The organism is Pseudacidovorax sp. RU35E, from assembly GCF_900156165.1.
Lineage (GTDB): Bacteria > Pseudomonadota > Gammaproteobacteria > Burkholderiales > Burkholderiaceae_C > Xenophilus.
Genome location: NZ_FTMY01000009.1, coordinates 222,285 through 278,649 on the forward strand (window position 1 = coordinate 222,285; position 56,365 = coordinate 278,649).

Sequence of the window (56,365 nt, forward strand, 5' to 3'; positions counted from 1 at the left end):
CTGGCGAGCGTCTCGCTCGAGTTCTCCAGAGTGGATTCCGGCGTGTGCCGGGCTCAGGCTGCTCATCGAAAGTCTCCCTTGTTCCGAGGAGGGCCCAGATTACCACGCGAGCTTCGCAGCTCCGTCGGACGGCAGCTATAGGACAAATTGTCCAATCGCCTACGCGGGCGTGCACCTCTACAGTGCGGACTCCTGCCGCCGGCGCGCGAGGTGCCGGCCTGCTCGTTCCCTTCAGATTCCAGCGTATGCCTTCATTCAAGACCTTCCGCGCGCCAGTCATCCTGGCCGCCACGGCGCTTCTGGCCGGTTGCAACATGGTGGTGCTCAATCCCTCGGGGGACGTCGCCTCGCAGCAGGGCCGCCTCGTGATGATCGCAACCGGGCTGATGCTGCTGATCATCATTCCGGTGATCGTGCTGACGCTGCTGTTCGCCTGGCGCTACCGTGCCGCGAACAAGGACGCGGACTACCAGCCCGACTGGCACCACTCCACCCGTCTCGAACTCGTGATCTGGTCGGCGCCACTGTTGATCATCATCGCGCTGGGCGCATTGACGTGGATCAGCACCCATACGCTGGACCCCTATCGCCCCCTGGACCGCGTCGCCGCCGGCAAGCCCGTGGCGGCCGATGTCAAGCCGCTGGAGATCCAGGTGGTCTCGCTGGACTGGAAATGGCTGTTCATCTACCCCGAGCAGGGCATCGCGACCGTCAATGAGGTCGCCGCACCGGTCGACCGTCCCATCCGCTTCAAGCTGACCTCGAGCACCACGATGAATGCGTTCTACGTGCCCGACCTCGCCGGCATGATCTACACCATGCCCGGCATGCAGACCGAGCTCAACGCCGTCATCAACAAGCCCGGCGTCTACCACGGCCTGTCCTCGCACTACAGCGGTGCCGGCTTCTCGGGCATGACCTTCAAATTCCACGGTGTCTCCGATCAGGACTTCGCCAAGTGGGTGGCCGATGCCAAGTCTGGCAGCCAGAGCCTGACTCGCGCGGTCTACAACGACCTGGCCCGTCCCAGCGAGCGCAACCCGGTGCGGCGCTTCGCGTCGGTCGATGCGGATCTGTACTCGCGTGTGCTCGGCCTGTGCACCGTCGACGGCCAGCGCTGCATGCACGAGGTGATGGCCCAGGACGCCCTGCGCGGCCGCACCAAGGCTGGTGAAGCCGCCGTCGCCGCGCTCATGCCCCAGCAGATCTGCACGCCCAACCAACCGGTCGACCTGCTCAACTGAGGACGCCGCCCTCCCCGGCCCGCATCCCGGCACCCATTCGAAGAAACGAAGCCCTATGACTGAACCTTCTACCGCCGCGCCCCACTGGCTGCTGGGGCGGCTGACCTGGGAATCCGTTCCCATGGCGCACGAGCCGATCGTGCTGTGGACCTTCATCGCCGTCGCGCTCGGCGGCCTGGCCATGTTGGCGCTACTCACCAAGTTCCGCCTTTGGGGCCCCCTGTGGCGCGACTGGTTCTGCAGCATCGACCACAAGAGGATCGGGATCATGTACATGATCCTGGGCATCGTGATGCTGCTGCGCGGCTTCGCCGACGCGCTGATGATGCGGCTGCAGCAGGCCGTGGCCTTCGGCGACAACATGGGATACCTGCCGCCGCACCACTACGACCAGATCTTCACGGCGCATGGCGTCATCATGATCTTCTTCGTGGCGATGCCGCTGGTGACGGGCCTGATGAACTACCTCGTGCCGCTGCAGATCGGCGCGCGCGATGTGGCCTTCCCCTTCCTGAACAACTTCAGCTTCTGGATGACCACCGGCGGCGCCGTGCTGGTGATGCTGTCGCTGTTCCTGGGCGAGTTCTCCACCGCCGGCTGGCTCGCGCTGTCGACGCTGGGCAACCAGAACCCCGGGGTGGGTCTCGATTACTACATCTGGGCATTGCAGATCGCGGGGGTGGGCACCACGCTCTCGGGCATCAACCTGCTGGTGACCATCGTCAAGATGCGCGCACCCGGCATGGGCCTGATGAAGATGCCCGTCTTCACCTGGACCTCGCTGTGCACCAACGCGCTGATCGTGGCCTCCTTCCCGGTGCTGACGGCCGCCCTGGTGCTGATGTCCCTCGACCGCTACGTCGGCACGAACTTCTTCACCAACGTGTCGGGCGGCAACCCGATGCTGTACGTCAACCTGATCTGGATCTGGGGCCACCCTGAGGTCTACATCCTGGTGCTGCCGGCCTTCGGCGTGTTCTCCGAGGTGGTGGCCACCTTCTCGGGCAAGCGCCTGTTCGGCTACACGTCCATGGTCTATGCCACGGTCTGTATCACCATCCTGTCGTACATCGTGTGGCTGCACCACTTCTTCACGATGGGCTCGGGTGCGAGCGTGAACGCCTTCTTCGGCATCACGACCATGATCATCTCGATCCCGACGGGCGCGAAGATCTTCAACTGGCTCTTCACCATGTACCGCGGCCGCATCCGCTTCGAGCCGCCCATGCTCTGGACCGTCGGCTTCATGGTCACCTTCGCCATCGGCGGCATGACCGGTGTGCTGCTGGCCGTGCCCCCGGCAGACTTCGTGCTGCACAACAGCCTGTTCCTGATCGCCCACTTCCACAACGTGATCATCGGCGGCGTCGTGTTCGCCATGTTCGCCGGCATCAACTACTGGTTCCCGAAGGCCTTCGGCTACAAGCTGGACGCCTTCTGGGGCAAGTGCTCGTTCTGGTTCTGGCTGGTGGGCTTCTACGTGGCCTTCATGCCGCTCTATGTGCTTGGCCTGATGGGTGTGACGCGTCGCGTCAACCATTTCGAAGACACCTCGCTGCAGATCTGGTTCCAGATCGCCGCCTTTGGCGCCGTGCTCATCGCCTGCGGCATCGGCTGCTTCCTGATCCAGCTGGGCGTGAGCTACCTGCGCCGCGAGCAGCTGCGCGACCACACGGGCGACCCGTGGAACGGCCGCACGCTGGAGTGGGCGACCTCCTCGCCCCCGCCGCAGTACAACTTCGCGTTCACGCCGGTCGTGCATGAGGTCGACGCGTGGTGGGACATGAAGCAATACGGCTACAAGCGTCCGCTGGGTGGCTTCAAGCCGATCCACATGCCCGCCAACACCGGCGCCGGCGTGGTGATCTCGGTGTTCTCGGTGATCTGCGGCTTCGCGCTGATCTGGCACATGTGGCCGCTGGCCGCCGCCTCGTTCGCAGCCACCATCCTGGCGTCGATCATCCACACCTTCAACTACAAGCGCGACTACTACATCCCGGCCGACGAAGTCTCGGCTGCCGAGAACGCGCGCACCCAACTGCTGGCCCGTCATGTCTGATCTCGCCTACGCAACCGGCACCGCCGGCGACACCACCGACCGCGCCTACCACCTGGCAGAGGAGCCCCATCCGGAGAACGGCACCTCGCTGGGCTTCTGGCTCTACCTGATGAGCGACTGCCTGATCTTCGCGGCGCTCTTCGCAACCTATGGCGTGCTCGGCCGCAGCTATGCCGGTGGCCCGAGCGGCGCCGAGCTGTTCGACCTGAAGCTGGTGGCCATCAACACGGGCTTCCTGCTGCTGTCGTCGATCACCTTTGGCTTCGCCATGCTCCAGAAGCAGCAGAACAAAGTGGGCGGCACGCTGGGCTGGCTGGCCATCACCGGCGTCTTCGGCCTGTGCTTCCTGGGCGTGGAGCTTTATGAGTTCCACCACCTGATCCATGAAGGCGCCACGCCGCAGAGCAGCGCCTTCCTGTCGGCCTTCTTTGCGCTCGTGGGCACCCACGGCCTGCATGTGACCTTCGGCTCCATCTGGCTGGTCGTGCTGATGATCCAGATCTCCAAGCGCGGCCTGATCCACGAGAACAAGCGGCGCCTGATGTGCCTGTCGATGTTCTGGCACTTTCTGGACGTCGTCTGGATCGGCGTCTTCACCTTCGTCTACCTGATGGGAGTGCTGTGATGAGTACCCATGCCACCCACGCGGCCCATGCCGGCCACACCCATGACGATCATCACCATGACGACCACCACGGCGACGTGGGGCCGCACAGCAGCTTCTCGGGCTACATGATCGGTTTCGTGCTGTCGATCGTCCTCACCGCCATTCCTTTCTGGCTGGTGATGAACGACGTGATCAGCAACCGCAACACGGCCGTCATCGTGCTGGGCGCCTTCGCCATCGTGCAGATCGTCGTCCACATGATCTTCTTCCTGCACATGAACGGGAAGGTCGAGGGCGGCTGGACCATGCTGTCCACCATCTTCACCATCGTCTTCGTGGCCATCGCGATCGCGGGCACGCTGTGGGTCATGTTCCACATGAACACGAACATGATGCCGGCCCACGAGATGCACCAGCACATCCAGCGCGCGCAATGACGCAGCGCCGCCGCGGTCAGGTCCTGGTGCCTGCCGCGGCACTTTTTTTTGTGCTCCTGCTGGCCCTGGGCAGCTGGCAGGTGCATCGCCTCGGCTGGAAGCGCGCGCTGATCGCACGGGTCGAAGCCCGGGTGACGGCAACGCCGGCCGACGCACCGGCTCGCGCTGCGTGGCCGTCCGTCACCGCCGAGAGTGCGGAATACCAGCGCGTGAAGCTCCAGGGCCGCTTCCTGCCGGACAAGGCGGCGCTGGTGCAGGCAACGACCGACCTGGGCGCCGGCTTCTGGCTGCTGACGCCGCTAGAGCGGCCGGACGGCAGCTTCGTGTGGGTCAACCGCGGCTTCCTTCCCCCGCAGGCGCGTGAGCCCTCGGCCCGCGGCCGGGCCGAGCCGACCGGCACCGTCGACGTGGTGGGCCTGCTGCGCATCACCGAGCCCAAGGGCGCCTTCCTGCGTCACAACGATCCCGCCGCCAACCGCTGGTATTCGCGCGACATCGCCGCGCTCACCGCGGCCCGCGGGCTTCCGGCCGCCGACACCGCCCCTTACTTCGTGGACGCGGCCCGCGACCCGCGGCAGGCCGAGGGCACCTGGCCCGTGGGCGGCCTGACCGTCATCCGCTTTCCCAATAACCACCTGATGTACGCCATCACCTGGTACGGGATGGCCCTGCTCCTGCTCGTGGGCATGGGCTATGCCTGGCGCCGGGGCGCGCTGGCACCGGACGACAATCCGGCGCAATGAGCGCCAGCCCTTCCGACTCCCCCGCCCTGCTCGCGGCCCGCGCCCAGGTGCGGGCCCAGGCCGCGCGAGGCCTCGATTCGGCCACCGGCCGCAAGAACCTGCACCAGCTCATCCAGCTGCGCTGGATCGCTGCCTTCGGCCAGATCGTCACCATCGAGGTGGCGCACTACGGCCTGCAATTGCCCATTCCGATGGAGCCCATGCTGGCCGTGCTGGCCGGCCTGCTGGCATTCAACGTGCTGAGCCTGCTGCGTTGGCGCACCGGCCGGCGGGTGACCAATGGCGAGCTGTTCCTGGGCCTGATGGTGGACGTGGGCACGCTCACGGCCCAACTGCACCTGAGTGGCGGGATCAGCAATCCCTTCGTCTACCTCTACCTGCTTCAGGTCACCCTGGGTGCCGTGCTGTTGCGCGCATGGGCCGTGTGGACCATGGTGGCCGTGGCGATCGGCTGTGTCGCCGGCCTGGCGATCTTCAGCAGGCCACTGCCAGTGGCGTTGGAGGCGCACCGCGGGCTTGCCAGCCCCTACCTGTCGGGGCTGCTGATCTGCTTCGCGCTCAATGCCGTATTGCTGGTCGTGTTCATCACCCGCATCGGCCAGAACCTGCGCGAGCGCGACGCCCGCCTGGCCGCGCTGCGCCAGCGCGCCGCGGAGGAAGAGCACATCGTGCGCATGGGCCTGCTGGCCTCCGGCGCGGCGCACGAGCTGGGCACGCCCCTGGCCACGCTGGCCGTGATCCTGGGCGACTGGCAGCACCTGCCCCACTTCAATTCCGATCCCGAACTGCTTCAGGACGTGACCGAGATGCAGACCCAGGTGCTGCGTTGCAAGTCCATCGTCAGCGGCATCCTGCTGTCGGCTGGCGAGACGCGGGGCGAGTCCTCGGCCATGACCACCGTCTGTCGCTTCCTCGACGACCTGGTGGCCGACTGGCGCTCCACCCGCTCAGGCACGGTGCTGCTCTACAGCAACCGCTTTGGGCACGATCTGCCCATGGTCTCGGACTCGGCCATCGCGCAGATGATCTGCAACGTGCTGGACAATGCCCGCGAGGCCTCTCCGCAGCGGATCCACCTCCATGTGGGCCGCGAAGACGACACGCTGGTGCTCGAGGTGTTCGACGAAGGACCGGGCTTTCGTGCCGACATGCTCACGCGACTGGGCACGCCGTACCAGTCGACCAAGGGGCGCCCCGGCAGCGGCCTGGGCCTGTTCCTCGTCGTGAACGTCGCCCGCACCCTGGGCGGTCAGGTGGAGGCCGCCAATCGTGCGGAGGGCGGTGCGCTGGTGCGCATCACGCTGCCTCTCGCCGCCGTCACGCTAGCCACCACGGATCCCGCTGAATGACCGACCTGCTGCTGTCCGATGCCGACGCCCGGCAACTGCTGATCGTGGAAGACGACGACGCCTTCGCGCGCACGCTCGCGCGATCCTTCGAACGTCGAGGCTATGAGGTGCTGCGGGCCGGCAGCCTCGAGGAGGTGAATGCGCTGCTGGAGACCGAGGCGCCCACCCACGCGGTCGTCGACCTCAAGTTGCAGGGCGAAGCGTCGGGCCTGGCCTGCGTGCAGGCCTTGCACGCGCACGACCCGGAAATGCTGATCGTGGTGCTCACCGGCTTCGCCAGCATCGCCACGGCGGTCGAGGCGATCAAGCTCGGCGCGTGTCACTACCTGGCCAAGCCCTCCAACACCGACGACATCGAGGAGGCCTTCGGCCGCGCCGACGGCAGTACCGAGGTGGAACTCACCCAGCGCGCCAGCTCGATCAAGACGCTGGAGTGGGAGCGCATCCACGAAACCCTGGCCGAGACCGGCTTCAACATTTCCGAGACCGCGCGCCGGCTGGGCATGCACCGCCGGACCCTGGCGCGCAAGCTGGGCAAGCAGCAGGTCAAGTAGGCGCTGGCGAGCGCCTCAGATGCCTTCTGGCGCCCGAGCCAGCTCGGCCTGCAGTTGCGCCCGACGCACCGGGTCGTCTACCGACGCGCACAGCTGGCCGAAAAATTCCTGGCGCGTGCGCGCCTGCGCCATGGCCCTGCGCACCACCACCTTGGCAATGGGACCGAGCTGCCGGGCCAGTGCGCGGCTGGCATAGTCGCTCAGGCCCGCAGAAATGGCCGCGTCGGGTACCGACGTGCTCGCCGGCGAGGACGCCGCCCCCGTGGGCACGGCCGCCGACCCCGCCCGCGTGCCGGCCGACGTGCCTGCCGCTGCGCTGGCACTCACCAGCGCCTGAAAGCGCTGCCGCTCGCCCGGGTCGCGGATATGTTGGCCCACGCTGTCCTGCAGTTGCTGCAGGTCCGTGCTCGTTCGCGCCGCCTCGCGCACCAGGACGCGCGCCATCGGTCCCATGAAGCGGGTCAGCGCGGCCTCCACCGCGGCCAGGCTGCCGGCGTCCCAGCTGGAAGGCATCGCCGAGCCGGTCGGGCCGCGCGAGGTGCCGGGGGTGGCCGGCCGCACACGCAAGGGCATGGCCGCGATGACGGTGGCGTCCTCGGCCGTGGTGCCTCCGGCAACCGCGCTGCGCTCGGCCAGCGCGTCACGGAACTCTGCGGCGCTGCCGAAGCGCGCCTGCGGCGCCTTGGCCAGCGCACGGGCGATCACCGCATCCAGCGACGTGGGGATCGACAGCCCGTCCAACGTCGACAGCGGCGCCGGATCCTGGTGCAGCACCTTGTACATGACAGCCTCGGGCGTCTCGGCCGCGAACGGGGAACGGCCGCTCAGCATGCGGTACAGCAGCACGCCCGCGGCGAACAGGTCCACCCGGTGGTCGATGCTCTCGCCGATGTACTGCTCCGGGGCCATGTAGCCGGGCGTGCCGATGGTCGACGCCGCCTGGGTGAGCGCAGCGCTGGCGATGCGGGCCACGCCGAAGTCCATCACCTTCAGCAGCCCGTCGTTGGTCACGATCAGGTTGGCGGGCTTGATGTCGCGGTGCCAGACGCCGGCGCGGTGCGCGCTGCCGAGTGCATCCAGCAGTTGCTGCATGAAGCGAATCGCCATGCCCTCGGGCAGCGTCGGTGTGGCGCCGAGGATCTGCGCCAGGTCGCGGCCCTCGACGAACTCCATGGCGATGAAGGCGGTGGTGTCGTCTTCGCCGTATTCGTAGATCGGCACGATGCCCGGGTGCGACAGCCTCCCTGCCGCGCGTGCTTCGTTGCGGAAGCGTGCGGCCATGTCCTCGGCGATGCTGGAGTCGAGCAGCGCCTTGCGCACCGTCTTGATGGCGACCTGCCGGTCGATGAACGGGTCGTGGGCCTTGTAGACCACCCCCATGGCGCCCTCCCCCAGGACGCCCACGATGTCGTACTTGCCGAGGCGGCGCGGGTGCTGCATGCCTCAGCCTCGACGCGGCCGCTGCGGCGCGTGCACGCTGTCCGCGCGCGGGAGCGATGTCCGGCCCACCGGCACTCAGACGTCCAGCATCTTCATGGCCTGCACCAGGCTCGCGCGCATGCGGGCGAAGGATTCGGCCAGCGTGCCGATCTCGTCGCGGCTGCGCACCGGGAACTCGGGCGCTTCCAGCTCACCCATGCTCACGCGGTCGGCCAGCGCCGACAGGCGGGTCACGGGCTGGATGACCAGCTTCCAGAGCATCAGGTTGAGCGCGCCACCGATCAGGAGGAACACCGCAGCGAGCGAGCCCATGACGACGGCGAACGCCTTGGAGGCGCGATCGAAGGGCACCGACATCGGCACCGAGACCACCTGCGCGCCAAGTGTCTCGCCGATCGTCCAGCCGAAGCCGTTGGCCGGGCCGTACTTCTCGATCATGGTGGCCGGGGCCGCCGCCGGCGTGCTGTGGCAGCTCAGACACGCCGGGTTGCTGATGCGGATGGGGCGCGCGACGAACAGCGCACGGCCCGAGGCAGTCTCACGCTGGCCGATGAATTCCGTGAGTTCCTTGTCCTTGGCGAAACGGGCGATCACGTCCTCCTCCCAGTCCTGGGCGCGATCGCGCGGATTGGTGGGATTGAGCATGGCCGGCTTGTAGCCGTATTCGGGATGCATCTCGCGCAGAGCATTGACCATCTCGGTGGCCGAATAGGCCGGCACCGACTGCGGCAGGAAGGTGTAGTTCATCTGGTTTTGCAGCAGCGGCTGCACCTGCGTGGCCGTGTACGTGCTGACGGCCGCAGCGCTTTCCATGATGAGGCGGGCCTGCTCCACCACTTCGTCATGGGCGCCGCGCTGCAGCAGATCGCGCGCCAGGTAGGCCGAGGCGCCCAGCCCGACCGCGAAGACCAACAGAAAGACCAGATTGAACTTGAGCAGCAGTTTCATGGCGATGTCATGGCAGGACGGAGGCGGTGGTCCCGTCAGTAGGCGGAGCGCCCCGGCACTGGGGGAACGGTGGGCGCTGCGGGAGGGGGCGCCGACCGTAGGGCTGGCGCAGGCTGCGACCGCGGCTTGACGTATTTCTCGGGAAAGACGACGCGGTCCCACTCGGGGTGTCGATTCATGTTGGCGACCAAGGCGGCGCGGAACGCAGGCTTCTTCGCCAGTCCTCGCCAACGTTCTGCAAAGCGCGCACGCAGCGCGGGCTCCGCCTGCAGCCAGGCCGCCACGTCCTCGTAACGCAGATCGTCCACCCGCTCGGCCTCGACCGGTCGGTCCTTGAATCGTGCAGCGCGCAGCGGCAACGGGTCGAGGAAGCTGGGCGGCACGGCGCGAACGAAGGCGGCGTCCGGGCGCGCGCGCTCGGTCCAGCCCTCGGCGTCGAGCAACCGTCCCGTGGCCAGTTCGACGGGCTCCTGGCCGCGCACGGTCCGCGCCTGCACCCGCGCCTTGCCAGATTCGGCAAAGACCTGGGTCCTGGACGGCGCGACCTGTACCACCACGCTGCCGCCCTCCCCCGTCAGCGCGAGGTCGGGCGTCAGCAGGCTGGTCACGGCACGGGACGAAGGCGCCGCACCCAGCTTGACCCAACCTTGCAGCAGGTAGAGCCGGCCGGCCGGGGCCCGGCCGCCGGTGCCCAGCCGCGCTTCGACCATCGCCCGGCTGGCGGGCCCGAGGTCGACGACGGGACCGTCTGCGTACTCGAGCCGGAGCAGGCGGGCATCGGCGGCGGTCTGGACGAGGTCACCGGCCTGAAGCACGACGCCCGGTGCCAGCGCGAAACGGCCACCCTCCCTCAGCAGATGGGCCTCGCCCTCGACCAGCGTCGCGATGACCACCGGTCCCGCAGCCAGCGCTGGGGTGGCGAAAAGAACCAGAAGAAGAACAGCCGCGGCGAGCGTGCGGATCAGCTTCGTGACGGTGATCGACGTTCGGCGCGGCCCCATGAAGGGCGGGATGATGCCGGGCGCTTCGTGTGTGGACCATATGCAGGATGGCCTAAGCCATGACCGAGGGACGCAGCCCCGGGACCTGCATGGCTGCCCTGGCCTCCTAAAATCACCGTCTGTTCCGCTTACCGCCGCCTTATCCGACCCCGGCATTTTTCCCTGCCGCAGGCCGCATCAGATCAGCTGCATAAGCTTATGCGCATAAGGCGCGAACCAAAAAATCGTTTGCCTTCATAAGGGTGGCGCCTAAAGTGCCGCCTTCGCGCGCGGTGTCCGCGCCGCGTGGCCGACTGCCTCCCACACACGATGTACCAATACACAGACTTCGACCGCCAGTTCGTGCGCCAGCGCGCCGCACAGTACCGCGACCAGCTTGAGCGCTGGCAGGCGGGCAGCCTCAGCGAGGAGGAGTTCCGCCCGCTGCGCCTGCAGAACGGCTGGTACGTGCAGCGTTATGCGCCGATGCTGCGCGTGGCCGTGCCCTACGGCGAGCTCTCCAGCCGGCAGGTGCGCGTGCTGGCCCGTATCGCCCGCGAATACGACGAGCCCGAGGCCGAGGTCTACCGACAAGCCCTGGAAACGCAGGGCGCCCTGGGCACCACGTCGCTGCCCACCCACTACGCCCACTTCACCACGCGCCAGAACGTCCAGTACAACTGGATCCCCCTTGGCAAGAGCGCCGAGGTGATGGAACTGCTGGCCACCGTGGACATGCACGGCATCCAGACCAGCGGCAACTGCATCCGCAACATCACCACCGACGAGCGCGCGGGCGTGGCCGTGGACGAGGTCGCCGACCCCCGCCCCTACGCCGAGATCATGCGGCAGTGGAGCACCCTGCACCCCGAGTTCGCCTTCCTGCCGCGCAAGTTCAAGATCGCCATCACCGGCGCCACCGAGGACCGTGCCGCCACCGGCTGGCACGACGTGGGCCTGAAGCTGGTGAAGAACGAGGCCGGCGAGACCGGCTTCCAGGTGCGTGTGGGCGGCGGCATGGGCCGCACGCCCATCGTGGGCACGGTGCTGCGCGAGTTCCTGCCCTGGAACCAGATCATGAATTACCTCGAAGCGGTGATCCGGGTCTACAACCGCTACGGTCGCCGCGACAACCTGTACAAGGCCCGGATCAAGATCCTGGTCAAGTCCGAGGGTCAGGCCTACATCGACGACGTCGAGGCCGAATACCGCGACGTGATCGAGCGCGATGGCGCCCCGCATACCATCAGCCAGGCCGAGTTCGACCGGGTGGCCGCCTCCTTCGTGCCGCCGGCACTGGCCGCCCGCGCCGGTGTGCCGGCCGAGCAGGCGGACGCCGTCCTGCGCCAGGCTGCCGACCGCGAGCCGATGTTCGCCCGCTGGCTGCAGCGCAACGTGGCCGCGCACCAGAACCCGCAACTGCGCGCCGTCACGCTCTCCTTCAAGCGCCGGGGCCAGGCGCCGGGCGATGCCTCGGCCGACCAGCTGGACACCGTGGCCGAGCTGGCCGACCGCTTCTCGGCCGGCGAACTGCGCGTGACGCACGACCAGAACGTGCTGCTGCCCTGGGTGCATGCCGAAGACCTGTTCGAACTCTGGCAGGCCGCCCGCGCCGCCGGCTTTGCCAGCGCCAACGTGCACCTGCTGACCGACATGATCGCCTGCCCCGGCGGCGACTTCTGCGCCCTGGCCAATGCGCGCTCCATCCCCATCGCCGAGGCCATCACAGAGCGCTACCAGGACCTGGACGAGCTGGACGACCTGGGCGAGATCGACCTGCACATCAGCGGCTGCATCAACAGCTGCGGCCACCACCACAGCGGCCACATCGGCATCCTCGGAGTCGACAAGGACGGCAAGGAGTGGTACCAGGTGACGCTGGCCGGCTCGGACGGCTCCGACCTGAGCGGCCCGGCCCAGGCCGGCAAGGTGGTCGGTCCCTCCTTCTCGGCGGCCGAAGTGCCGGGCGTGATCGAGGCCGTGCTCGGCACCTACCGCGACACCCGCAATGCCGGCGAAACCTTCATCGACACGCTGCGCCGCGTCGGCCACGAGCCCTTCAAGGCGGCCGCCAACGGCGCCCGCTTCAAGGTCGAGGAAGTCGCCTGAGTCACGGGGAGAAGAGACGCATGAACAAAACCCTGAACATCCTCTCCGCCGGCCAGCACGAAGCCGAAGCCGCCGCGGCAGCCGACCGCGTGCTGAAGTTGCCCAACGATGCCGACCCCGCCGAAGCCGACCTGGCCGGCGTGACGCGCATCGAGCTGCACTTTCCCAAGTTCACCGACGGCCGGGCCTACAGCCAGGCCTTCCTGCTGCGCCGCCGCCTGGGCTTCAGCGGCGACATCCGCGCCACCGGTGACGTGCTGATCGACCAGCTGGTGCAGATGCAGCGCATGGGCTTCACCAGCGCCGTGCTCAAGGAAGGCAAGGATGTGGCCGAGGCGCAGCGCCAGTTCGAGCGCTTTGCCGACTTCTACCAGGGCGATGCGGTGCAGCCGGCGCCGCATTTCGTGCGCGCCGAGGCCTGATCCTCCGAGCGGCGAAGCGCCCAACAGCCGACCACCGCTTGCGGGTGCTGGTCGGCTTTTTCTTGGCTGCGTCGGCCGATGCAGGCGCCCAGCGGGCCGGCGATGCCTTATCCGAGCCTCGCCGCTCATCGCGCGAGAACCCGCATCAGCAGCGGTGAATATGCTTATCCGCATAAGGCGCGAACAAAAAGATCGTTTGGTTTCATAAGGGCTCTCCCTAAAGTTCGACCCCAGGGCATTGCTGTCGTTGTCGTCGCCATGCCATTCGAAAGAGCCGAGCCATGAACGCCATTCCTTCCCAAGTCCAGAACTCCACCGCCTTCGACCTGGCCGAGGTCAATGCCCGCCTGGGCCGCAATGCACAGGGCCTCGTGGACTGGGCCATCGGTCTGCACCGCCCGGCCATCGTCACCACCAACTTCCGTCCCTTCGAGGCCGTGATCCTGCACATGGTGACGCGCACCCAGCCCGACGTGCCGGTCGTGTGGATGGACAACGGCTACAACACCGAGGCCACCTACCGCTTCGCCGACGAGGTGACCCGCCAGCTCAAGCTGAACCTGAAGATCTACCTGCCGCTGCGCTCGCGAGCGCATCGCGAGGCCGTCGAAGGCCCCACGCCCGCGCTGGACGACCCGCGCCACGCGGCCTTCACCGAAGAGGTCAAGCTGGAGCCCTTCACCCGCGCCCTGCGCGAGACGGCGCCCCAGGTCTGGTTCACCGCGCTGCGCGCAACCGATACCGCCGTGCGCGCCCAGATGGAGCCCGTCAGCGTGAATCCCGACGGGCTGATCAAGGTGGCGCCGCTGCTGCACTGGTCGTCCAAGGACCTGCACGACTACTGCGTGCAGCACGGCCTGCCCAACAACTTCGATTACGTGGACCCGACCAAGGGCGAGGACAACCGCGAGTGCGGCCTGCACATCACGCACTGATCCTTCCTGTCCACTTCCCGAATCCATCTTGCCCCACAGAACCATGAACGCCCGAACCGACGCCGACCTGCTGCTGCCCGACGCCCTGGCTGCCTCCGCCACCGCGCGCCTGTCCAACGCCCACCTCGACGCCCTGGAGGAAGAGGCCATCTTCATCCTGCGGGAAGTGGCCGCGGCCTTCGAGCGGCCGGCGCTGCTGTTCTCCGGCGGCAAGGATTCGCTGGTGCTGCTCAAGTGCGCCGAGAAGGCCTTCGGTGCCGGCCACCTGCCCTATCCGCTGCTGATGATCGACACGGGCCACAACTTTCCCGAGGTGACCGACTTCCGCGACCAGCGTGCGAAGGAACTGGGCGCCGAGCTGATCGTGCGCAGCGTCGAGGACTCGATGGCCCGCGGCACTGTGCGTCTGGCCCATCCGGGCGAGTCGCGCAACGTCCACCAGTCGGTCACGCTGCTGGAGGCGATCGAGGAATTCCGTTTCGACGCGCTCATCGGCGGCGCCCGCCGCGACGAAGAGAAGGCCCGCGCCAAGGAGCGCATCTTTTCTCACCGCGACGCCTTCGGCCAGTGGCAGCCCAAGGACCAGCGCCCCGAGCTGTGGACGCTGTTCAACACCCGCATCGCCCCCGGGGAACACTTCCGTGTCTTCCCGATCAGCAACTGGACCGAGCTGGACGTCTGGCAGTACATCGAGCGCGAGCAGATCGAACTGCCCTCGCTCTACTACACCCACAAGCGCGAGATCGTCGAGCGCCGCGGCCTGCTGGTGCCCGTCACCGAGCTGACGCCGGCCCGCGACGGCGAGACGGTCGAACTGCGCGACGTGCGCTTCCGCACCGTGGGCGACATCACCTGCACCTGCCCGGTGGCCAGCCTGGCCGCCGGCCCGGCCGACGTGGTGATCGAGACGCTGTCGGCCGAGGTCAGCGAGCGCGGCGCGACGCGCATGGACGACAAGACCTCCGACGCTTCCATGGAGAAGCGGAAAAAAGACGGGTATTTCTGAGCCGCGCCCACCGGAACGACCAAGGATTCGACAGCCATGACGACCACGACCGACATCTCCGCTTCCGCCGACACCGGCACCGCCCTGCGCTTCATCACCTGCGGCTCGGTGGACGACGGGAAGAGCACCCTCATCGGCCGCCTGCTAGTGGACAGCCGGGCCGTGCTGGCCGACCAGCTGGCCGGCGTGCAGCGCGGCGGCGAGACCGACCTGGCGCTGCTGACCGACGGCCTCTCGGCCGAGCGCGAGCAGGGCATCACCATCGACGTCGCGTATCGCTATTTCTCCACCGCCAGGCGCAAGTTCATCATCGGCGACGCGCCGGGGCATGAGCAGTACACCCGCAACATGGTGACGGCCGCCTCCAGCGCGGATGCCGCCGTGGTGCTGGTCGATGCCACCAAGCTGCCCTGGGCGGCCGAGGTGGGCGATGGCGAGGTGGTGGTGCGCGAGCTGCTGCCGCAGACCCGCCGCCACATGCTCCTGGCCCATCTGCTGCGCGTGCAGTCCATCGTGGTGGCCGTCAACAAGCTGGACGCCATCGACGACGCCGCGCTGGCCTTCGAGCGCATCGCCGGCGCGCTGAACGACTTTGCGGCCGCCGCCGGCGTGCGCGTGGAAGCCATCGTGCCGATCTCCGCCCTCAAGGGCTGGAACGTGACCGAGCCGCACCGCGAAGGCGCCGCCGGCTGGGCCGGCTACGAAGGCCCGAGCCTGCTCGAACTGCTGGAGGCGCTGCCCGTGACGGCCGCCGAGACGCAGCAGCCCTTCACCTTCCCGGTGCAGTGGGTCGAGAAGTTCTCGTCTTCGGCCGACACCAGCCAGGGCCGCCGCATCTTCTGGGGCCGCGTCGGCGGCGGACAGGTGGCCCCCGGCCAGCGCGTGACGGTGCTGCCCAGCGGCCAGACCGCCACCGTGGCCCGCGTGCTCGACCATGTGCGGCGGGAACATGTCGTTGCTGCTGGCCACAGCGCCGGCATCGTGCTGGACCGCGAGGTCGATGTCTCGCGCGGCGACTGGCTGCTGGAACCCGGCGCCTTCGAGCCGACCCGCGAGATCACCGCCACCGTCGCCTGGCTGGACGACGAACCGCTGGTGCCCGGCCGCGTCTACTGGGCGCTGCAAGGCCACCGCTGGGTCAAGGCCAAGGTGCAGCGTATCGTGGACCGGCTCAACATCGGCACGCTCGACGCCGAGGCCGCCACGCAGCTGGACGCCAACGCCATCGGCCAGGTCGTGCTGGCCCTGCAGCAGCCGCTGGCCGTGCAGCCCTTCACCGCCTCGCGCGCGCTGGGCTCGCTGGTGCTGGTCGACACGGCCTCGCACCGCACCTGCGCCGCCGTCCTGGTGCGCTGAGAAGGTGTGAACGGCCACGCCCGGCCGTTGCGCCGGGCACGCCGAGCACCTTCAAATCCTTTCTGGCGCCGTTGCCAGTGTTGCCCATGCCCGCCGAGGCATGGGCCGCCCTTTACAATCTCGGGTTTTTCCCGACTCCTTCACCAGCCATCCAGCCATGACCCACGTCGTTTCCGAGAACTGCATCCGCTGTAAGTACACCGATTGCGTCGACGTGTGTCCCGTGGACTGCTTCCGCGAAGGGCCGAACATGCTGGTGATCGACCCCGACGAGTGCATCGACTGCGCCGTGTGCATTCCCGAATGCCCGGCCAACGCGATCTATGCCGAGGAAGACCTGCCTGCAGAGCAACTCGCCTTCATCAAGCTGAACGCCGAGCTGGCCCGCGCCGACGGCTGGAAGAGCATCACCAAGCGCAAGGCTGCGCTGCCAGATGCCGACGAGTGGAAAGACAAGCCCAACAAGCTGGCCGAACTGGTCAAGTAAGACCGGCCGCTGAGCGCGTGACCGGACAGGCCCCGCCCCCGCACCTGGACACCGGCGCCCTCATCATCGGCGCCGGCCCGGCCGGCCTGTTCCAGGCCTTCCAGCTGGGCCTGCTCGAAATCCCCTGCCGCATCGTCGACGCCCTGCCCCATGCGGGCGGCCAGTGCGTCGAGCTCTACGGCCACAAACCCATCTACGACATTCCCGGCACCCCCGTCACCACGGGGGCCGGGCTTGCCGAGTCCTTACTCGCGCAGATCGCGCCGTTCCAGGTGCCGATGCACCTGGGTGAACAGGTTGCGACGCTGGAGCGTGAGCAGCCGGGCGACGCCGAAGCCCTTTGGCTGGCAACGACCTCGGCCGGCACTCGCTTCCGTGCGAAGGCGGTCGTCATCGCCGCGGGCGTGGGGGCCTTCGTGCCCAAGCGGCTGAGCGTCGAGGGCGCCGAGGCCCACGAGGGCCGCAGCCTTTTCTATCACCCGTCGGACCTGTCACGCTTCGCCGGCCAATCGGTCGTGGTCCATGGAGGCGAGGAAGCGGCGGTGGAAGCCGCGCTGGGCCTGGTCGGCGTGGCGCGCGACGTGACGCTGCTGCACCGCCGCGACGTCTTCCGCGCCGACGACGCGCTGCTCGCCGCCCTGCGCCAGCGACTCGACACGGGCGACATCCAAATCGCGGTTGGGCAGCCCAGCGCCTTCGATGGCCGCTCCCTCACCATCGACACGCCCGATGGCGAAACGCGCGCATTGCCGCTCGATGCGCTGATCGTCTGCCAGGGCATCTCGCCCCGACTCGGCCCCATCGCCGACTGGGGGCTGGAACTGGAGCGCAAGCAGATCCCCGTCGACACGCAGCGCTTCCAGACGCGCGAAGCCGGCCTCTATGCCGTCGGCGACATCAACACCTACCCGGGCAAGCGCAAGCTGATCGTGAGTGCCTTCCACGAGGCCACGCTCGCCGCCTGGGCGGTGGCCGAGCGGGTGTTCGACGGCAAGGTACCGCCGCTGCAGTACACCACCACCAGCACCCGCCTTCGCGAACTGCTGGGCGCGCCGCCGCAGCCTTGACGGGCGGCAAGCCGCGCCGCCCTCCCACTCTTACAATCCGCGACTCGCTAGGGGTGCCGGGCTTCGCTGGAAGCCGGGCTGAGAAAACACCCTTTGAACCTGTTCGGCTGGCCCGACGCATCGTCCACGGTGCAACGGCCCGCCGGAGCCGCGAAGCGTCCCAGGCGCTTCAGGCCTGAGGTAATCCTCGCGCAGGGAAGCAGCTCCGGTGGCCCGCACGGGCCCGCACCGGGCCAGAAGGGGCCGGTGCCGTCGGCGGTGCTTCTCTTGCCCGACCGCTCTGGAGCAACGACGCATGGCCTTGAACGACGCATCCACCCTACCCGCCAACGAGGCGCTGACCCCGCTGCCCGACGATCGCCGCGCCTTCGGCTGGCACGACCACCTGTCGCTGTGGTTCAGCCTGGGCGTGGGCCTCCTGGTGATGCAGGTGGGCGCCTTCCTGGTGCCGGCGGTTGGCACGCGCGATGCCGTGGTGGCCATCGTTGTCGGCTCGCTGATCGGCGCCGGCCTGCTGGCCTGGACGGCGAGGTTGGGTTGCCAGACAGGGCTAGCAAGCGCTGGCCTGATGCATTCGGCCTACGGCAGCGTGTTCGCGCGACTGCCGGTGGTGCTCAACATCGTGCAGCTGGTCGGCTGGACCACCTTCGAGCTGGTCATCATGCGCGAGGGCACCCAGGCCATCGCCAAACAGGCCTTCGGCCTGTCGCTGGATTCCGTGGGTGGCGCGCTGGCCGCCACGCTGCTGTGGGGCGCCGTGCTGCTGGCGCTGCTGTCGGGTTCGATGGTGTCGCTGGTGCGCCGCTTCGTCAGCCGCTTCGGTCTGCCGCTGGTGGTGCTGTCGCTGATCTGGCTGACCTGGCAGTTCGCCGGCAAGCTGCAGGCGCAGGGCTTCGAGGCCTTCTGGCAGCGCCAGGGCGACGGCAGCATGGGCCTGTTCAGCGCCATGGACCTGGTAATCGCCATGCCCGTCTCCTGGCTGCCGCTGGTGGCCGACTATGCGCGCCACGGCCTGCGCGCCAAGCCGGGCAAGCCAGGCAGCGCCTTCACCGGCACCTGGATCGGCTATGCCGTGGCCAACCTCTGGTGCTATGCCCTGGGCGTGATGGTGGCCAGCACGGCCGCGCCGGACACCACGCTCGTGATGGCGCTGTTGCTCGCGCAAGGCGGCCTGGTGGCGTTGGGCCTGATCCTCATCGACGAACTGGACAACGCCTACGGTGACGTCTATTCGGGTTCCGTCTCCATGCACAGCCTGCGTCCGCGCTGGAGCGTGCGCCGCTGGGGGCTGCTGATCGCGCTGGTCTGCGTGGCCCTGGCGCTGGTGCTGCCCATGCACGCGCTTGAGCCCTTCCTGCTGATGCTGAGTTCGGTGTTCGTGCCGCTCTATGGCGTGATCCTGGGCCGGCTGGGTGGTGGGGGTGTGCCGCTGCCGGCTGGTCGGAAGGTGGACCTGAGCGCCGCCCTGCTCTGGATCGGCGGCATTGCCGTCTATCACGGCTGTGCGGCGTGGGCGCCGCAGTGGGGCTCGGCCCTGCCAGCGCTGTTGCTGACCTTCGTGCTGGCCCGGCTGACGCGGCCTACAGCGGCAGGCGCACCGTCGCCTGCGGTGCGAAGCCATGGTTGAGCGGGCCGTGGCCTTCGCCCACCTTCACGGTCACGGCTGCCTCCATGGCGCCGCGCACGTAGTCACGGGCATGGGCCACCGCCTCGGGCAGCGGCTTGCCCAGCGCCAGCCCGCAGGCGATGGCCGAGGACAGCGTGCAGCCCGTGCCGTGCAGGTTGCGGCTCTGAATGCGGGGCGCGGCAAAGCGGTGGCGCTCGCCATCGGCCAGGGCCAGCAGGTCCACGACCTCATCGCCCGGCAGGTGGCCACCCTTGAGCAGAACGCCTCGTGCCCCCTGCGCCAACAGCTCCGCCGCGGCGCCTTCCAGCGCATCGGCATCGGCGATGGCATGGCCCACCAGCAGCGCCGCCTCGTCCAGGTTGGGCGTGATCAGCACCGCACGCGGGAAGAGTTCGGCCACCAGCCGCGCCACCGTCTCGGCGGCGATCAGCCGGTCGCCGCTGGTAGCGACCATGACCGGGTCGAGCACCACGTTGGGCAGACGGTAATGGTCGATGGCCCAGGCCACCACCTCCACCACCTCGGGCGCGTGCAGCATGCCCAGCTTGACGGCATCGACGCCGATGTCCTCGATCACGGCCTGCAGCTGGGCCTTGAGGAAGGCGGGCGGCACGGCATGGATGCCGCTCACGCCGCGGGTGTTCTGCGCGGTGAGGGCCGTGATGGCGCTCATGCCGTAGCAGCCCAGCGCGGCGAAGGTCTTGAGGTCGGCCTGGATGCCGGCGCCGCCACCGCTGTCGGAGCCGGCGATGGTGAGCACGCGCGCGTAGCGCTGGGTGGGAAGGGTCATGGGGCGGAAATTATGCGTGCAGCAGTGAACGAGGCGGTTCGATGACGGACACCACGATGGACTTCGACAAGGCCTGGGTGTTGGGCGGCGGCCTGATGGGCCGGCTGATGGCACTCAGCCTCGCCCGCGCCGGTTGCGCGGTGGAACTGCACGAGGCGCAGGGCCCCGACGCCCAGGGCGCCGCCGCACGCGTGGCGGCGGCCATGCTGGCGCCGCTGGCCGAGTCGGCCGTCGCGCCGCTGTCGGTGGTGCGCATGGGCGAGTACGCCCTCGGCCGCTGGCCGCAGTTGCTGGCCGGACTGCCGGCACCGGTGTTCTTCCAGCAGGCCGGCACGCTGGTCGTCTGGCACCGGCAGGACGCCGCAGACGCGGGCCGCCTGGGCCGCACCCTGGTCCACAACCAGGCGCAGCAGCCCTCGCTGGCGGCGCCGCAGTCGCTGGACGCAACGGCCCTGGCCGATGCCGAACCCGCCCTGGCCGGCCGCTTCATGCAGGGCCTGCTGCTGCCGGGCGAGGGCCAGCTCGACAACCGCCAGCTGCTGGCCGCGCTGCAGCAGGCGCTGGAGGCGCACCCGCAGGTGCGCCTGCACTGGCACAGCGCCCGCAGCCCGCAGGACCTGTCTCCCGGCCCGCGCGAGCGCGTCATCGACTGCCGCGGCCTGGGCGCGCATGCCCAGTGGCCGGCCGTGCGCGGCGTGCGCGGCGAAGTCGCCCGCATCCATGCGCCCGAGGTCACGCTGCAGCGGCCCACACGCCTGGTGCATCCGCGCTACCCCATCTACATCGCGCCCAAGCAGGACCACCTGTTCGTCATCGGCGCGACCGAGATCGAATCGGACGACATGTCGCCGCCCAGCGTGCGCTCGGTGCTGGAGCTGCTGTCGGCCGCCTACACCGTGCACAGCGGCTTTGCCGAGGCGCGCATCGTCGAGATCGCCGCCCAGTGCCGCCCTACCCTGCCCGACAACCTGCCCGCGCTGCGCTGGCTGGGCGAACGGGTGCTGCAGATCAACGGCCTCTACCGCCACGGCTTCATGATCGCGCCGGCCATGCTCGACGCCGCCATGCAGAGCCTGCAGCACCGCGAATCGCCGCTGGCCGACCAATTGCAGATCGGCATCGAACACCTCCCCGCCCGATGATGAACATCCTGCTCAACGGCGAGCCGCGCGAGCTGCCTTCCGGCGCCACGCTGGCCGACGCCATCGCCCTGCTCGACCCCGCCCCGCCCTTCGCGGCCGCCGTCAACCGCGACTTCGTGCCCCGCTCGGCCTATGCCGGGCGCGCCCTGCAGACCGGCGACGAGGTCGAGGTGATCCGCCCCGTCACCGGCGGCTGAACCCCACGCAAGGAGACCCTGCCATGACCACCCCCGAATCCGCCGACGCGCTGGTGCTCTACGGCCAGCGCTTCCAGAGCCGGCTGCTGCTGGGCACCGCCCGCTATCCCTCGCCCGACGTGCTCGAGGCCGCCGTGCAGCGCGCCCGGCCCGCCATGCTCACCGCCTCGCTGCGCCGCCAGAGCGCGGCGCCCGGCGGCGCCAAGGCCGACAACGGCTTCTGGGAACTGCTGCGCCGGCTCGACGTACCGGTGCTGCCCAACACCGCCGGCTGCCACAGCGTGCAGGAGGCCATCGCCACCGCCCACATGGCGCGCGAGCTGTTCGAGACGCCCTGGATCAAGCTGGAGCTGATCGGCGACGACTACACCCTGCAGCCCGACACGCTGCAACTGGTGGGCGCGGCCGAGCGGCTGATCAAGGACGGCTTCCAGGTGCTGCCTTACTGCACCGAGGACCTGGTGCTGTGCCAGCGCCTGGTCGATGTCGGCTGCCAGGCCGTGATGCCCTGGGCCGCGCCCATCGGCACAGGCCGCGGGCCGGTCAACCCCTATGCCATGCAGGTGCTGCGCGAGCGGCTGACGGTGCCCATGCTGGTCGATGCCGGCCTGGGCCTGCCCTCGCATGCCTGCCAAGTGCTGGAGTGGGGCTACGACGGCGTGCTGCTGAATACCGCCGTCGCCCTGGCGCAGGAACCGGTGGCCATGGCCGGCGCCTTCGCCGACGCGGTGGCCGCGGGGCGCGCTGCGTTCCGGGCAGGTGCAATGGGAGCGCAGGATGCGGCGCAACCGAGTACGCCAGTGCTGGGCACGCCCTTCTGGCACCACGCCCAGAACGGTGGCTGAGCCTGCAGCGGCCGTGCCTGCCGCCGTGCGCCGCCGCCCATAAGAACACGGAGCCATCCATGAACGCCCAAGAGATCCAGACCGCCATCCTCGCCGCCCACCGTGACCGCTTCGACAGACACCCACCGGTAGCGGTCGGCCCTTTCCACGACGAAGACCCGGCCTACCGGGGCGCCAAGGCCGCCTGCGCCGCGCTGGGCTTCATCGAGGTGGATGCCGAATGCCTGGGCCGTGCCTGGCAGGCGATGACCCGGCGCCTGGGCCGCTTCGACGCCAGCGCCTGGCCCGATGCGCCGGCCGACTTCGGGCTGCGCGAATTTCCGCCGCAGGCGCGCGCCGATGCCTTCGCGCCCTGCCCTGTGGCGCTCGGCCTTTATGCCGTACTGCCCGACGCCGAATGGGTCGGCCGTGCGGCGCGGGCCGGCATCCCGACGGTGCAGCTGCGCTTCAAGTCCGACGACGACGCCGCCGTCGCCCGCGAGATCGACGCCGCCATCGCCGCCGTGCAGGGCACCGACGCCCTGCTCTTCATCAACGACCACTGGCGGCAGGCCATCGCGGCCGGCGCCTATGGCGTGCACCTGGGCCAGGAAGACTTGGACGCGCTGACGGCGGACGAGGTCCAGGAACTGCGCACCTCAGGGCTGCGGCTGGGCGTCAGTACCCACGGCTATGCCGAGATGGTGCGGGCCGATGCCGTGAGTCCCAGCTACCTCGCGCTGGGCGCCGTGTTCCCGACCACGCTCAAGAAGATGGCGACGGCGCCGCAGGGCCTGGCGCGCCTGCATGACTACGCGCGTCTGATGCGTGGCTATCCGCTGGTCGCCATCGGCGGCATCGACGCCGCACGGCTGCCCCAGGCGCTGGCCAGTGGCGTGGGGAGCATCGCCGTGGTGCGGGCCTTCGTCGGGGCCGACGATCCCGAGGCCACGGCCCGCATGCTGATGGCCAAGATGCACGAAGCGCCCCAGGCCTGAGCCTGGAGCGCTCCTGTCGGCCGCCCTGCTGCGGCCCTGGACATTGCTGCACGGCGGCAAGCGCTGCCGCCACCGCGTGGTGCCGGCCTCAGACGATCGGGTCGTCGTCGAAGGAACCCCCGTCGAAGCCCGACCAATCGCCGCCGGCGTCGTCGGCCAACTGGCGCGTGTCGCCACCGCCGCTGCTGCCGCGGTCCTCGTAGAAATTCTGGGTGACGTTCTCGATCACCTCGGGCGTGCCGACGCCGCCGCCCAGGCCCAGGAAGCCGCCCCCACCCCCGCCGCCGCGGTTGCCCATCAGGTGCTCGATGCCATTGAACAGGAACATCCCGCCGGCCACCCCGGCCGCGGCACTGGCGGCCTGGCCCAGGAAGCTCGGGCCGCTGCTCGGGGCCGGCGCTGCCGCGGGCGCGGCGCCGAAGAGGCGTTCGCGCCATCCGGGTGCCGCAGCGGGTGCGGCGGCCGGCGCACCGGGGGCATAGCCCGAGGGCGCGCCGCGGTAGGCAGACCGGCCCGGGTTGTAGGCATCCGGATCGGCCGTGTCGCGCCCGAAGCCGGGCTCCAGACCGCGCTGCAGGAAGGCGGCGCCGCCCGGGTCGGCCGGCGCGGCGGCGCGTTGCGCCAACTGGCGCTGGGCGTCCTGCAGCGCGTGTTCCAGCAGCAGCGTGCGCTGGGTCAGCAGGTACAGCGCATCGGGCTGGCCAGCCAGGCGTTCGCGGATCAGCGCGTCGGCCTGGGGGTCCTTCTGCACGCCGTGCACCGCGGCCAGTCGCTGCAGCAGGTCTTCGAGCATGGACAGTTCTTGGGGTGTCATGGTTCGGTCGTCCTTCCTCGGCCCAGCATGGGCCTTGCGTGGATGGGACTCCAACGCGCCAAGGGGCGTTCCCGGCCGACCATGGGCTTTAAGTCCGGCCTAAGGATGCCCTTCACGACTGCGCGCGAGTCGTGAAGAGCGTCCTTGAGGAAGCCGTTTGCCGCCCGGCCGGCAGTCGCTCAGCCCTGCCGCCGCAGGCGCCGGTAGACGGCGTTGCGCGACAGACCGAGGGCCCGGGCCACCGCGGAGACGTTGCCGCCGTGCGTGGCCATGGCCTTCGCCAGTGCGGCCTGCTCGAGCGCATCGAGGGTGTCAGCGGCTGCAACGGCGGGGGCCGACGTGCACTCCGCGAAGGAGCCGCCGGCCGTGTGGCTTGCCGGGGCAATGTGGACGTGGTCGCCGCTTTCGGCCTGCAGGTCGTCCATGAAATCCTCCGGAAGATGCTCCGGCAGGATCTGCGCCTCGCCGCGTGCCATCAGCGCCGCGGTGCGCAGCACGCTGGCCAGCTGGCGCAGGTTGCCCGGCCAGGCATGGCGGCGCAGCAGCGCCAGGGTCTGCGGCGCCAGCGGCGGTGCGTCGGCCAGGCCGGCCTCGGACTGCTGGGTCTGCAGAAGCCGCTGCACCACCACGGCCATATCGCTGCGCTCGCGCAGCGGCGGCAGGCGGGCGACCAGGCCATTGAGCCGCCAGTACAGGTCGTCGCGAAAGCGCCCCTCGGCCATCATGGTGCGCAGGTTGCGATGCGTGGCGCAGACCACGGCCACGTCCACCGGCACCTGCCGGCCGCTGCCCAGCGGCGCCACACTGCGCTCCTGGAGCACGCGCAGCAGCCGGGCCTGCATCGCCAGCGGCATGTCGCCGATCTCATCGAGGAAGAGCGTCCCGCCGTTCGCCTGGAGGATCCGGCCCGGGTTGCCCTTGCGCCGCGCGCCGGTGAAGGCGCCTTCCTCGTAGCCAAAGAGCTCGGACTCGATCAGCGTCTCGGGGATGGCGGCGCAGTTGACGGCGACGAAGGGCCCGTTGCGCCGCGGTGAATCGTGGTGGATGGCGCGGGCCAGCCATTCCTTGCCGGTGCCGGTCTCGCCCAGGATGAGCACCGGCACGTCCTGCCCCAGCACCTTGCCCACGCGGGCCAGCACCTGCGCCAGCTGGGCGTCGCCCGTGTCCAGGTAGCGCAGGCCCGAGAAGCGCGGGCCGCCGGAATGGCGGGCCCGCTCGGCCACCGGCGTGGCCGGGGCCGTTTCGGGCGGCATGGCCAGGCTGGCGGTCCGGGGCTGCCACTCCACCCGCGCCGACACCGCCACGCCGCCGGGCAGGTGCAGGCGCATCAGCGCAGCCGGGCCCTGGCGGGCCTGCGCCAGGGCCTGGGACACGGGCAGGCCGAAGAGCGAGCCGAAGGTGTGGGCCTCCAGCGCCGCCGTCGACAGACCCAGCTGGAACTGTGCGCTGCGGTTGGCGGCCAGGAAGCGGCCGTCGGGCGTGAAGGCGGCCAGGCCCTCCATGAGCGTGCCGAGGAATTCCGGCCGGGCATGGAAGCGCAGGCGCAGCGCGTCTTCGTAGACCTGGTCGAACAGGTGGTTCTCGACCATCTGCGAGGACATGCGCACCAGCGCCAGGGTGTGGGCGCTGCGGGTGCGCTCGTCGCCGCTGACGTCCAGCGCACCCAGCACATTGCCGCGCGGATCGAGGATGGGGGCGCACGAGCAGGTGAGGAAGTGATTCGCCTGCAGGTAATGTTGGCTGCCGTTGACCTGCACCGCCTGCTGCAGGGCCAGCGCCGTGCCGATGGCATTGGTGCCACGACAGCGTTCGGACCAGGCCGCGCCCGGCTTGAGCGCCACGCGGTCGGCCCGACCCAGGAAATCGTCATCGCCCAACGCATGCAGGATCACGCCGTCCGCATCGGTGAGCAGCATCAGGCTCTGGGTGCCGGCGATCTGGGCGTAGAGCGTCTCCATCACCGGTCGGGCATGGTCGAACAGCAGCGCGTTGCGGCCCATGGCCTCGGCCAGGTCGGTGGCGGCCAGCGGCGCCAGGTCTGCACGCTCGTGGCTGCGCAGGCCGAAGTCGGCGCTGCGGGCGTGCGACGCCAGGATGGCGTCGGGCGCCGCCAGGGGCAGTCCAGCGCCGGCCGCGGGCGTGGGGCGATACAGGGCGTTGTGCATGGCGTGTTGTCTCCTGCCAGCGCGGCTGCGTGGCCGCACGGCTCGAGCGCCTTTTAGCACCGTTGGCTGTTGCGAACCTTGCGCGAGCGCAGGGCGGCGTATTACCGGTGCCCACCGCGCAGCGCCACCCGTGAGCGCGGATGACGCGCCACCCTGGCCGACGGCGTGCGCCGCTCGATCTGCCGCCCTCAGGCCACCCGGGCGTCCGGCGGCACCAGCAATCCGGCCAGCCGCTCCAGCGTCGGCCCGATCGGCGCCTCCACCTTGAGCGACAGCAGGCTGTCCGCCCGGGTCAGGCCCAGGTTGAGCGCCGCCACCGGCAGGCGGCGCTCCGCCGCGCGCTGCACGAAGCGGAAACCCGAATACACCATCAGCGAGGAGCCAACGACCAGCATGCCGTCCGCCGCTTCCAGCGCCGTGTACGCCGCCTCCACGCGGGGCCGAGGCACGCTCTCGCCGAAGAAGACCACGTCGGGCTTGAGCAGACCACCGCAGACGGGACAGTTCGGGACGTTGAAGCCCGAGAAGTCGCGCAGCTCCAGGTCTGCATCGCCGTCGGGCGCGGCCCGGGCATCCAGCGCGGCCCAGTCGGGGTTGAGGCGCAGCAGCTCGGCCTGGAAGTCGGCGCGCGGCAGGCGATGCTCGCAGGCCATGCAGCGCACGGTGTCGATGCGGCCATGCAGGTCGATGACGTTGCGGCTGCCCGCCGCCTGGTGCAGGCCGTCGACGTTCTGGGTCAGCAGCATGGCGATGCGGCCCTGCGACTCCAGCGCGGCCAGGGCATGGTGCGCCGGCCCCGGTTGCGCATGCCCCATGGTGCGCCAGCCGATCATGCTGCGCGCCCAGTAACGCTTGCGGGTGCTCTCCTCGCCCAGGAAGGCCTGGAAGGTGACCGGCGGCGGCCGCTTCCAGTTGCCTTGTGCGTCCCGGTAATCCGGAATGCCGGACTCGGTGCTCACGCCTGCGCCGGTCAGCACGAAGAGGCGCGGATGGCGCTCGGCAAAGGCCAGGAGGTCGGTGTCGGTGGTCATCGGCGCGGGAGCATAGCGGCGGCGCCGATGTCGCGCCGAGCCTTTGCTCCCTCTCCCCTCGTGGGAGAGGGTTGGGGAGAGGGGCGGCGGCGGTCAGGCGCAGCGCTCCTTGCGGGCAGCTCCCTCTCCCCAACCCCTCTCCCACAGGGGGAGAGGGGCTTTTGATCACTGCGCGCCGGGCGCGTCGCCGAAGCGGTAGCTGGAGACCGTCAGGCCCCCCATGAAGCCGTTCTCGTAGTACACGCGGTGCGCCGTCTCCTGCTCGGCGGCGCCGACGGCCACCATCAGCGGGATCAGGTGTTCCTCGCGCGGATGGGCGATGCGGGCGGCGGGCGCCGATTCCCAGCCGATCAGGCCCTGGGCGCGGGCGGCCGGGTCGCCCTGCGCCAGCGTCTGGCCCAGCCAGTCGTCGAAGGCGCGCGACGGGGCCTGCGCCTGGGGGCCGAAGGCGCGCAGGTTGTGGTAGCTCAGCCCGCTGCCGACAATGACCACGTCCTCGTCGCGCAGCGGCGCCAGCGCGCGGCCCAGCGCCAGGTGCTCGGCCGGGTCCAGGCCCTGGCGCAGCGAAAGCTGGATCACCGGCACGTCCGCATCCGGGTAGATCGCCTTCATCGGCGAGAACATGCCGTGGTCGTAGCCGCGTTCGGCGTCGATGCCCACCGGCAGGCCGGCCGCCTCGACAAGCGCCTGCACGCGCTGCGCCAGCGCCGGATCGCCGGGGGCGTCGTAGCGCACCTGGTAGGTGTGGGCCGGAAAGCCGCCGTAGTCGTACACCATGGACGGATGCGGATTGGCCTGAACCGTGAAACGCGGGCGCTCCCAGTGGGCGGAGATCATCAGGATGGCGCGCGGCTTGCGGCCGATCTGCCGCGGCATGTCGGCGAGCGCAGCCTCCAGGCGGGCATAGGCGTCCCCCATCTCCGCTTTCATCCAGGGCCAAGGACCGCCCCCGTGGGAGATGAAGTAGGTAGGCAGGCGTGGGCTGTTGATCGTGCTCATGGCGAAAGGCTCCTGAATCGTGTTGGGATCGACTTTAGACCTTTCGCCGGCCGCAATCGATGGCCGCACAATCAAGGTTCAGTTTCATTCCACGCAATCAAGACATGGACCGCCTCACCAGCCTGCGGCTCTTCCGGGAGGTCGTCGAGTCGGGCAGCTTCGCCCGCGCGGCCGAGGCCATGGGCCTCTCGGCGCCCATGGCCAGCCGGCACATCGCCCAGCTGGAACGCAGCCTCGGCGCGCGGCTGCTGCACCGCTCCAGCCGGCACCTGAGCCTGACCGACGCCGGCCGCAGCTGGTACGAGCAGAGCAGCCGCGCCCTCGACCTGCTCGACAGCGCCGAGGCCGCGCTGGTGGCCGATACCGACGCCACGCCGCGCGGGCGCCTGAAGGTGAGCGCGCCGGTGTGGTTCGGCACCCCGCGCATGGCCCGGCTGCTGGCCGACTACCACGCCCAGTGCCCCGAGGTCCTGGTCGACCTGCACCTGGCCAACCGGCGGGTGGACCTGGTGGCGGATGGCTTCGACCTCGCGCTGCGCGCCACGCAGGAGCCGGCTGCCGCGCTCATCGCGCGGCCACTGTGCAAGGTCGACTTCCACATCGTGGCCGCGCCCGCCTACCTGGCCGCCCGCGGCACGCCTGCAACACCCGAGGACCTGGCGGGCTTGGGCGCCATCGTGCCGAGCTATGTCCAGCTCGAGGGCCGGGTTCTGCGCGCCGCCGACGGGCGTCAGGCCATGCTTCGGCTCACGCCCGTGATGCGCTCGGACGACACCCACCTCACCCGCCATGCGGTGCATGCCGGCCTGGGGATCGCCTACCTGCCGGCGTGGCTGGTCGACGACGACCTCGCCGAGGGGCGGCTGGTGGAACTGCTGCCCGAATGGCGCACACCGGCCACGACGCTGTTCGCCGTGTATGCGAGTCGGCAGCACATGGCGCCGGCGCTGCGCAGCTTCATCGACTTCCTGGCCGCCGAGCTCGGGCCGGCTGCCTGAATCGTGCCGGGCGGTCCGCCTTCAGCGCCGCCGCCACGGCCGACACGCCGAGCGCCGGCAACGCCGACGCTGAAGCGCACCCGTCCTACAGGCCCACGCTGGCGCGAGGCGCAACTTGCAGTCGTGCCAGGTCGAGCACCCCGCGGGAAAAACGGGATCGGCGACACAGGCGCAGTCTTCCGTGCATTGCGAAGGGGATGCCCGCCGCGAAGCCAGCAGGCCTGCCGATCCTGACGCCATTCCCCGCGGACGATCACCGGCACACGAGGGGCGCCCTGCTGGGGCGCCCCTTCTTTTTGGCCGCTGCCGATCAGCACCATCGGCACCGCCGCTCTCTTCCGCAAAGCCCTGCTCGTCGTGCCGTTGCCGCACCGCCGGTACAGTGCCGGGCCTCGTCCAGGAGACACCCCGCTTGCCCTTCCGCTTCTTCGAGAAACTGCTTCAGCCCTATCCGGCCAACGAGCCCTCGCCCCCGCCCAAGGGCTTCTTCGCCTTCCTCTGGTTCACCACGGAGGGCGTACGCGGCAAGGTGGCCGCGCTGGCCTTCCTCACAGCCATCATGTCGGCGTTCGAGGCGCTGCTCTTCGGCATGCTCGGCCGGCTGGTGGACTGGCTGTCTGGCATCTCGCCCGCGCAACTGTGGGCCGAGCGCGGCGGCGCCCTCACCTGGCTGGCCGTCGCCCTGGCGGCCAGCGTGCTGGTGGTGGCGCTGCAGACCATCGTCAAGCACCAGGTGCTGGCCATCAACCTGCCGATGCGGCTGCGCTGGAACTTCCACCGGTTGATGCTGGGCCAGAGCATGTCCTTCTACCAGGACGAGTTCGCCGGCCGCATCACCACCAAGGTGATGCAGACCGCGCTGGCGGTGCGCGACACGCTGTTCGTGATGGCCGATGTGCTGGTGACCATGGCCACCTACGTGGCCACCATCGTGGTGCTGGCCGGGGTGTTCGCGGGTGGACTGATCTGGCCCTTCGTCGTCTGGCTGGTGCTGTACCTGCTGGCCATGGCGTACTTCGTGCCGCGGTTGGGCCGCATCGGCAAGGCGCAGGCGGATGCGCGCTCGGCCATGGTCGGTCGCATCACCGACGCCTACACCAACATCGCCACCGTCAAGCTCTTCTCCCACACCCGACGTGAGGCCCAGTTCGCCCGCGCCGCCATGCAGGACTTCGTCAAGACCGGCTACACGCAGATGCGGCTGGTGAGCGCCTTCGAGATCGTCAACCATGCCCTGTCGATGCTGCTGGTCGGGGGCATGGCCGGCGTGGGCCTGTGGATGTGGAGCCGTGGCGCGGTGGGCGTGGGTGCGGTGGCCGCCGCCACCGCCATGGCCCTGCGTCTGCAGGGCATGTCGCACTGGATCATGTGGGAGACCACCAGCCTGTTCGAGGCCGTCGGCACCGTGCAGGACGGCATCAACACCCTGAGTCGCCAACGCACCGTGGTGGACGCGGCCGAAGCGAAGCCCCTGGTGGTCGAGCGCGGCGAGGTGCGCTTCGAGAACGTGAAGTTCAGCTACCGCCCGCCCCTGCTGCCCGGTGTGACGGCCCCCGCCGTGCAGGGCCGCACGGTGATCGACGGCCTGAACCTCACCGTGCGGCCGGGCGAGAAGATCGGCCTGGTCGGCCGCTCCGGCGCGGGCAAGTCCACGCTGGTGAACCTGCTGCTGCGCTTTCATGACCTGGAAGGCGGCCGAGTGTTGATCGACGGGCAGGACATCGCCCACGTCACGCAGGATTCGCTTCGCGCCCACATCGGCATGGTCACGCAGGACACCAGTCTGTTGCACCGCTCGCTGTTCGACAACATCGCCTACGGCCGGCCCGATGCGACCGAGGCCGAGGTGCGCGCCGCCGCCGAGCGGGCCGAGGCCTCCAACTTCGTCGACACGCTCACCGACCCCCAGGGCCGCCACGGACTGGCGGCGCACGTGGGCGAGCGCGGCGTCAAGCTCAGCGGCGGCCAGCGCCAGCGCATCGCCATCGCGCGGGTGATGCTCAAGAACGCGCCGATCCTGCTGCTGGACGAAGCCACCAGCGCCCTCGATTCCGAGGTGGAGGCCGCCATCCAGCAGAGCCTGAACCGGCTGATGGAAGGCAAGACGGTGATCGCCATCGCCCACCGGCTGTCGACCATCGCGGCCATGGACCGGCTGATCGTCCTCGATGCCGGCCGCGTGGTGGAGGAAGGCTCGCACCGCGAGCTGCTCGCCCGCGGCGGGCTGTATGCCCGACTGTGGGCGCACCAGAGCGGCGGTTTCCTGGGCGAGGACGTGGACGAACCCGAGGCCGCGGCCCATTGAAGTGCTGTCGCGGGGATCGCCCTATGGTCCAATCGTGGGTTCGCGGCCTGCGCCGCAACCGATACGACGACGCTTCCTTCCGACGCACATGAGCACCATCCTGCAATCCCTCCCCACCGGCCAGAAGGTCGGCATCGCCTTCTCCGGCGGCCTGGACACCAGCGCCGCCCTGCTGTGGATGAAGAAGAAGGGCGCCCAGCCCTATGCGTACACCGCCAACCTGGGCCAGCCCGACGAGCCCGACTACGACGAGATCCCGCGCAAGGCCCTGGCCTACGGCGCCGAGAAAGCCCGCCTGGTGGACTGCCGCCAGCAGCTGGTGGCCGAGGGCATCGCCGCCCTGCAGGCCAACGCCTTCCACATCTCCACCGGCGGCGTCACCTACTTCAACACCACCCCGTTGGGCCGCGCCGTGACCGGCACCATGCTGGTGGCCGCCATGAAGGAAGACGACGTCAACATCTGGGGCGACGGCTCGACCTTCAAGGGCAACGACATCGAGCGCTTCTACCGCTACGGCCTGCTGACCAACCCGGGCCTGAAGATCTACAAGCCCTGGCTGGACCAGACCTTCATCGACGAGCTGGGCGGCCGCAAGGAAATGAGCGAGTTCCTCATCGCCAACGGCTTCGACTACAAGATGTCGGTCGAGAAGGCCTACAGCACCGACTCCAACATGCTGGGCGCCACGCACGAGGCCAAAGACCTGGAGCTGCTGTCCAGCGGCATCCGCATCGTCAACCCGATCATGGGCGTGGCCTTCTGGAAGCCCGAGGTCGAGGTCAAGGCCGAAGAGGTGCGCGTGCGCTTCGAGGAAGGCCGCCCGGTCGCCCTCAACGGCAAGACCTACGACGACCTGGTCGCCCTGATGGAAGAGGCCAACCGCATCGGCGGCCGCCACGGCCTGGGCATGAGCGACCAGATCGAGAACCGCATCATCGAAGCCAAGAGCCGCGGCATCTACGAGGCTCCCGGCATGGCGCTGCTGCACATCGCCTACGAGCGGCTGGTGACGGGCATCCACAACGAGGACACCATCGAGCAGTACCGCGTCAACGGCCTCAAGCTGGGCCGCCTGCTCTACCAGGGCCGCTGGTTCGACCCGCAGGCCATCATGCTGCGCGAGACCGCCCAGCGCTGGGTGGCCCGCGCCATCACCGGCGAGGTGACGCTGGAACTGCGCCGCGGCAACGACTACTCGCTCCTGAACACCGAGTCGCCCAACCTGACCTACGCGCCCGAGCGCCTGTCGATGGAGAAGGTGGAAGACGCGCCCTTCTCTCCCGCCGACCGCATCGGCCAGCTGACCATGCGCAACCTCGACATCGTCGACACCCGCGCCAAGCTGGCCACCTACGTTCAGGCCGGCCTGCTGGCCAAGCCCGAGGGCACCGAGCTGCCGCAGATCAGGGACGACAGCAAGCGCTGATCGGCGGATGGGGCTTCTGTGGGCCTCAGCAAGACAAAAGCGGCCTCGTGGGGCCGCTTTTTTTCATGGGTGCGCCACAGGCGTCGGTGCCGCTCAGGCGGCGTCGGCTTCCAGCCGGTAGCCGATTCCGCGCAGGGTGCGCACGCCGACACCGCTGTCCACCAGCCGCTTGCGAAGGCGCGAGACGAAGGCCTCCAGCGCGTTGTCGCTGAGCGGGCCGTCCGTTTCCTCGGCGAGCTTGCGGGCCAGTTCGCGCTTGGCCAGCACTTGGCCGGGCGGGCTCATCAGGGCCCAGAGCAGGCCGAACTCACGCGCAGGCAGATCGAGCGGCTCGCCGTCGATGCGAAAGCGCCGGGCGCGGCGGTCCAGCTGCAGGCGGCCGACGGCCACCACGTCCTTCGCCCCTTCGGCACGGCGCACCAGGGCGCGCAGACGCGCTTCGAGTTCGCCCGGATCGAAGGGCTTGCCCAGGTAGTCGTCGGCGCCGGAGTCCAGGCCGATCACGCGCTCGTCGGTGCGGTTGCGCGCCGTGAGCACCATGACGGGCGTGCGGTCCCCGCGGGCCCGGGCGCGGCGCAAGGCCAGCAGACCACTGCCCAGGCCGCTGTCGGGGCGGGTGTTCTCGGGCAGGTTGAGGTCGAGCAGCACGGCGTCGAAGCGGCCGCCGGACCATTGCGCGTCGGCCTCTTCCACCGTGGCGGCCAGCGCCACCGCATGGCCCGCGTCGCCCAGGCTGCGGCACATCACGCCACTGAGCACGGCATCGTCTTCGACCAGCAGGATTTGCATGGCGAGGGAGGCTATCAGTGGACCGGGACCCAGGCAAATGAGCGGTCAGCCGACCGTCAGACGCTGGCCGCCGGGGACAATGCGGCCGATGTTCCGCCTCTGCTGCGCTGCCGGCCCCTGACCCGGCGCTCCCACTCTTGAGCACGCAACCTTCATCTCTTTCCTTCGACGACGCACTGGTGACCGAAGCGATCCGGCGCATCGAATCCGACGGTCCGCTCGAAGACCAGTCCGTGCTGCGGCAACTGGCGCAGACACCGGAGCCGGCCCCGTGGCCTTCGGTGAGACGTGCCCGTCTGCTGGCCGAGCGCCTGGGCCTGCCGGCGCGCGTGGCGCGCGCCCGCGACCTGGCCCCGCTGGTGCTGATCGGCCTGGCCGCGCTGATGGTGCTGGCTGGACTGGGGCTGGCGGGGGCGGTGGTGGATGCGCAGGAGCGCCGGATCAACGTCATCGCATCGCTGGCCGGGCTGCTCGGCCTGCATGGCCTGTCGCTGCTGGTATGGGTGGGGGCGCTGCTGTTGCCAGGGCACGGCCGGGCCGGTGCACTGGCCGGCCGGCTGTGGCTGACGCTCACGGCGCGCACGGCCCTCGGGCGCGGACGCGAGGGCGCGGCGCTGCTGCAGGCCGGCGCGCAGTTGCTGGAGCGCGCGCGTCTGCTGCCCTGGCTGCTGGGGCTGGCCAGCCATCTGCTCTGGACACTGAGCTTCTGCGTTGCCGTCGCGGCCCTGCTGGCCGCCTTGGCGCTGAGGCGCTACACGCTGGGGTGGGAAACCACGCTGCTCGACCCCGCCCAGTTTGCACGGGCCATCGACGCGCTCGCCTGGTTGCCCGGCCGGCTCGGCTTCCCGGTTCCCGATGCGGCATTGGTCCGTGCCGCGGGCGATCCGGCCTCGACGCCTGGTCCCGCCGGCCAGGCGGTGCTGGCGTGGTGGCTGGTGGGCTGCGTGCTGGTCTATGGTCTGCTCCCGCGGCTGCTGTGCGCAACGGCGTGCGTCGCCGTCTGGGCCCTCCGCCGGCACCGGCTGCAGCCCGATTTCGCCCTGCCGTATTACCGGCAGTTGCAGGCACGGCTGGACGCGCTGGCGCCCGCTCGGGTGGTCGACGCCGAGCATGCGCAGGGCCAAGCTGGCAGCCTGCCGCAGCCCGCCAGCGATGCGCATGGCGCGCCGGTGCTGCTGGCCTTCGAGTTGCCGCCCGAGCGGCCCTGGCCACCGGTCGATGTACCGGCCGGCATCCGCACCTGGGCCTGCGATGGCAGCGCTGCAGGCCGTGATGCGGCCGTGCGGCAGGTGGCGGCGTGGCGACCGGGGCGGCTGGTGGTGGCCTGCCAGGCCGCCGCCAGCCCCGACCGGGGCACCGAGCGCCTGCTGCGCGAGTTGCTGCCGCTTGCGGGCGCCCTGCACCTGGGGCTGGTCGACGCCGACCAGGCCAGCGATGCCGAACGTGCCCGCTGGCCCCGATGGCTGCAGGACGCCGGGCTGGCAGCGACCGTGTCCTTCCATGGGCAGTGGCAGGCAGGCTTTGCGACGCCGTCGGCCGAGGTGCAGGAGACGACCCCGTGACCGCAGTCACTCCCGGGCGCAGGACCGAGCCGACTGCACCAGCGGCTGGCAGCGATGCGGCGCCACTGCGCATCGCGGTGGTGGGCCACACCAACGCCGGCAAGACCTCGCTGCTGCGCACGCTCACGCGCCGCGTGGACTTCGGCGAAGTCTCCGACCGGCCAGGCACCACCCGCCACGTGGAACAGATCGACCTGCGCATCGACGGCGAACCGGCCGTGCGCTTCTACGACACGCCGGGGCTTGAGGATGCCGTCACGTTGTGGGCGCATGTTGCCCGTCTGCCGGGCGACAGCCGGCCGGCGCGCGTGCGTGCCTTCCTGCAGGGGCCGGAGGCCCAGGCCGCCTTCGAGCAGGAGGCCAAGGTGCTGCGCCTGCTGCTCGACGCCGACGCGGCTTTCCTGGTGATCGACACACGCGAGCCGGTGCTGCCCAAATACCGCGACGAGGTGGAGTTGCTGGGCGCCTGCGCGCGACCGGTGCTGCCCGTGCTCAACTTCATTGCCCACGGCGCCAGCCGCGAGCCGCAATGGCGCGCCATGCTGTCCGATGCCGGCCTGCACGCGGTGGTCCGCTTTGACGCGGCCGCCCCCTTTACCGGCGCCGAGCGGGACCTCTATCAGGACCTGGGCACCCTGCTGCCCGAACGCCGCGAGACGCTGCGCGGCGTCGCGGCCCATCTCCAGGCCGAGGCCACCGCCCGCAGGGCCGCGGCCTGCCAGGCGGTGGCAGGCGCGCTGGTGGCGGCCGCCGCACTGCGCCGCACCGTGGCCACGGCACAGCTGATCGGTCCGCAGCGCCGCGCGGGCGAAGTCCGGGCGCTTCGCACCACCTTGGAGGACGACGTCCGCGCCGGCACCGCGGCGCTGCTGCGGCTGTACGGATTCCGTCCGGACGATGCCGCGGAGCCGCCACTGCCCGCGCTGGAGGGCCTTGCAGAACTGGACCTGTTCAACCCCGAAATGTTGCGTCAGGCCGGGCTGCGCCTGGGCCAGGGCGCGGCCGTCGGTGCCGCGCTGGGCGCGGCGGCCGACCTCGCCGTGGGCGGGCTGTCGCTGGGGGCGGGCGCGCTGATAGGCGGCACCGTGGGCGGTGCCCTTGCGCAAGGCCTGGGTCCCCTGGGACGGCGCCTGGCGGGCCGGCTGCGCGGTCAGCAGGATCTGACCGTGGAGGAAGCGGTGCTCTATCTCCTGGCCGAGCGGCAGATCGCATTGGTTGCTGCGCTGGAAGGGCGTGGGCATGGCGCCGTCGGCAAGGTGGCCGCTGAGCCGACGCAGACCGCGCGCACCAGCGACGAGGCAGACGCGCTGCGCGCTGCGGTGCGGGCTACCCACGCAGCGCGGGCACATCCGGAATGGCGGCCCTCTGGGGCACGCCGAGGTGCATGGCCCGCGGCACGCGACGCCGTGGTGGATCGTGTGGCGGCACATCTGGAGCGCGCACTCGGTGCGGGCTTCGCCGGCCGCTGAGCCGCCCTGGGACCCGGGCGCCGCTCCGAATTCCCTCACAACGAGGACGGGCTTCCTACAGCCAGGCCCTGGCCCGTCCGACGGCGCGCGGCTGCCATGCCGGCCGACACTGCAGCCATCGCAATTCGAGGAGCCCCTCCGTGAACACCATCATCTACATCGTCGGTCTGGTCGTCGTCATCGCCGCAGTCCTCTCCTTCTTCGGCCTGCGCTGACCCATTCAATGCGGGCGTCGCCTGCGACGCCTTCATTGAACGACCCGGTGCGCCGACACTGCGGCATGATCGGCGGATGACCTCCGCCGGTGCCGCTGATTCCTCTTACCCCCTTCCCCCCTCTCCTGCTGCGCCTGCGGCGAAGCCACTGCTGATCGTCAAGACGGGCAGCACTTTCGAGGCGCTTCGCGCCCAGCAAGGCGACTTCGACGACTGGATTGCCCGTGGCCTGGGTCCACACGCCTTACCGGTCCTTGTCGTCGACCGGCGCACCGGCGCGCCCTTGCCCGAACCCTCCGAGCTTCGCGGCATCGTCATCACCGGGTCCCACGAAATGGTGTCGCACCGTGCCGAATGGAGCGAGCGCACGGCTGCATGGCTGGCCCGCTGCGTCGAGTCCGGCGTGCCCGTGCTGGGCATCTGCTATGGCCATCAGTTGCTCGCCCACGCCTTGGGTGGCGAGGTGGACTTCCACCCGGGCGGCCTTGAAATCGGTACCGTCCCGCTCGAACTCGCGCCGGCTGCACGCGACGATCCACTCTTCGCCGGACTGCCCCAGCGCTTTGCCGTCAATGTCATCCACCGGCAGAGCGCCCTGCGATTGCCGCCTGGCGCCGTGCCTCTGGCCACGAATGCACATGAACCTCACCACGCCTTCCGCGTGGGCCGCTGTGCCTGGGGCGTGCAGTTCCATCCGGAGTTCGACGCGAACGCGATGCGCGGCTACGTCCAGGCGCACGCGGCCCAACTCGACGATGCTGCCGCCATCGAGGATCGGGTGCGGTCCACGCCCGAAGCAGCGAGCCTGTTGCAACGTTTTGGGCAGCTCACCGCGCACCGAAACGGCCAGCAGACTACATGGATGACGCCGGGTGGCCGTTAAGGTCCGGACGTCATCCCGCCTTGTTCCAGGAGCGAACGCACCATGTCCACGCCCTCTTCCCCGATCGCCGCACCCGGGCGTTCCCGCCACTTCTCGATGATCCGCGGCTTCCATCTGGCCGACTTCTTCACCCTTGGCAATGCGGCATGCGGCGTCGGGCTGGTGTTGCTGGCCATGGCCTACGTGGCGAGCGGCGACGTACGGCATTTCTATGCCGCAGCGGTGCTCGCGCCGGCTGCCTTCGTGCTCGACATCTTCGACGGCCGCATCGCCCGCTGGCGGCAGACCCATTCCGCACTGGGCCGCGAGCTGGACTCGCTGGCCGACGTGATCTCCTTCGGCGTGGCCCCGGCCGCGCTGGGCTTTGCGGCGGGCCTGCGCGGCGGCTGGGACGCGATCGTGCTGCTGTACTTCGTGTGCTGCGGCGTGAGCCGGTTGGCTCGATACAACGTGACGGCGGAGTCGCTGTCCGAGGGGGGCGACAAGGTCCGCTATTTCGAGGGCACGCCCATTCCCACCAGCGTGGTGCTGGTCGGCCTGCTGGCCTGGGCGGCGGCGCAGGGCCGGCTGGGCGATGCGATGTGGGGCGGCGGCTGGCAGATCGGGCCGTGGATGCTGCACGGCTTTACCCTGCTGTATGCCGTCTCTGGCACCCTGATGATCAGCAAGACGCTGCGTATTCCCAAGTTCTGAAAGTGATGGCGCCGCGCATCGGCGGCGGCCACCGTAGCCTCACCGCTTCTCCCATGACTCACCCAGCACCGCAACTGACGGCCCATGCGAAAGGCCTCGACCAGCTGATCCAGCTGGCCGGCGCGCAACCGCTCGACCCGGCTGTCGATCACTTCTACTTTCTGCGCCACGGGCAGACGCCGCGCAATGCGCTGCGCATCTTCCAGTCGTACGACGAGCCCCTGTCCGACCTGGGCCTGGAGCAGGCGGCCCTGGCGGCGACCGTGCTTGCCCAAGAGCCCATACGTACCATCGTGTGCAGCGACGCGAAGCGGGCCTTCGACACCGCCCACACCGTGGCGGCACCACTCAAGCTCACGCCGGTCGCGCGCGAGGTGCTCCGTGAGCGCCACTTCGGATGCCTGGTCGGCACCTCGTCGCTGGACCTCGACTGGGCCTGTGCGCCGGAGGGCGGCGAGACGCTGGCGCAGTTCGTCGAGCGCAAGCGGTCGGCCCTCGATGCAGCGCTGAAGGAGCCCGCGCCGGTGTTGATCGTGGCGCACGGCGGCACGCTGTACGTGCTGGCTGCTCTGCTGAACGTACCGGTGGATGCCGCCGTGCTGGGCAATGCACAACCGCTGCGTTTCGATCGCCGCCCGGACGGCACATGGGCCGTGCGGGCGTTGCGCGCTGCCGACGGAACCATGGCAGCCATCGCCTGAGGGCGGGCGCAGCGCAGCGTCCGAGGCAGAGGCAGCGCGAGGTGCCGGCACCCGCCTCAGTGGGCACCGCGCGTCATGGCCCTACATTTACGGTTGGTTGACATTCTTTGCAGCCGCGACCTGGCTGGCTGGGCGCGCAGCCCTGCTCCCGCATGACGTTCGCCCGCCGACCCTGGACATCCTTCCTCAAACTTCGACATCTGATCATTGCGCTGACCACGTCCAGCGCGGTGGTTTCGCTGGTCGCCACCGTCTACGCCAGCTATCGCGTGCAGCGCGAGCAGCTGATCTCCCAATCCCTGGACTACAACCGCGCCTACGCGGACAAGCTGGCCAGCAGCGTGGAGGACTTCTTCCATGGCGCCCAGCAGCAGCTGGCCTATTCGGCGGAGCGGCTCGCCCCGCGCATGGATGACGCTGCCCTTCTCGAGGAAGAGGTGCGGCGCCTGAACCTGCAGACCGACAGCTTCAACTCGGTCGTGGTGGTCGACATGCGGGCGCGCATCCTCGCCGCCGCGCCCGAGTCCCTGCGCGCCCAGGGCACCGTGCTGCAGGACCCCGGCACCCGCCGTGTCATCGAGGCGGGGCGGCCCTACATCAGCGCGCCCTACCAACCGCCGACCGGCAATCTGCTGATCTTCGTGGCGCAGCCCATCCTGGCGGCCGACGGCCGCAAGCTGGGCATGGTCGCCGGCACCATCTACCTCACCGAAAAGAGCGTGCTCAACCAGTTGCTGGGCACGCACTACTACCGCGACGGCTCGTACCTGTACGTGGTCGATGCGCAGCGGCGCATCCTCCACCACCCCGACCGACGCCGCATCGGCGAGGTGATGGGCAGGAATGCGGTCGTGGATCGCACCGCACGGGGCCAGTCGGGCAGCCAGGTGCTCGTCAACAGCCAGGGCGTCGAGATGGTGGCCGGCTTTGCGGTGGTCCCGACCACGCACTGGGGCATCGTGGCCCAGCGACCGCTGTCGGCCACGCTGGAGCCCATCGGCGCGCTCATGCGCCAGGTGCTCGCGTGGACGCTGCCGCTCAGTGCCGTGGCGCTGCTCCTGGTGTGGGCCTTCGCGCTGAAGATCGCCAAGCCGCTCAATGCCATGGCCGCGGCGGCCACCAATTTCCGGGCCGGCGATTCGGACGAACGGCTGCGCGCGGTGTCCGCCTGGTATTTCGAGGCCACCCAGATCAAGAGCGCCATGCTGGCCGGGCTGGGCGTGTTCACCGGCAACCTGCGGCGACTGCAGAAGGATGCCGCCACCGACCCGCTGACCGGACTGGGCAACCGGCGGCAGTTCGACCTGAGCCTCGCGCGGCTGGCCGAGCGCGGCACGCCCTTCTCGGTCGTCATGCTGGACATCGACTACTTCAAGCGCATCAACGACGCCTTCGGCCATGACGTCGGCGACGAGCACCTGCGCCGGCTGGCGGCGCTGCTCGAAGAAGGACTGCGCCCCGGGGACGCGGCCTGCCGTATCGGCGGCGAGGAGTTCGCGCTGCTTCTGCCGCGCACTGACATGGCCGAGGCGGTGGTGCGGGCCGAGGCGCTGCGCCTGCGGGCGGCGGATGCACCCATGCCCGAGGGCCGGCGCATCACCCTGTCGCTCGGCGTCGCCGAATGGCCGGGCCTGGCGCCGGGCGGCCCCGATGAGGTGGCTGCCGTGCTCAAGGCGGCGGACCAGCGGCTCTACGCAGCCAAGGCCGCGGGACGCAACCGCGTCGAGGCCGGAGACCACTGAGCGTCGGGGCGCGAGCGCCCGTCCGGCGCTGCGCAGTGCCCTTGCAAACGCGGCGGCCGGGCCGCAACTGCAAGGCATCTCACATCACCTGGCGTGCGCGAGCGGTGGCCGTCCCGCTCGGAACCATCGTGATTCCATCGTGGCGGCCAGCGTTTGCACGCGCAAGGTGACGCCGGGCCCGCTTGGGGCTGGCCCGGCGCAACCCTCACATGGAACAACGCAACGCCATGGACGCACCCAAGAACCACTACGACACGCTGGGCGTGGCGCGCGACGCCACGGCCGACGACATCCGCAAGGCCTACCGCCGGCTGGCCCGCAAGTACCACCCGGACGTGAGCAAGGAAGCCGACGCACAGAGCCGCATGCGTGAGATCAACGAGGCCTACGATGTCCTGGGCAACGCCGACAAGCGCGTCGAGTACGACGCGCTGACCGAGCGCAACCGCCGCGGCGCCGCCATGGGCGGTGGTGAAGGCTTCGCGCCGCCACCCGGTTGGGAAGAAGGTTTCAGTTTCTTCCGAAGCGGCGGACCGGGTGCAGGTGCCGATGCGCCGGACCTGGGAGCCTTCTTTTCCGACCTGTTCGGTGCCGGCTCCGCCTCGCCGTCGGGCAGCAACGCCCGCCGGCGCGCCCATTCGGCCGCAGGCGAGGACCGGCATGCCGCCCTCGAGGTGCCGCTGGAGTTCGCCCTCTCCGGCGGGGAGCGCGAGATCCAGTTGCAGGCCGTGGAAGTCGACGCCAGTGGCCGGCCTCGTCCGGTGACGCGGACGCTACAGGTGCGCGTGCCAAGCGGCGTGCGGCCGGGACAGCGGATCCGCCTGGCGGGCCAGGGCATGCCGGGCCTCGGCGGCGAGCCGGCCGGCGACCTGTACCTGGAGGTGCACATCGCGCCGCATCCGATCTACCGGGTGGACGGCCGCGATCTGGTCATGGATCTGCCGGTGACGCCCTCGGAGGCCGCCCTGGGCGCAGAGGTCGAGGTGCCACTGCCGGGCGGTGGCGCAGGCCAGGTCAAGGTGCCGCCGTCGGCGCGGGCAGGCATGCAGCTGCGGCTCAAGGGTCGCGGCCTGGGCGGCGACCTGTACCTGGTGCTTTCCATTGCGATGCCACCGGTCGACAGCGCGGCCGTGCGGGCGGCCTACGAGCAGTTGGCCCAGGCGACGGCAGGCTTCGACCCGCGGCGTGAGATGGGCGCCCGGAACCGGGCCGCCACCGCGGCCTGAGACGGAGCCCCGCGCGCGAAGCCAGCCTGCGCCGTGCTTCGGCAAGACGGGCGTCAAGGTTCGCGCAAGTGGCCCAGGTGGCGGCTGGCCGCCGCCGCAGCCTCGCGCAACGCCCGACCGACCGTTCCCTCCGGGTCGGGATCGAAGCCGCCCGTGGCGCCCAGCGCCGTGATCACCGCGCGCACACGGCCCGCATGATCGAGCAGCGGCGCCGCAATGGCGCTGATGCCGGGCAGGTTGGTGTCGCGCACCCACGCGCAGCCGGCGTTGCGCACCGACTCGCACAACTGGCCCAGGGGCTCATCGCGCGTCAGCGAGGCCCGCTGCCGCGCATCGGCCCGCTTCAGTTCGTCCTCGGCCATCGCGCGCACGCGGGCTTCGTCGCCCAGCCAGCCCAGGAAGGCCCGGCCCGTTGCCGACCACAGCAGCGGCAGCACCGAGCCCACGCGCACGTTGACGGTGATGGGCAGGCCGGGCTCCTCGAAGCGCACGATGGTCGGGCCCTTGTTGCCCATCACCGCGAGGAAGCAGGTCACCTCCAGCGACTCGCGCAGGTGCACCAGCGCCGGCTCGGCCAGGCGCAACGGATCGGCCTGACGCATGGCCGCCACGCCGATCTGGATCGAGGCCGAGCCCAGGAAGTAGTGCTGCGAGCCGCTGTCCTGCGTGACCAGTTCCTCCTCCACCAGGCTGGCCAGGTAACGGTGCACCTTGGCGGGGCTTTCGCCCACATGGGCGGCCAGGGCGGTGAGGCTGGCCCGGCCGCCCAGGCGCGCCAGGCCCTTGAGCACGACCATCCCGGTTTCCGCCGATTGCACGCGCTGGCGACGCTCCCGGCTTCGGGCGGGCGCTGCGACCCGCGCCTCGGCAGCGACTGCGGGGTCGGTCACGGCAATGTCGGACGAGGATGAGGTGCGGCGGGGCATGGGGGCGAGCGTAATCGGGTTAACCCGGTCCGCCAGATTACGCAATGCGTACCAAAATTACGCCTATCAAAAACCCGAAGACGCCTTGTCGGGCGTCAAGTTCTGGAGACTTTCCCATGAAGAAGCTTCTGGCTTCCTGCCTGATGGCCCTGCCGTTGCTGGCGCCTGTCGCCTCTGCACAGGCACAGCAGGCCGCCTACCCCGCCAAGCAGATGCGCTGGCTGGTGCCGTATCCGGCGGGCGGCGGTTCGGACTTCCTGGCCCGCACCATCGGCCAGCAGCTGTCGACGCAGACCGGTCAGCCGGTGGTGGTCGAGAACAAGCCGGGCGGCAACACCGCCATCGCCGCCGCCGACGTGGTGCGCTCCCAGCCGGACGGCTACACCATGCTCTCGGCCGACAACGGCACACTGGTCTTCAACCCCGTGCTCTACAAGAGCCTGAGCTACAACCCCGGCAAGGATCTGGCGCCCGTCACGCTGATGGGCCGCTTCCCGATGATCCTGGTGGTCAGCCCCAGCGTCACGGCCAAGGACGCCAAGGAATTCATCGCCCAGGTCAAGGCCAATCCGCAGGGCATCAACTTCGCCTCGGCCGGCGCGGGCAGCCCGCACCACCTGGCGATGGAGCTGCTCAAGACCGAGGCCGGCCTCAAGATGACCCACGCGCCCTACCGCGGCGCCGCCCCGGCGCTGGCCGATGTGGCGGGCGGCCAGGTGCCGGCCATGATGGTGGACCTGGCGGCCGGTGCCGGCTTCATCAAGGGCGGCAAGGTGCGCGCGCTGGCCGTGGCCAACGCCACGCGCCTGCCGCAGCTGCCCGACGTGCCGACCTTCGCCGAACTGGGTTTCAAGAACGTCGAGGCCGCCGCGCTGGTCGGCCTGGTCGTGCCGGCCGCGACGCCGGCCGAGACGGTGAATGCCCTGAACAAGCAGGTCGTGGCCGCCATCAACGCGCCCGATGTGCACAAGAAGCTGATCGATTTCGGCGTCGAGCCGGTCGGCAACACGCCCGCGCAGTTCGCCGAACTGCTCAAGGGCGAGAACGCGCGCTGGCACAAGCTGATCCGTGACCTGAACATCACGCTGGACTGATCCTTCGTTGGCGCCCGCGCCGCCCCCCGGGGTGGCGCGGGCGTTTCGCTTTCTGGAGTTGCCGCATGACCGCCCCCGTCGCCGACGCCCCCGCTTCCGCCCCCGCCGGCGCTTGCCCCTTTGCCCACGCCGCCGCACCTGCATCGGGCGCGCCGAACGGCTGCCCGGTCAGCCATGCGGCGGCCGGGTTCGATCCCTTCAGCGACGGCTACCAGCAGGACCCGCCCGAGTACGTGCGCTGGGCGCGCGAGCAGGAGCCCGTCTTCTACAGCCCGCTGCTGGACTACTGGGTGGTGACGCGCTACGAGGACATCAAGGCGATCTTTCGCGACAACCTCACTTTCAGCCCCTCCATCGCGCTGGAGAAGATCACGCCCACGGGGCCCGAGGCGAACGCCGTGCTCGCCAGCTACGGCTTCGCGCTTAACCGCACGCTGGTCAACGAAGACGAACCCGCCCACATGCCGCGCCGCCGCGCGCTGATGGAGCCCTTCACGCCCGAGCACCTGAAGCACCACGAGCCGCTGGTGCGCCAGCTGGCCCGGGAGTACGTCGACCGCTTCATCGACGACGGCCGCGCCGACCTGGTGGACCAGATGCTGTGGGAGGTGCCGCTCACCGTCGCCCTGCACTTCCTGGGCGTGCCCGAGGAGGACATGGACACGCTGCGCCAGTACTCCATCGCCCACACGGTCAACACCTGGGGCCGGCCGAAGCCCGAGGAACAGGTGGCCGTGGCCCATGCCGTGGGCAACTTCTGGCAGTACGCCGGCCAGGTGCTCGACAAGATGCGCGCCAACCCCGACGCGCCGGGCTGGATGCAGTACGGCATCCGCATGCAGAAGCAACTGCCGGAGGTCGTGACCGACTCCTACCTGCACTCGATGATGATGGCCGGCATCGTGGCCGCCCACGAGACCACGGCCAACGCCACGGCCAATGCGATGAAGCTGCTGCTGCAGCACCCCACCGCCTGGCGCGAGATCTGCGAAGACCCGGGCCTCATCCCCAATGCGGTCGAGGAGTGCCTGCGCCACAACGGTTCGGTCGCCGCCTGGCGCCGGCTGGCGACCAAGGACGTCACCGTCGGCGGCATCGCCATCCCGGCGGGCAGCAAGCTGCTGATCGTCACCTCGTCCGCCAACCATGACGAGCGCCACTTCGCCGATGCCGACCTGTTCGACATCCGCCGCGACAACGCCAGCGACCACCTGACCTTCGGCTACGGCGCGCACCAGTGCATGGGCAAGAACCTGGCGCGCATGGAGATGCAGGTCTTCCTGGAGGAATTCACCCGCCGCCTGCCGCACATGCGCCTGGCCGAGCAGCAGTTCAGCTATGTGCCGAACACCTCCTTCCGCGGGCCGGAGCACCTGTGGGTGGAATGGAACCCGACGGCCAACCCGGAGCGCCGCGACGCGGCCGTGCGTGACGGCGAGCGCGCCCCGGTGCGCATCGGCGAACCCACGGGCCAAGCACTGACGCGGCCCGTGGTCGTCGAGCGTGCCGAGCCGGCGGCCGAGGGCATCGTCCGCCTTCGCCTCGTGGCGGCCGATGGTGGCGCCCTGCCCCGCTGGTCGCCCGGTGCGCACATCGACGTGGAATGCGGCGACACGGGGCTGTCGCGCCAGTATTCGCTGTGCGGCGATCCCACCGATGCCCGCGCCTTCGAGATCGCAGTGCTGCTGGAGCCCGAAAGCCGCGGCGGCTCGGCATGGATGCACGCCCATGCGCACGAAGGCGCGCGCCTGCGCATCCGCGGCCCGCGCAACCACTTCCGACTCGACGAAGGCGCGAAACGCCTGGTACTGATCGCCGGCGGTATCGGCATCACGCCCATCAGTGCCATGGCGCGACGGGCGCAGGCGCTGGGCATTCCGTACGAGCTCCACTACTGCGCCCGTCGCCGCGCCACGATGGCGATGGTGGATGCGCTGCAATCCCTGCACGGCGAACGGCTGCAGCTCCACGTTGGCGACGAAGGCCGTCGGCTGGACCTGCGCGAACTGCTGCGCGTGCCGCAGGCAGGCACGCAGATCTATGCCTGTGGCCCCACGCGCCTGCTCGATGCCCTCGCCGAGCACAGCGCGCACTGGCCCGAGGACAGCCTGCGCGTGGAGCATTTCGCCTCCACGCTCGGCACGCTGGACCCGAGCCAGGAGCACGGCTTCGAGGTCGAGCTGAAGGACTCGGGCATGACGCTTCAGGTGCGCGCCGACCAGACGCTGCTGCAGGCCCTGCGCGCCGCAAACATCGACGTGCAGAGCGATTGCGAGGAAGGGCTGTGCGGGTCCTGCGAGGTGGCCGTGATCGAGGGCGAGATCGACCACCGCGACCGCGTGCTGACCCGCGCCGAACGCGAGGCGAACCGCAAGATGATGAGCTGCTGCTCGCGGGCCTGCGGGCAGAAGATCGTGCTGCAGCTCTAGGTCGTCGGTGAATCCGGCCCGAACGGTCAAGCGATGAGGGTGCTGCCTTCCGCGCGCCACCAGTCGATGAAGGCCCGCAGGGCCGGCGAGGTCTGCCGCCGGCCCGGGTAGTAGAGCTGGAAGCCGGTGCCCGGCGGGCACCAGTCGTCCAGCACGGCCACCAGCCGGCCGCTGCGCAGATGCGGCGCGGCCATCGCCTCGTAGACATAGGCCCAGCCGGCGCCGTCGAGCGCGGCCTGAAGCGCGAGCGGCTGGTCGTCTACCGTCAGCCGGCCCGGCACGTCCAGCGCCACGCGCTCGGTGCCGCGGGCGAATTGCCAGTGGTAGAGCTCGCCGTGCGGAAAGCGCTGGCGGATGCAGGGCCGGCCCAGCAGCGCCCAGGGGTCTTCAGGCGCGCCGTCCGCAGCGGCCAGCACCGGCGTGCCAACCACCACGAAGCGCTGCGGGCCGCCCATCGGCAAGGCCACCATGTCGCGCGGCACCGACTCCTCGAAGCGGATGCCGGCGTCGCAGCCGACGGCCACGATGTCGAGGAAGCCATCCTGCGTCTGCAGTTCCAGCGCGATGCGGGGATGGGCGGCGAGGAAGGCGGACATCACCGGCGCCATGATCAGCTGTGCGGCGCTGCGGGGCATGTTCAGGCGCAGCAGGCCGGCAGGCTCGCCCACCGCCTCGTACGCGGACTGCCAGGCGGCCTCCAGCCCGTCGAGATGGGGTCGCAGGCGTGCCAGCAGTTGCAGGCCGGCGGCACTGGGCGCGACGCTGCGCGTGGTGCGCTGCACCAGCGGCTGGCCCAGGGCTTCTTCCAGCGCCCGTACCGACTGGCTCACCGCCGAGGGCGTCACGCCGAGGCGCGCGGCAGCGCGGCGGTAGCTCTGCAGTTCGGCCACGGCCGCGAAGGCGCGCAGCTGGCGAAGGTCGGGTGGCGATGGCGTCATGGGCGCGGATTGTGAAGCGGCGCTGCATGGGCCGTGCAGGCCGGACGGGATTGCTGCGCTGCCGCCCGCGGACGACGATGCAGACCTGTCCCGCGTGCTGGTGTGCTCGCCACGCCGGCGCAAGTTCCATCCGGGCCGGCGCCTGGCCCGCCGGCCAGGGGCTCCCGCCGTCTTTCTTCCATGAGGCTTCCATGAGCATCCGTCCCGCCGCTTCCGATCCCGTTTGTGCCGCGCCGCGCCCCCTCGCAGGCCGCGCCGTTTTTCCCATCGGCCTCGGCTGCATGGGCATGAGCGAGTTCTACGGCGCCAGCGACGACGCCGAGTCGCTGGCCACCTTGCAGGCCGCCTTCGAACTCGGCGTCCAGCATTTCGACACCGCCGACACCTACGGCTTCGGCCACAACGAGCAGCTGGTGGGCCGCTTCCTCGCCGGCCGCGCCGCCGCCGACCGCCAGCGGCTGACCGTGGCCACCAAGTTCGGCATCGTGCGCGAGCCGGGCCGCTACGAGCGGCGCATCGACAACACGCCGGCCTACGTCCGAGCGGCCTGCGAAGCCTCGCTGCGGCGGCTGGGCACGGACTGCATCGACCTCTACTACTGCCACCGGCGCGACCCCGCAGTGCCCATCGAGGACGTGGCCGGCGCGATGGCGCAGCTCGTCGCCGAGGGCAAGGTGCGGGCCATCGGCTTCTCGGAGATCGGCCCGGAGAGCCTGCGCCGCGCCCATGCGGTCCATCCGGTAGCTGCTCTGCAGAGCGAGTTCTCCCTCTGGGAACGCGGGCTGGAGACCGAGCTGCTGCCGCTCACTGAACAACTGGGCGTCGCCCTCGTCGCCTACAGCCCGTTGGGCCGCGGCATGCTGACGGGCGCCCTGCCGGCAGCCTCGGAGCTGGAGGAAGGCGACTTCCGCCGGGCCCTACCCCGCTTCAACGGCGAGGCGGCCGAGGCCAATCGGCGGCAGGTGGAGGCGCTGAAGGCGCTGGCGGCGCAATGGGGCCTGCCCGCCACCCAGCTCGCGCTGGCCTGGACGCTGCACCGCGCGCCGAATGTGCTGCCGATCCCGGGAGCGCGGCGGCAGACCCATTTGGCGCAGAACGTCGGTGCGGCCACCGTCGTGCTGAGCGCGGCTCAGGCCGAGGCCCTGGACACGCTCTTTCCGCCTGGTACCACCGCCGGTGCGCGCTATCCGGATGCCGGCTGGGCGGGGATCGAGACGGCGGCCTGACGGCCCCTCACCCTACCTTCTGCACCATCCGTATCACGCTGGAGAAGTCCAGCGCCCCATGCCCCGCCAGGCTGTGCGCCGCATAGAGGCTGCGCGCCAGGCCACCCAGCGGGGTGCTGGCCTTGACGGCCATGGCGTTCTCCTGCGCCAGGCTCAGGTCCTTGAGCATCAGGTCGGTGCCGAAGCCGCCGGCATAGCCCTTGGAGGCCGGGGCCGTCTCCATCACGCCGGGTAGCGGGTTGTACTTTTCCAGCGCCCAATTGCCGCCGGAGCTGCGGCGCATGATCTCGGAGAGCACCTTCGGATCCAGCCCGTTGGCCACGCCCAGGGCGATGGCCTCCGAGGTGCCGATCATCAGGATGCCCAGGAGCATGTTGTTGCAGATCTTTGCCGTCTGGCCGGCGCCGGGGCCGCCCGCGTGGAAGATGTTGGCGCCCATCTTCTCAAGCACGGGCCGGGCCCGGGCCAGGTCGGCCTCGCTGCCGCCCACCATGAAGGTCAGCGTGCCGGCGATGGCGCCGCCCGTGCCGCCGGACACCGGCGCGTCGATGACGGCGATGCCGCGTGCAGCGCCGGCCTCGGCCACCCTGCGCGAGGTGGCGGCGGCGATGGTGCTCGAATCGATGACCAGCGTGCCGGGCGCGATCTGCGCCAGCAGGCCGCCTTCGCCCAGGTAGAGCGATTCCACATGGGCGCTGGCCGGCAGCATGCTGACCACCACCTCGGCCCCGCTCACGGCAGCGGAGGCCGACGCGGCGATGGTCACGCCCTGGGTCCGCAGGGCATCGCACGCGGCAGCCGAGAGGTCGAAGGCGCTGACGGCATGGCCGGCCTTGTGCAGGTTCAGGGCCATCGGGCCGCCCATGTTGCCGAGGCCGATGAATGCGATCTTCATGTTGTCTCCTTGGGTGTCTTGGTGGATGCCGCTCAGCGCAGCGGCACCAGCTCCGGCGCCATGTCGCCGCGCTCGCGCAGGTGGTCCTGCACGAATTCGGGGTCGATCTCTTCCAGCGTCGCCGGCTGCCATTTGGGGTTGCGGTCCTTGTCGACCAGCACGGCGCGGATGCCTTCGGCGAAGTCCTTGTGCGCGCAGAAGCCGAGCGAGGCCCAATATTCCAGCCGGAACACCTCCGCCAGAGACATGCGCGGCACGCGGCGCCACAGTTCCCACGACAGGGCGATGGAGCTGGGCGCGCCCTTGGTGAAGGCGATGGCGGCGTTCTGCAGCCAGGCGTCGTCGGCCTTCACGGCGCGCAGCCGCGCGGCGATGTCCAGCAGGTCGTCGCCGGCCATCAGCGCTTCGATGGTGTCGTAGTGATCGCGCAGCTTCGATGGCAGCCGCGGTGCGTCTTCGGCTGCGGTGGCCAGGATGCGCGAGAGCAGCGCCCGGTCCGCCTCGCCCTCGCCTTGCCAGGCGGTGGCGCCGATGGCCTCCAGCACCTGGGCCTTGCGGGCCTGCGGCACCAGCACGTCGGCCAGGCCGGCAAAGATGGCATCGGCGGCGTTGATCTGCGCGGCCGTCAGCGCCAAAAAGAGGCCCGTGCGCCCCGGCGCGCGGCGCAGGAACCAGCTTCCACCCACGTCGGGGTACAGGCCGATGTTGATCTCGGGCATGGCGATGCGGCTGCCTTCGGTCACCACGCGGTGCGAGGCGCCCACCATCAGGCCGACGCCGCCACCCATGACGATGCCGTGGCCCCAGCACAGGAAGGGCTTGGGGAAGGTGTGGATCAGGTGGTCGAGCTCGTATTCCTCGGCGAAGAAGCGCTCGGCGTATTCGTTGCGGCGCTCGCCGCAGTCCAGCAGCGTCTGGTAGAGCTGGCGCAGGTCGCCGCCGGCGCAGAAGGCTTTTTCGCCCGCGGCCTGCAGCAGCACGCCGACGACCTGGTCGTCGGCTGCCCACTCGCGCAGTTGGGGCGTGAGCAGCCGCACCATGTCGACGGACAGCGAGTTGAGAGATGCCGGCGCATTGAGCGTGGCGACGCCGAAGCGTTTGCCATTGGCGATGGGCAGGGAATCGAAGAGGACGACAGGTTCGGTCATGGGCGAGGAGCTTAGCGACGCGGGGCGCGCGGCGATATCAAGGACGGGACTGCAGCGGGATGGGTGGGCGGCTCGGCGAGGCGTGGGCGCGCAGCGTCAGCGCAGATCCGCCTCGCCATCGAGCAGCTTGCGCGCGACGATGAGCCGCATGATCTCGTTGGTGCCTTCCAGGATCTGGTGCACGCGCGCATCGCGCAGCAGGCGCTCGAGCGGAAAGTCGCCGAGGTAACCGTAGCCACCGTGCAACTGCAGCGCCTCGTTGCAGACGGTGAAGCCCGCATCGGTCGCGAAGCGCTTGGCCATCGCGCAATAGGTACTGGCATCGGCATGGCCGGCGTCGAGCTTGCCGGCGGCCAGGCGCACCATCTGCCGCGCGGCGACCAGCTCGGTCGCCATGTCGGCCAGCTTGAACTGCAGGGCCTGGAAGCTGGCGAGCGGCTTGCCGAACTGCTGGCGCTCGTGCAGGTAGCGGCGCGCGGCATCCAGCGCGCCCTGCGCGGCGCCGACCGAGCAGGTGGCGATGTTGATGCGGCCGCCGTCCAGTCCCTTCATGGCGATGCGGAAGCCCTCGCCCTCCTGGCCCAGCAGGTGGTCCGCGGGGACGCGCACGCCGTCGAAGTCGATGGTGCGCGTGGGCTGGCTGTTCCAGCCCATCTTGTGTTCCTTCTTTCCGTAGCGGATGCCCGGCGCGTCGGCCGGCACGGCGAAGGCCGAGATGCCAGAAGGCCCGGTGCCGCCGGTGCGGGCCATGAGCACCAGCACGTCGGTGGAACCCGCGCCCGAGATGAAGGCCTTGCCACCGTGGATGACGTAGTGGTCGCCATCGCGTTCGGCGCGGGTCTTGAGCGAGCCGGCGTCCGATCCGGCGCCCGGTTCGGTCAGGCAGTACGAGGCCAGCTTGCGACCGGCGGTCAGGTCTTCGCCCCACTGCGCGCAGACGGCGTCGGTGCCCCAGGTGCCGAGCATCCACGTCGCCATGTTGTGGATGGTGATGAAGGCGGTGGTCGAGGGGTCGACGGCCGCCATCTCCTCGAACACCAGCGCTGCATCGAGCCGCGGCAGGCCGAGCCCGCCGATGCGCTCGGGTGCGTAGAGGCCGCAGAAGCCCAGCTCGCCGGCCTTGGCGATGGCCTCGCGCGGGAAGATGGCCTCGCGGTCCCACTGCGCGGCATGCGGCGCGAACTCGCTGGCGGCGAAGTCGCGGGCGGTGTCGGCGAAGGCGCGTTGTTCTTCGGTCAGTTCAAAGTCCATGGTGCTTCTTTTGTCTGTTGGCGCTTGGGCGGCTTGTCTGTGCCGCGTTGCCTCGGCCTGGTCTGCACGGGTGCGCAATTGATTGGCTGTGCGTTCTCGGTCGGCGCAATTTGTATGGTGGGGGCGGCGCGCGAGAACCGGCCCGCCGCGGGCTCAGAGTGAGGCGGTCGGCACTGCGTGCCGACTCCGCTGCGATGCTCCCGAACCCGGCCCGCGGCATAACTCGCTGCGCTGCCTGCGGCAGCTCCGCTCAAACAAATGCCGCGAGTCAGATCACGAAGCAGGCCTGTCCTTCGGCAGGCCTGCGGCCGGGTCCGCTGCGCTTCTCGCCGCCTCACAAATCGCCCGCGGCGGGCCGGTCCTCGCGCGCGGGGACGTTGCGCACCAACTTGCCGGCACGAGCGGCCTTGCCCACCTTCACCTTCGGCTCGGCTGAAGGCGTTGCTGAGCCGGCATCCCGCCGCCGCGATCGACGCAGGCGTGATGCCGCTGCACATCTTGGGAGTGCAGAGCACTTGCGACGTGCCGCACGAAGGATGACGCATGCAGTCTTTATCGACCTTGATGGCCGCGAAGTTTGCAACGCGAAGAGCGGTCGCTTCGACGCGCACCCGTCCACGCGAGGACTCGCCTCCAACCTCCACTCCGGCCCGGGCGGCGGTGGGTGGCGCGGCGTGCGCCTGTGAGCCGCCGAGAAGCGCAGTGCGCCTGGCCGCAGGCCTGCCGAAGGACAGGCCTGCTTCGTGATCTGACTCGCGGCGGTTGTTTGAGCGGAGCTGCCGCAGGCAGCGCAGCGAGTTCTGCCGCGGGCCGGGTGCGCGAGCATCGCAGGGGAGTCGGCGCGCAGCGCCGACCGCCTCACTGAAGCGCGCCGCGCTACCCGCCGCCGCCCGGGCCGGCGCGCCCGCCATGACCACCGAGCAGGACCTGACCTGCGTCACGCAGACAACGCTTAGATGATCGACCACGCGTCCATCAGTGCCCCCAATGAACCGCTTCACTTCAACGAAATCGTCGTATTGACCCCCTGCGACACCGTCGAGTCGTCGAACCACCGCGCCGTCACCGTCTTGGTCTGCGTGTAGAACAACACCACCTGCTTGCCGTAAGGCCCCAGGTCCCCCAGCTTCGAGGCCCGCGAGCCCGTGAACGAGAACAGCGGCACCGGCACCGGGATCGGCACGTTGATGCCCACCTGCCCCACGTCGATGTCCTCCTGAAACTTGCGCGCCGCGGCGCCCGACTGCGTGAAGATCGCCGTGCCGTTGCCGTTCGGATTGGCATTGATGAACTCGATCGCCTCGTCCAGCGACGATGCCTCCGCCAGACATAACACCGGCCCGAACACCTCCTGGTCGTAGATCGACATGCCCGGCTTCACGCCCGAGAAGATCGTCGGCCCGACGAAATTGCCCTTCTCGTAGCCGGCCACCTGCGGGTTGCGGCCATCCAGCTCCAGTCTGGCGCCGTCGGCCACGCCGCGCTCGATCAAGCCCACCACCCGGTCGCGGGCCGCGCAGGACACCAGCGGCCCCACGTCCGTACCCTTCTCCGTGCCGCCGCTCACCTTCAGCGTCTTGGCCTTCTCCACCAGCTCCGGAATCCAGTTGCGGGCCTCGCCCACCAGCACGGCCACCGACACCGCCATGCAGCGCTGGCCCGCCGCACCGAAGGCTGCCCCGGCCAGCGCGTTGAGCGTCTGCTCCTTGTTGGCGTCGGGCATCACGATGGCGTGGTTCTTCGCGCCCATCATGCATTGCACCCGCTTGCCGGCCAGCGTGGCGCGGTTGTAGACATGCGTGCCGACCTTGGTCGAGCCCACGAAGCTGATCGCCTTGATGTCGCGGTGGTCGCAGATGGCGTTGACCACCTGCTCGCCGCCATGCACCACGTTCAGCACACCGGGCGGCACGCCGGCCTCCAGCGCCAGTTCGACCAGGCGCATCGTCACCATCGGGTCCTGCTCGCTGGGCTTGAGCACGAAGGTGTTGCCCGTGGCGATGGCCATCGGGAACATCCAGAGCGGGATCATGGCCGGGAAGTTGAAGGGCGTGATGCCCGCGCACACGCCCAGCGGTTGCAGCAGCGTGTAGGTATCGACTCCACCGGCCACGTTGTTGGCCAGCTCGCCCAGCTGCAGGTTGCCGATGCCGGCCGCATGTTCCACCACCTCCAGGCCGCGGAAGACGTCGCCCTCCGCGTCCGGCAGCGTCTTGCCCTGCTCGGCCGTGAGGATGGCGGCCAGCTCGCCCATGTGCTCGCGGATCAGCTGCTGCAGCTTCAGGAAGATGCGCGCGCGCTGGCCGATGGCCGTCTTGCGCCAGGTCTTGAAGGCCGTCTGCGCTGCAGCGACGGCGGCGTCCACCTCGTCGGGCGTGGCGAAAGGCACGCGGGCCAGCACTTCTTGCGTGGCCGGATTGACCACATCGCGCCATTCAGTGGTGCGGGATTCGACGAACTCGCCGCCGATCAGCAGCTTGACGGTGGGCACACGGGATGCGGGCGTGGGGGTGGCAGTCATGGGTTGTCTCCAAATGAGGCGGTCAGGCGCCGCCAGGATCAGCCGACGCAGGATAGCTTTGCAGTTTTGCCTCAGCAATAGACAAAAATTCGCGCACCCTTTGCAAAATTGCAGACCATGGACTGGGACAACCTGCGCTACTTCCTCGAACTCGCCCGCGCCGGCACGCTGATGGCCGCGGCGCGCCGACTGGCGGTGGACCACACCACCGTCGCGCGCCGTATCCAGGCCCTCGAAAAGGCGCTGGGCACCGTGCTGTTCACCCGCGAGGCTGGCGGGCATCGCCTCACCGAGGCCGGGCGCCGCCTGCAGCCGCAGGCCGAGGCCATGGAGGCGGCCTTTCGGACCGTCGAGCAGGCCAGTCCCGCCCTTGCGCCGCAGGAAGGGCTGTCGGGCACGGTGCGGGTCGGCGCCACCGAAGGCTTCGGCACGCGGGTGCTCGCCCCCGCCCTTTCCGCCTTCGCCAGCGGCCATCCACGGCTGACCATCGATCTGCTCGCGCTGCCCCGGCTGCTGCAACTGTCCCGCCGCGAAGCCGACATCGTCATCGCGCTCGAACGGCCCGCGCGCGGCGCCGTGGTGGCGACACGGCTCACCGACTACAGCCTGCGCCTGTACGCCTCGCACGACTACCTGGCGCGGCATCCGCCCATCGTGCGCCGCGAGGATCTGCGTGGCCACGCCTTCATCAGCTACGTGGACGATCTGCTCTTCTCGAAGGAGCTGCGCTTCCTGGGTGAGTTGCACCGGCCCGATGCCTTCTCGCTGCGCAGCACCAGCGTGCTGGTCCAGCACGAAGCGGCGGCTGCGGGCGCCGGCATCGCCGTGCTTCCGGCCTTCCTGGCCGAAGGGGATGCACGGCTGGCGCCCGTCCTGCCGGCCCTGGCCCGCTTCACGCGCACCTTCTGGATGTCGATGCCTGCCGAGGGCAAGCAGCAGCCACGGATCCTGGCAGTGTGGAACCTGCTCAAGACCGTGGCCGAGCGGGAGCAGGCGCGGCTGCTGCCGGTCGCGTCGGGGGAATGATCAGCGGAGCACCACCCGCGGCGGCGACAGCTGGACCTGGTTGCGGCCGCTCGTCTTGGCCGCGTAGCAGGCGGCATCGGCGGCGGCCACCCAGTCCTGCGCGGAGCGGATCTCGGGGGTGAGTTCCGCCACACCGATGCTGGCGCCCACGCGAAGCTGCTGCTCCTCCCACGGCACGGCGATCTCATGGATGGCTGCGCGGATGCGCTGCGCCACCGCCATCGCTGCCATGCCACTGCACTGCTCCAGCAGCAGCGCGAACTCGTCGCCACCCAACCGCACCACCAGGTCGCCCGAACGCGACTGCGCCGCGATGGCCTGCACCACCTGCTTGAGCACCTCGTCCCCCGCCAGGTGGCCGGCGGTGTCGTTGATCGGCTTGAAGTGGTCCAGGTCGATGAAGATCAGCACCGCGGGGCTGAACAGCTCCCGGTTGCCCATCACCCGCGCGATGCGCTGGTCGAAGAACATGCGGTTGGCCGCGCCGGTGAGCGGATCGTGCCGGCTCTGCCATTCAAGACGCTGGCGCACGAGCTTCTGCTCGGTGACGTCGGCCACGGTCCAGATCT

At 69.9% G+C, this 56,365-nt stretch carries 50 protein-coding genes (2 of these 50 only partly in view); 33 read left to right on the forward strand and 17 right to left on the reverse strand.

The features are described 5' to 3' along the window. Positions 1-66: the 5' end (the start) of an MFS transporter gene (locus BXA03_RS17705; RefSeq protein ID WP_076510233.1), read on the reverse strand. It extends 1,272 nt beyond the left edge of the window; 66 of the gene's 1,338 nt are visible here — the first part of the coding sequence; its start codon is at positions 64-66; its stop codon lies beyond the left edge, outside the window. A gap of 179 nt (positions 67-245) precedes the next feature. On the opposite strand from BXA03_RS17705, the gene cyoA reads away from it, so the two are divergent. From cyoA to BXA03_RS17740, 7 genes are read left to right on the forward strand one after another with little or no spacing between them, the layout of a single operon-like run. Then, positions 246-1,244, forward strand: coding sequence for a ubiquinol oxidase subunit II (cyoA, locus tag BXA03_RS17710; protein ID WP_076510235.1), 999 nt, complete (start codon positions 246-248; stop codon positions 1,242-1,244). 55 nt (positions 1,245-1,299) lie between these two features. Further along, on the forward strand, positions 1,300-3,303 hold the full coding sequence (gene cyoB, locus BXA03_RS17715; RefSeq protein ID WP_076510237.1) for a cytochrome o ubiquinol oxidase subunit I: 2,004 nt from the start codon (positions 1,300-1,302) through the stop codon (positions 3,301-3,303). Then, entirely contained in the window at positions 3,296-3,928 is a 633-nt protein-coding gene (cyoC, locus tag BXA03_RS17720; protein WP_076510239.1) for a cytochrome o ubiquinol oxidase subunit III, read from the forward strand. The genes cyoB and cyoC overlap by 8 nt, the downstream gene beginning before the upstream one ends. Continuing rightward, positions 3,928-4,347, forward strand: a complete 420-nt coding sequence (gene cyoD / locus BXA03_RS17725) for a cytochrome o ubiquinol oxidase subunit IV (RefSeq protein ID WP_076510241.1) — start codon at positions 3,928-3,930, stop codon at positions 4,345-4,347. The genes cyoC and cyoD overlap by 1 nt, the downstream gene beginning before the upstream one ends. Next, complete coding sequence (locus BXA03_RS17730) at positions 4,344-5,090, forward strand: SURF1 family protein (protein WP_076510243.1); 747 nt, start codon at positions 4,344-4,346, stop codon at positions 5,088-5,090. The genes cyoD and BXA03_RS17730 overlap by 4 nt, the downstream gene beginning before the upstream one ends. Continuing rightward, positions 5,087-6,439 carry an ATP-binding protein gene (locus BXA03_RS17735; RefSeq protein ID WP_076510246.1) on the forward strand — a complete coding sequence of 451 codons (1,353 nt, stop codon included), beginning with the start codon at positions 5,087-5,089 and terminating at the stop codon, positions 6,437-6,439. Before BXA03_RS17730 ends, BXA03_RS17735 begins: the two co-directional genes overlap by 4 nt. Further along, positions 6,436-6,993: a response regulator transcription factor gene (locus BXA03_RS17740; RefSeq protein WP_076510248.1), complete on the forward strand. Its 558-nt coding sequence runs from the start codon at positions 6,436-6,438 to the stop codon at positions 6,991-6,993. Before BXA03_RS17735 ends, BXA03_RS17740 begins: the two co-directional genes overlap by 4 nt. Before the next feature lie 15 nt (positions 6,994-7,008). On the opposite strand, the gene BXA03_RS17745 is transcribed toward BXA03_RS17740, so the two are convergent. From BXA03_RS17745 to BXA03_RS17755, 3 genes are all read right to left on the reverse strand, one after another. Beyond that, positions 7,009-8,433 (reverse strand): serine/threonine-protein kinase, encoded by a 1,425-nt coding sequence (locus tag BXA03_RS17745; protein WP_076510250.1) that lies wholly within the window; start codon positions 8,431-8,433, stop codon positions 7,009-7,011. A 75-nt stretch (positions 8,434-8,508) separates the two neighbouring features. Then, complete coding sequence (locus BXA03_RS17750; protein ID WP_076510252.1) at positions 8,509-9,381, reverse strand: c-type heme family protein; 873 nt, start codon at positions 9,379-9,381, stop codon at positions 8,509-8,511. A 35-nt stretch (positions 9,382-9,416) separates the two neighbouring features. Beyond that, positions 9,417-10,382 carry a FecR family protein gene (locus BXA03_RS17755; RefSeq protein ID WP_076510254.1) on the reverse strand — a complete coding sequence of 322 codons (966 nt, stop codon included), beginning with the start codon at positions 10,380-10,382 and terminating at the stop codon, positions 9,417-9,419. Positions 10,383-10,691: 309 nt separating this feature from the next. Between BXA03_RS17755 and BXA03_RS17760 the strand changes: the two genes are divergently transcribed. The 8 genes from BXA03_RS17760 (at position 10,692) to BXA03_RS17795 (ending at position 19,370) form a co-directional block, all read left to right on the forward strand. Further along, positions 10,692-12,470 carry a nitrite/sulfite reductase gene (locus BXA03_RS17760; RefSeq protein WP_076510256.1) on the forward strand — a complete coding sequence of 593 codons (1,779 nt, stop codon included), beginning with the start codon at positions 10,692-10,694 and terminating at the stop codon, positions 12,468-12,470. A 20-nt stretch (positions 12,471-12,490) separates the two neighbouring features. Beyond that, on the forward strand, positions 12,491-12,892 hold the full coding sequence (locus BXA03_RS17765) for a DUF934 domain-containing protein (RefSeq protein WP_143476355.1): 402 nt from the start codon (positions 12,491-12,493) through the stop codon (positions 12,890-12,892). 281 nt (positions 12,893-13,173) lie between these two features. Then, positions 13,174-13,827, forward strand: a complete 654-nt coding sequence (locus BXA03_RS17770) for a phosphoadenosine phosphosulfate reductase domain-containing protein (RefSeq protein WP_076510258.1) — start codon at positions 13,174-13,176, stop codon at positions 13,825-13,827. A gap of 43 nt (positions 13,828-13,870) precedes the next feature. Beyond that, complete coding sequence (gene cysD, locus BXA03_RS17775; protein ID WP_076510260.1) at positions 13,871-14,833, forward strand: sulfate adenylyltransferase subunit CysD; 963 nt, start codon at positions 13,871-13,873, stop codon at positions 14,831-14,833. A gap of 36 nt (positions 14,834-14,869) precedes the next feature. Continuing rightward, entirely contained in the window at positions 14,870-16,189 is a 1,320-nt protein-coding gene (locus tag BXA03_RS17780) for a sulfate adenylyltransferase subunit 1 (RefSeq protein ID WP_076510262.1), read from the forward strand. A 157-nt stretch (positions 16,190-16,346) separates the two neighbouring features. Beyond that, positions 16,347-16,676, forward strand: a complete 330-nt coding sequence (fdxA, locus tag BXA03_RS17785) for a ferredoxin FdxA (RefSeq protein ID WP_058640734.1) — start codon at positions 16,347-16,349, stop codon at positions 16,674-16,676. Positions 16,677-16,693: 17 nt separating this feature from the next. Further along, positions 16,694-17,743 carry an NAD(P)/FAD-dependent oxidoreductase gene (locus BXA03_RS17790; RefSeq protein ID WP_076510264.1) on the forward strand — a complete coding sequence of 350 codons (1,050 nt, stop codon included), beginning with the start codon at positions 16,694-16,696 and terminating at the stop codon, positions 17,741-17,743. A gap of 295 nt (positions 17,744-18,038) precedes the next feature. Beyond that, positions 18,039-19,370, forward strand: a complete 1,332-nt coding sequence (locus BXA03_RS17795) for a purine-cytosine permease family protein (RefSeq protein WP_076510266.1) — start codon at positions 18,039-18,041, stop codon at positions 19,368-19,370. Here the strand turns inward: BXA03_RS17795 and thiD are convergent. Further along, on the reverse strand, positions 19,324-20,160 hold the full coding sequence (gene thiD, locus BXA03_RS17800) for a bifunctional hydroxymethylpyrimidine kinase/phosphomethylpyrimidine kinase (protein WP_076510268.1): 837 nt from the start codon (positions 20,158-20,160) through the stop codon (positions 19,324-19,326). The two genes, BXA03_RS17795 and thiD, sit on opposite strands and share 47 nt — an antisense overlap. Positions 20,161-20,201: 41 nt before the next feature. On the opposite strand from thiD, the gene BXA03_RS17805 reads away from it, so the two are divergent. Genes BXA03_RS17805 through BXA03_RS17820 form a run of 4 tightly spaced genes read left to right on the forward strand, consistent with a single transcriptional unit; the run spans position 20,202 to position 23,321 of the window. Continuing rightward, positions 20,202-21,302: an FAD-dependent oxidoreductase gene (locus BXA03_RS17805; RefSeq protein ID WP_076510270.1), complete on the forward strand. Its 1,101-nt coding sequence runs from the start codon at positions 20,202-20,204 to the stop codon at positions 21,300-21,302. Continuing rightward, entirely contained in the window at positions 21,299-21,499 is a 201-nt protein-coding gene (gene thiS / locus BXA03_RS17810) for a sulfur carrier protein ThiS (protein WP_369822444.1), read from the forward strand. The genes BXA03_RS17805 and thiS overlap by 4 nt, the downstream gene beginning before the upstream one ends. A gap of 23 nt (positions 21,500-21,522) precedes the next feature. Beyond that, entirely contained in the window at positions 21,523-22,344 is an 822-nt protein-coding gene (locus BXA03_RS17815) for a thiazole synthase (RefSeq protein ID WP_076510274.1), read from the forward strand. A gap of 59 nt (positions 22,345-22,403) precedes the next feature. After that, entirely contained in the window at positions 22,404-23,321 is a 918-nt protein-coding gene (locus BXA03_RS17820; RefSeq protein WP_076510276.1) for a thiamine phosphate synthase, read from the forward strand. Positions 23,322-23,409: 88 nt separating this feature from the next. On the opposite strand, the gene BXA03_RS17825 is transcribed toward BXA03_RS17820, so the two are convergent. The 4 genes from BXA03_RS17825 to BXA03_RS17840 form a co-directional block, all read right to left on the reverse strand. Then, positions 23,410-24,135, reverse strand: a complete 726-nt coding sequence (locus tag BXA03_RS17825; RefSeq protein WP_076510278.1) for a DUF2076 family protein — start codon at positions 24,133-24,135, stop codon at positions 23,410-23,412. 179 nt (positions 24,136-24,314) lie between these two features. Continuing rightward, positions 24,315-26,300, reverse strand: a complete 1,986-nt coding sequence (locus BXA03_RS17830; RefSeq protein WP_076510281.1) for a sigma-54-dependent Fis family transcriptional regulator — start codon at positions 26,298-26,300, stop codon at positions 24,315-24,317. Between the two features lie 188 nt (positions 26,301-26,488). Beyond that, positions 26,489-27,331: an NAD-dependent protein deacetylase gene (locus BXA03_RS17835; RefSeq protein ID WP_076510283.1), complete on the reverse strand. Its 843-nt coding sequence runs from the start codon at positions 27,329-27,331 to the stop codon at positions 26,489-26,491. Positions 27,332-27,496: 165 nt separating this feature from the next. Next, positions 27,497-28,330, reverse strand: a complete 834-nt coding sequence (locus tag BXA03_RS17840) for a DODA-type extradiol aromatic ring-opening family dioxygenase (protein ID WP_076510285.1) — start codon at positions 28,328-28,330, stop codon at positions 27,497-27,499. 104 nt (positions 28,331-28,434) lie between these two features. On the opposite strand from BXA03_RS17840, the gene BXA03_RS17845 reads away from it, so the two are divergent. The 3 genes from BXA03_RS17845 (at position 28,435) to argG (ending at position 33,062) form a co-directional block, all read left to right on the forward strand. Continuing rightward, complete coding sequence (locus BXA03_RS17845) at positions 28,435-29,328, forward strand: LysR family transcriptional regulator (RefSeq protein WP_076510287.1); 894 nt, start codon at positions 28,435-28,437, stop codon at positions 29,326-29,328. Between the two features lie 412 nt (positions 29,329-29,740). Further along, positions 29,741-31,633 carry an ABC transporter ATP-binding protein gene (locus BXA03_RS17850; RefSeq protein WP_076510289.1) on the forward strand — a complete coding sequence of 631 codons (1,893 nt, stop codon included), beginning with the start codon at positions 29,741-29,743 and terminating at the stop codon, positions 31,631-31,633. Positions 31,634-31,721: 88 nt separating this feature from the next. Then, the gene (gene argG, locus BXA03_RS17855; RefSeq protein ID WP_076510291.1) at positions 31,722-33,062 is read left to right on the forward strand and encodes an argininosuccinate synthase; all 1,341 of its coding nucleotides are present in this window, start codon (positions 31,722-31,724) and stop codon (positions 33,060-33,062) included. 93 nt (positions 33,063-33,155) lie between these two features. Here argG and BXA03_RS17860 read toward each other — a convergent pair whose 3' ends face one another. Next, positions 33,156-33,851: a response regulator transcription factor gene (locus tag BXA03_RS17860; RefSeq protein ID WP_076510293.1), complete on the reverse strand. Its 696-nt coding sequence runs from the start codon at positions 33,849-33,851 to the stop codon at positions 33,156-33,158. A gap of 137 nt (positions 33,852-33,988) precedes the next feature. Here BXA03_RS17860 and BXA03_RS17865 point away from each other — a divergent pair, with 137 nt between their 5' ends. From BXA03_RS17865 to BXA03_RS17895, 7 genes are all read left to right on the forward strand, one after another. Further along, positions 33,989-35,413 (forward strand): DUF2868 domain-containing protein, encoded by a 1,425-nt coding sequence (locus BXA03_RS17865; protein WP_083716157.1) that lies wholly within the window; start codon positions 33,989-33,991, stop codon positions 35,411-35,413. Continuing rightward, positions 35,410-36,882, forward strand: a complete 1,473-nt coding sequence (locus BXA03_RS17870) for a GTPase/DUF3482 domain-containing protein (protein ID WP_234983728.1) — start codon at positions 35,410-35,412, stop codon at positions 36,880-36,882. The genes BXA03_RS17865 and BXA03_RS17870 overlap by 4 nt, the downstream gene beginning before the upstream one ends. Before the next feature lie 291 nt (positions 36,883-37,173). Beyond that, the gene (locus tag BXA03_RS17875; protein WP_076510297.1) at positions 37,174-37,980 is read left to right on the forward strand and encodes a glutamine amidotransferase; all 807 of its coding nucleotides are present in this window, start codon (positions 37,174-37,176) and stop codon (positions 37,978-37,980) included. A 42-nt stretch (positions 37,981-38,022) separates the two neighbouring features. After that, the gene (locus BXA03_RS17880; protein ID WP_076510299.1) at positions 38,023-38,673 is read left to right on the forward strand and encodes a CDP-alcohol phosphatidyltransferase family protein; all 651 of its coding nucleotides are present in this window, start codon (positions 38,023-38,025) and stop codon (positions 38,671-38,673) included. A gap of 53 nt (positions 38,674-38,726) precedes the next feature. Then, positions 38,727-39,374 carry a histidine phosphatase family protein gene (locus BXA03_RS17885; protein WP_076510449.1) on the forward strand — a complete coding sequence of 216 codons (648 nt, stop codon included), beginning with the start codon at positions 38,727-38,729 and terminating at the stop codon, positions 39,372-39,374. A gap of 152 nt (positions 39,375-39,526) precedes the next feature. Then, a complete protein-coding gene (locus BXA03_RS17890) occupies positions 39,527-41,116 on the forward strand; it encodes a sensor domain-containing diguanylate cyclase (RefSeq protein WP_076510301.1) in 1,590 nt (529 codons plus the stop codon). A 209-nt stretch (positions 41,117-41,325) separates the two neighbouring features. Beyond that, positions 41,326-42,342, forward strand: a complete 1,017-nt coding sequence (locus BXA03_RS17895; RefSeq protein ID WP_369822445.1) for a DnaJ C-terminal domain-containing protein — start codon at positions 41,326-41,328, stop codon at positions 42,340-42,342. Between the two features lie 53 nt (positions 42,343-42,395). Here BXA03_RS17895 and BXA03_RS17900 read toward each other — a convergent pair whose 3' ends face one another. Then, complete coding sequence (locus BXA03_RS17900) at positions 42,396-43,268, reverse strand: IclR family transcriptional regulator (protein ID WP_076510306.1); 873 nt, start codon at positions 43,266-43,268, stop codon at positions 42,396-42,398. Between the two features lie 116 nt (positions 43,269-43,384). Between BXA03_RS17900 and BXA03_RS17905 the strand changes: the two genes are divergently transcribed. After that, positions 43,385-44,362 (forward strand): Bug family tripartite tricarboxylate transporter substrate binding protein, encoded by a 978-nt coding sequence (locus BXA03_RS17905; protein WP_076510309.1) that lies wholly within the window; start codon positions 43,385-43,387, stop codon positions 44,360-44,362. A gap of 65 nt (positions 44,363-44,427) precedes the next feature. Further along, complete coding sequence (locus tag BXA03_RS17910) at positions 44,428-46,791, forward strand: cytochrome P450/oxidoreductase (RefSeq protein WP_076510311.1); 2,364 nt, start codon at positions 44,428-44,430, stop codon at positions 46,789-46,791. Between the two features lie 26 nt (positions 46,792-46,817). On the opposite strand, the gene BXA03_RS17915 is transcribed toward BXA03_RS17910, so the two are convergent. Beyond that, entirely contained in the window at positions 46,818-47,729 is a 912-nt protein-coding gene (locus BXA03_RS17915; RefSeq protein ID WP_076510313.1) for a LysR family transcriptional regulator, read from the reverse strand. A gap of 191 nt (positions 47,730-47,920) precedes the next feature. On the opposite strand from BXA03_RS17915, the gene BXA03_RS17920 reads away from it, so the two are divergent. Next, positions 47,921-48,955 (forward strand): aldo/keto reductase, encoded by a 1,035-nt coding sequence (locus BXA03_RS17920; RefSeq protein WP_076510315.1) that lies wholly within the window; start codon positions 47,921-47,923, stop codon positions 48,953-48,955. A 7-nt stretch (positions 48,956-48,962) separates the two neighbouring features. Here the strand turns inward: BXA03_RS17920 and mmsB are convergent, their stop codons facing one another. From mmsB to BXA03_RS17940, 4 genes are all read right to left on the reverse strand, one after another. Then, positions 48,963-49,850: a 3-hydroxyisobutyrate dehydrogenase gene (mmsB, locus tag BXA03_RS17925; protein ID WP_076510317.1), complete on the reverse strand. Its 888-nt coding sequence runs from the start codon at positions 49,848-49,850 to the stop codon at positions 48,963-48,965. Between the two features lie 32 nt (positions 49,851-49,882). Further along, entirely contained in the window at positions 49,883-50,998 is a 1,116-nt protein-coding gene (locus BXA03_RS17930; protein WP_076510318.1) for an enoyl-CoA hydratase/isomerase family protein, read from the reverse strand. A gap of 96 nt (positions 50,999-51,094) precedes the next feature. Then, positions 51,095-52,249 (reverse strand): acyl-CoA dehydrogenase family protein, encoded by a 1,155-nt coding sequence (locus BXA03_RS17935; RefSeq protein ID WP_076510319.1) that lies wholly within the window; start codon positions 52,247-52,249, stop codon positions 51,095-51,097. 997 nt (positions 52,250-53,246) lie between these two features. Beyond that, entirely contained in the window at positions 53,247-54,770 is a 1,524-nt protein-coding gene (locus BXA03_RS17940) for a CoA-acylating methylmalonate-semialdehyde dehydrogenase (protein ID WP_076510321.1), read from the reverse strand. Between the two features lie 117 nt (positions 54,771-54,887). Between BXA03_RS17940 and BXA03_RS17945 the strand changes: the two genes are divergently transcribed. Continuing rightward, a complete protein-coding gene (locus BXA03_RS17945; protein WP_076510323.1) occupies positions 54,888-55,796 on the forward strand; it encodes a LysR family transcriptional regulator in 909 nt (302 codons plus the stop codon). Here BXA03_RS17945 and BXA03_RS17950 read toward each other — a convergent pair whose 3' ends face one another. Continuing rightward, positions 55,797-56,365, reverse strand: the end of a protein-coding gene (locus BXA03_RS17950; protein ID WP_076510325.1) for a sensor domain-containing diguanylate cyclase. The gene runs 1,492 nt beyond the window's last position; only the last 569 of its 2,061 coding nucleotides appear in the window; its start codon lies beyond the right edge, outside the window — the gene reads right to left on this strand; its stop codon occupies positions 55,797-55,799.

Excerpts from the sequence above, each read along its gene's own strand:
- BXA03_RS17905 (WP_076510309.1), top strand. The coding sequence starts at position 43,385 with ATGAAGAAGCTTCTGGCTTCCTGCCTGATGGCCCTGCCGTTGCTGGCG.
- BXA03_RS17795 (WP_076510266.1), top strand. The coding sequence starts at position 18,039 with ATGGCCTTGAACGACGCATCCACCCTACCCGCCAACGAGGCGCTGACC.
- BXA03_RS17920 (WP_076510315.1), top strand. The coding sequence starts at position 47,921 with ATGAGCATCCGTCCCGCCGCTTCCGATCCCGTTTGTGCCGCGCCGCGC.
- BXA03_RS17780 (WP_076510262.1), top strand. The coding sequence starts at position 14,870 with ATGACGACCACGACCGACATCTCCGCTTCCGCCGACACCGGCACCGCC.
- BXA03_RS17770 (WP_076510258.1), top strand. The coding sequence starts at position 13,174 with ATGAACGCCATTCCTTCCCAAGTCCAGAACTCCACCGCCTTCGACCTG.
- BXA03_RS17860 (WP_076510293.1), bottom strand. The coding sequence starts at position 33,851 with ATGCAAATCCTGCTGGTCGAAGACGATGCCGTGCTCAGTGGCGTGATG.
- BXA03_RS17830 (WP_076510281.1), bottom strand. The coding sequence starts at position 26,300 with ATGCACAACGCCCTGTATCGCCCCACGCCCGCGGCCGGCGCTGGACTG.
- BXA03_RS17815 (WP_076510274.1), top strand. The coding sequence starts at position 21,523 with ATGACCACCCCCGAATCCGCCGACGCGCTGGTGCTCTACGGCCAGCGC.
- BXA03_RS17885 (WP_076510449.1), top strand. The coding sequence starts at position 38,727 with ATGACTCACCCAGCACCGCAACTGACGGCCCATGCGAAAGGCCTCGAC.
- BXA03_RS17745 (WP_076510250.1), bottom strand. The coding sequence starts at position 8,433 with ATGCAGCACCCGCGCCGCCTCGGCAAGTACGACATCGTGGGCGTCCTG.
- fdxA (WP_058640734.1), top strand. The coding sequence starts at position 16,347 with ATGACCCACGTCGTTTCCGAGAACTGCATCCGCTGTAAGTACACCGAT.
- BXA03_RS17935 (WP_076510319.1), bottom strand. The coding sequence starts at position 52,249 with ATGGACTTTGAACTGACCGAAGAACAACGCGCCTTCGCCGACACCGCC.
- BXA03_RS17880 (WP_076510299.1), top strand. The coding sequence starts at position 38,023 with ATGTCCACGCCCTCTTCCCCGATCGCCGCACCCGGGCGTTCCCGCCAC.
- BXA03_RS17930 (WP_076510318.1), bottom strand. The coding sequence starts at position 50,998 with ATGACCGAACCTGTCGTCCTCTTCGATTCCCTGCCCATCGCCAATGGC.
- BXA03_RS17825 (WP_076510278.1), bottom strand. The coding sequence starts at position 24,135 with ATGACACCCCAAGAACTGTCCATGCTCGAAGACCTGCTGCAGCGACTG.
- BXA03_RS17890 (WP_076510301.1), top strand. The coding sequence starts at position 39,527 with ATGACGTTCGCCCGCCGACCCTGGACATCCTTCCTCAAACTTCGACAT.
- BXA03_RS17820 (WP_076510276.1), top strand. The coding sequence starts at position 22,404 with ATGAACGCCCAAGAGATCCAGACCGCCATCCTCGCCGCCCACCGTGAC.
- BXA03_RS17910 (WP_076510311.1), top strand. The coding sequence starts at position 44,428 with ATGACCGCCCCCGTCGCCGACGCCCCCGCTTCCGCCCCCGCCGGCGCT.
- BXA03_RS17900 (WP_076510306.1), bottom strand. The coding sequence starts at position 43,268 with ATGCCCCGCCGCACCTCATCCTCGTCCGACATTGCCGTGACCGACCCC.
- BXA03_RS17750 (WP_076510252.1), bottom strand. The coding sequence starts at position 9,381 with ATGAAACTGCTGCTCAAGTTCAATCTGGTCTTTCTGTTGGTCTTCGCG.
- BXA03_RS17765 (WP_143476355.1), top strand. The coding sequence starts at position 12,491 with ATGAACAAAACCCTGAACATCCTCTCCGCCGGCCAGCACGAAGCCGAA.
- cyoD (WP_076510241.1), top strand. The coding sequence starts at position 3,928 with ATGAGTACCCATGCCACCCACGCGGCCCATGCCGGCCACACCCATGAC.
- cyoC (WP_076510239.1), top strand. The coding sequence starts at position 3,296 with ATGTCTGATCTCGCCTACGCAACCGGCACCGCCGGCGACACCACCGAC.
- BXA03_RS17915 (WP_076510313.1), bottom strand. The coding sequence starts at position 47,729 with ATGACGCCATCGCCACCCGACCTTCGCCAGCTGCGCGCCTTCGCGGCC.
- BXA03_RS17730 (WP_076510243.1), top strand. The coding sequence starts at position 4,344 with ATGACGCAGCGCCGCCGCGGTCAGGTCCTGGTGCCTGCCGCGGCACTT.
- BXA03_RS17940 (WP_076510321.1), bottom strand. The coding sequence starts at position 54,770 with ATGACTGCCACCCCCACGCCCGCATCCCGTGTGCCCACCGTCAAGCTG.
- cysD (WP_076510260.1), top strand. The coding sequence starts at position 13,871 with ATGAACGCCCGAACCGACGCCGACCTGCTGCTGCCCGACGCCCTGGCT.
- cyoA (WP_076510235.1), top strand. The coding sequence starts at position 246 with ATGCCTTCATTCAAGACCTTCCGCGCGCCAGTCATCCTGGCCGCCACG.
- BXA03_RS17760 (WP_076510256.1), top strand. The coding sequence starts at position 10,692 with ATGTACCAATACACAGACTTCGACCGCCAGTTCGTGCGCCAGCGCGCC.
- argG (WP_076510291.1), top strand. The coding sequence starts at position 31,722 with ATGAGCACCATCCTGCAATCCCTCCCCACCGGCCAGAAGGTCGGCATC.
- cyoB (WP_076510237.1), top strand. The coding sequence starts at position 1,300 with ATGACTGAACCTTCTACCGCCGCGCCCCACTGGCTGCTGGGGCGGCTG.
- BXA03_RS17805 (WP_076510270.1), top strand. The coding sequence starts at position 20,202 with ATGACGGACACCACGATGGACTTCGACAAGGCCTGGGTGTTGGGCGGC.
- BXA03_RS17840 (WP_076510285.1), bottom strand. The coding sequence starts at position 28,330 with ATGAGCACGATCAACAGCCCACGCCTGCCTACCTACTTCATCTCCCAC.
- BXA03_RS17895 (WP_369822445.1), top strand. The coding sequence starts at position 41,326 with ATGGAACAACGCAACGCCATGGACGCACCCAAGAACCACTACGACACG.
- mmsB (WP_076510317.1), bottom strand. The coding sequence starts at position 49,850 with ATGAAGATCGCATTCATCGGCCTCGGCAACATGGGCGGCCCGATGGCC.
- thiS (WP_369822444.1), top strand. The coding sequence starts at position 21,299 with ATGATGAACATCCTGCTCAACGGCGAGCCGCGCGAGCTGCCTTCCGGC.
- BXA03_RS17875 (WP_076510297.1), top strand. The coding sequence starts at position 37,174 with ATGACCTCCGCCGGTGCCGCTGATTCCTCTTACCCCCTTCCCCCCTCT.
- BXA03_RS17755 (WP_076510254.1), bottom strand. The coding sequence starts at position 10,382 with ATGGGGCCGCGCCGAACGTCGATCACCGTCACGAAGCTGATCCGCACG.
- BXA03_RS17945 (WP_076510323.1), top strand. The coding sequence starts at position 54,888 with ATGGACTGGGACAACCTGCGCTACTTCCTCGAACTCGCCCGCGCCGGC.
- BXA03_RS17735 (WP_076510246.1), top strand. The coding sequence starts at position 5,087 with ATGAGCGCCAGCCCTTCCGACTCCCCCGCCCTGCTCGCGGCCCGCGCC.
- BXA03_RS17835 (WP_076510283.1), bottom strand. The coding sequence starts at position 27,331 with ATGACCACCGACACCGACCTCCTGGCCTTTGCCGAGCGCCATCCGCGC.
- BXA03_RS17740 (WP_076510248.1), top strand. The coding sequence starts at position 6,436 with ATGACCGACCTGCTGCTGTCCGATGCCGACGCCCGGCAACTGCTGATC.
- BXA03_RS17845 (WP_076510287.1), top strand. The coding sequence starts at position 28,435 with ATGGACCGCCTCACCAGCCTGCGGCTCTTCCGGGAGGTCGTCGAGTCG.
- thiD (WP_076510268.1), bottom strand. The coding sequence starts at position 20,160 with ATGACCCTTCCCACCCAGCGCTACGCGCGCGTGCTCACCATCGCCGGC.